This window comes from Azoarcus sp. KH32C (assembly GCF_000349945.1).
Classification (GTDB): domain Bacteria; phylum Pseudomonadota; class Gammaproteobacteria; order Burkholderiales; family Rhodocyclaceae; genus Aromatoleum.
Window position 1 is genome coordinate 4,736,111 of record NC_020516.1, and the last position, 56,181, is coordinate 4,792,291.

The 56,181-nt window shown below is 66.2% G+C and carries 58 protein-coding genes and 2 tRNA genes (2 of these 60 only partly in view); 48 read left to right on the plus strand and 12 right to left on the minus strand.

Annotation, left to right across the window (positions count from 1 at the left end):
• The 3 genes from AZKH_RS21255 to AZKH_RS21265 all read left to right on the plus strand — a co-directional run.
• Window positions 1-104, plus strand: the 3' end of a protein-coding gene (locus AZKH_RS21255; RefSeq protein WP_015437866.1) for a nitronate monooxygenase. 1,168 nt of this gene lie to the left of the window's left edge; the window shows 104 of its 1,272 coding nt (coding positions 1,169-1,272); its start codon lies beyond the left edge, outside the window; the stop codon is at window positions 102-104.
• Between the two features lie 171 nt (window positions 105-275).
• Entirely contained in the window at window positions 276-1,694 is a 1,419-nt protein-coding gene (locus AZKH_RS21260; RefSeq protein ID WP_015437867.1) for a nodulation protein NfeD, read from the plus strand.
• Window positions 1,691-2,464, plus strand: coding sequence for a slipin family protein (locus AZKH_RS21265; RefSeq protein WP_015437868.1), 774 nt, complete (start codon window positions 1,691-1,693; stop codon window positions 2,462-2,464). Before AZKH_RS21260 ends, AZKH_RS21265 begins: the two co-directional genes overlap by 4 nt.
• 97 nt (window positions 2,465-2,561) lie before the next feature.
• Here the strand turns inward: AZKH_RS21265 and AZKH_RS21270 are convergent, their stop codons facing one another.
• The 5 genes from AZKH_RS21270 to AZKH_RS21290 form a co-directional block, all read right to left on the minus strand.
• On the minus strand, window positions 2,562-3,437 hold the full coding sequence (locus AZKH_RS21270) for an AEC family transporter (protein WP_041656473.1): 876 nt from the start codon (window positions 3,435-3,437) through the stop codon (window positions 2,562-2,564).
• Between the two features lie 79 nt (window positions 3,438-3,516).
• On the minus strand, window positions 3,517-4,035 hold the full coding sequence (locus tag AZKH_RS21275) for an acyloxyacyl hydrolase (RefSeq protein ID WP_015437870.1): 519 nt from the start codon (window positions 4,033-4,035) through the stop codon (window positions 3,517-3,519).
• Between the two features lie 7 nt (window positions 4,036-4,042).
• Complete coding sequence (hslU, locus tag AZKH_RS21280; protein ID WP_015437871.1) at window positions 4,043-5,371, minus strand: ATP-dependent protease ATPase subunit HslU; 1,329 nt, start codon at window positions 5,369-5,371, stop codon at window positions 4,043-4,045.
• Window positions 5,368-5,907: an ATP-dependent protease subunit HslV gene (hslV, locus tag AZKH_RS21285; protein WP_015437872.1), complete on the minus strand. Its 540-nt coding sequence runs from the start codon at window positions 5,905-5,907 to the stop codon at window positions 5,368-5,370. The genes hslU and hslV overlap by 4 nt, the downstream gene beginning before the upstream one ends.
• Window positions 5,908-5,992: 85 nt before the next feature.
• Entirely contained in the window at window positions 5,993-7,174 is a 1,182-nt protein-coding gene (locus AZKH_RS21290) for a lipid asymmetry maintenance protein MlaB (RefSeq protein ID WP_015437873.1), read from the minus strand.
• Window positions 7,175-7,429: 255 nt separating this feature from the next.
• Between AZKH_RS21290 and ybgC the strand changes: the two genes are divergently transcribed.
• The 14 genes from ybgC to AZKH_RS21360 all read left to right on the plus strand — a co-directional run bounded on the left by ybgC (window position 7,430) and on the right by AZKH_RS21360 (window position 18,161).
• Window positions 7,430-7,840, plus strand: coding sequence for a tol-pal system-associated acyl-CoA thioesterase (gene ybgC, locus AZKH_RS21295; protein ID WP_231874437.1), 411 nt, complete (start codon window positions 7,430-7,432; stop codon window positions 7,838-7,840).
• Window positions 7,837-8,511, plus strand: a complete 675-nt coding sequence (tolQ, locus tag AZKH_RS21300) for a protein TolQ (RefSeq protein WP_015437875.1) — start codon at window positions 7,837-7,839, stop codon at window positions 8,509-8,511. Before ybgC ends, tolQ begins: the two co-directional genes overlap by 4 nt.
• Window positions 8,512-8,527: 16 nt before the next feature.
• Window positions 8,528-8,938 carry a protein TolR gene (gene tolR, locus AZKH_RS21305; protein ID WP_015437876.1) on the plus strand — a complete coding sequence of 137 codons (411 nt, stop codon included), beginning with the start codon at window positions 8,528-8,530 and terminating at the stop codon, window positions 8,936-8,938.
• The gene (locus tag AZKH_RS21310; protein ID WP_015437877.1) at window positions 8,935-9,846 is read left to right on the plus strand and encodes an energy transducer TonB; all 912 of its coding nucleotides are present in this window, start codon (window positions 8,935-8,937) and stop codon (window positions 9,844-9,846) included. Before tolR ends, AZKH_RS21310 begins: the two co-directional genes overlap by 4 nt.
• Window positions 9,847-9,923: 77 nt before the next feature.
• Complete coding sequence (gene tolB / locus AZKH_RS21315; protein WP_015437878.1) at window positions 9,924-11,213, plus strand: Tol-Pal system beta propeller repeat protein TolB; 1,290 nt, start codon at window positions 9,924-9,926, stop codon at window positions 11,211-11,213.
• A gap of 46 nt (window positions 11,214-11,259) precedes the next feature.
• Entirely contained in the window at window positions 11,260-11,799 is a 540-nt protein-coding gene (pal, locus tag AZKH_RS21320; RefSeq protein ID WP_015437879.1) for a peptidoglycan-associated lipoprotein Pal, read from the plus strand.
• Window positions 11,799-12,542: a tol-pal system protein YbgF gene (ybgF, locus tag AZKH_RS21325; RefSeq protein ID WP_015437880.1), complete on the plus strand. Its 744-nt coding sequence runs from the start codon at window positions 11,799-11,801 to the stop codon at window positions 12,540-12,542. Before pal ends, ybgF begins: the two co-directional genes overlap by 1 nt.
• 1 nt (window position 12,543) lies before the next feature.
• Window positions 12,544-13,212 (plus strand): 7-carboxy-7-deazaguanine synthase QueE, encoded by a 669-nt coding sequence (queE, locus tag AZKH_RS21330; RefSeq protein ID WP_015437881.1) that lies wholly within the window; start codon window positions 12,544-12,546, stop codon window positions 13,210-13,212.
• A gap of 46 nt (window positions 13,213-13,258) precedes the next feature.
• Window positions 13,259-13,945: a 7-cyano-7-deazaguanine synthase QueC gene (gene queC / locus AZKH_RS21335; protein ID WP_015437882.1), complete on the plus strand. Its 687-nt coding sequence runs from the start codon at window positions 13,259-13,261 to the stop codon at window positions 13,943-13,945.
• Between the two features lie 96 nt (window positions 13,946-14,041).
• Window positions 14,042-15,841, plus strand: coding sequence for a sensor histidine kinase (locus AZKH_RS21340; protein WP_015437883.1), 1,800 nt, complete (start codon window positions 14,042-14,044; stop codon window positions 15,839-15,841).
• Window positions 15,842-15,857: 16 nt separating this feature from the next.
• Window positions 15,858-16,868, plus strand: coding sequence for a response regulator (locus AZKH_RS21345; protein ID WP_015437884.1), 1,011 nt, complete (start codon window positions 15,858-15,860; stop codon window positions 16,866-16,868).
• A gap of 75 nt (window positions 16,869-16,943) precedes the next feature.
• Window positions 16,944-17,019 (plus strand) — tRNA-Lys (locus AZKH_RS21350).
• A 52-nt stretch (window positions 17,020-17,071) separates the two neighbouring features.
• On the plus strand, window positions 17,072-17,710 hold the full coding sequence (locus tag AZKH_RS21355) for a YitT family protein (RefSeq protein ID WP_015437885.1): 639 nt from the start codon (window positions 17,072-17,074) through the stop codon (window positions 17,708-17,710).
• A gap of 1 nt (window position 17,711) precedes the next feature.
• Window positions 17,712-18,161, plus strand: a complete 450-nt coding sequence (locus tag AZKH_RS21360; RefSeq protein ID WP_015437886.1) for a YaiI/YqxD family protein — start codon at window positions 17,712-17,714, stop codon at window positions 18,159-18,161.
• 3 nt (window positions 18,162-18,164) lie between these two features.
• Here the strand turns inward: AZKH_RS21360 and AZKH_RS21365 are convergent, their stop codons facing one another.
• Entirely contained in the window at window positions 18,165-19,025 is an 861-nt protein-coding gene (locus tag AZKH_RS21365; protein ID WP_015437887.1) for a cation diffusion facilitator family transporter, read from the minus strand.
• 189 nt (window positions 19,026-19,214) lie between these two features.
• Here AZKH_RS21365 and AZKH_RS21370 point away from each other — a divergent pair.
• From AZKH_RS21370 to AZKH_RS21405, 8 genes are all read left to right on the plus strand, one after another.
• Window positions 19,215-19,290, plus strand: a tRNA-Lys gene (locus AZKH_RS21370).
• Window positions 19,291-19,472: 182 nt separating this feature from the next.
• Entirely contained in the window at window positions 19,473-21,140 is a 1,668-nt protein-coding gene (locus tag AZKH_RS21375) for a bifunctional diguanylate cyclase/phosphodiesterase (RefSeq protein WP_015437888.1), read from the plus strand.
• Window positions 21,141-21,317: 177 nt separating this feature from the next.
• On the plus strand, window positions 21,318-22,958 hold the full coding sequence (locus AZKH_RS21380; RefSeq protein WP_015437889.1) for an acyl-CoA synthetase: 1,641 nt from the start codon (window positions 21,318-21,320) through the stop codon (window positions 22,956-22,958).
• 358 nt (window positions 22,959-23,316) lie between these two features.
• The gene (locus AZKH_RS21385) at window positions 23,317-24,072 is read left to right on the plus strand and encodes an ABC transporter ATP-binding protein (RefSeq protein ID WP_015437890.1); all 756 of its coding nucleotides are present in this window, start codon (window positions 23,317-23,319) and stop codon (window positions 24,070-24,072) included.
• Complete coding sequence (locus AZKH_RS21390) at window positions 24,065-24,793, plus strand: ABC transporter ATP-binding protein (RefSeq protein ID WP_015437891.1); 729 nt, start codon at window positions 24,065-24,067, stop codon at window positions 24,791-24,793. The genes AZKH_RS21385 and AZKH_RS21390 overlap by 8 nt, the downstream gene beginning before the upstream one ends.
• 29 nt (window positions 24,794-24,822) lie before the next feature.
• A complete protein-coding gene (locus AZKH_RS21395; RefSeq protein ID WP_015437892.1) occupies window positions 24,823-26,043 on the plus strand; it encodes an ABC transporter substrate-binding protein in 1,221 nt (406 codons plus the stop codon).
• Window positions 26,044-26,067: 24 nt separating this feature from the next.
• Entirely contained in the window at window positions 26,068-26,952 is an 885-nt protein-coding gene (locus tag AZKH_RS21400; protein ID WP_015437893.1) for a branched-chain amino acid ABC transporter permease, read from the plus strand.
• Window positions 26,953-26,984: 32 nt separating this feature from the next.
• Window positions 26,985-27,914 (plus strand): branched-chain amino acid ABC transporter permease, encoded by a 930-nt coding sequence (locus tag AZKH_RS21405; protein ID WP_015437894.1) that lies wholly within the window; start codon window positions 26,985-26,987, stop codon window positions 27,912-27,914.
• Between the two features lie 21 nt (window positions 27,915-27,935).
• Here AZKH_RS21405 and AZKH_RS21410 read toward each other — a convergent pair whose 3' ends face one another.
• A complete protein-coding gene (locus AZKH_RS21410; protein WP_015437895.1) occupies window positions 27,936-29,912 on the minus strand; it encodes a flagellar assembly protein A in 1,977 nt (658 codons plus the stop codon).
• 164 nt (window positions 29,913-30,076) lie between these two features.
• Between AZKH_RS21410 and thiL the strand changes: the two genes are divergently transcribed.
• The 11 genes from thiL to ilvA all read left to right on the plus strand — a co-directional run bounded on the left by thiL (window position 30,077) and on the right by ilvA (window position 39,254).
• Window positions 30,077-31,036 carry a thiamine-phosphate kinase gene (gene thiL / locus AZKH_RS21415; protein WP_015437896.1) on the plus strand — a complete coding sequence of 320 codons (960 nt, stop codon included), beginning with the start codon at window positions 30,077-30,079 and terminating at the stop codon, window positions 31,034-31,036.
• 27 nt (window positions 31,037-31,063) lie between these two features.
• The gene (locus AZKH_RS21420) at window positions 31,064-31,564 is read left to right on the plus strand and encodes a phosphatidylglycerophosphatase A (RefSeq protein WP_015437897.1); all 501 of its coding nucleotides are present in this window, start codon (window positions 31,064-31,066) and stop codon (window positions 31,562-31,564) included.
• Window positions 31,549-32,037 (plus strand): CinA family protein, encoded by a 489-nt coding sequence (locus tag AZKH_RS21425; protein ID WP_015437898.1) that lies wholly within the window; start codon window positions 31,549-31,551, stop codon window positions 32,035-32,037. Before AZKH_RS21420 ends, AZKH_RS21425 begins: the two co-directional genes overlap by 16 nt.
• A gap of 76 nt (window positions 32,038-32,113) precedes the next feature.
• Entirely contained in the window at window positions 32,114-33,151 is a 1,038-nt protein-coding gene (gene recA, locus AZKH_RS21430) for a recombinase RecA (protein WP_015437899.1), read from the plus strand.
• A 10-nt stretch (window positions 33,152-33,161) separates the two neighbouring features.
• A complete protein-coding gene (gene recX, locus AZKH_RS21435; protein ID WP_015437900.1) occupies window positions 33,162-33,611 on the plus strand; it encodes a recombination regulator RecX in 450 nt (149 codons plus the stop codon).
• Entirely contained in the window at window positions 33,598-34,320 is a 723-nt protein-coding gene (gene lptB / locus AZKH_RS21440; protein WP_015437901.1) for an LPS export ABC transporter ATP-binding protein, read from the plus strand. The genes recX and lptB overlap by 14 nt, the downstream gene beginning before the upstream one ends.
• 21 nt (window positions 34,321-34,341) lie before the next feature.
• Window positions 34,342-35,775, plus strand: coding sequence for an RNA polymerase factor sigma-54 (locus AZKH_RS21445; RefSeq protein WP_015437902.1), 1,434 nt, complete (start codon window positions 34,342-34,344; stop codon window positions 35,773-35,775).
• A gap of 17 nt (window positions 35,776-35,792) precedes the next feature.
• Window positions 35,793-36,116, plus strand: a complete 324-nt coding sequence (hpf, locus tag AZKH_RS21450; protein ID WP_015437903.1) for a ribosome hibernation-promoting factor, HPF/YfiA family — start codon at window positions 35,793-35,795, stop codon at window positions 36,114-36,116.
• Window positions 36,117-36,250: 134 nt separating this feature from the next.
• On the plus strand, window positions 36,251-36,736 hold the full coding sequence (gene ptsN, locus AZKH_RS21455) for a PTS IIA-like nitrogen regulatory protein PtsN (protein ID WP_041656475.1): 486 nt from the start codon (window positions 36,251-36,253) through the stop codon (window positions 36,734-36,736).
• Window positions 36,705-37,646, plus strand: a complete 942-nt coding sequence (hprK, locus tag AZKH_RS21460; protein ID WP_015437905.1) for an HPr(Ser) kinase/phosphatase — start codon at window positions 36,705-36,707, stop codon at window positions 37,644-37,646. Before ptsN ends, hprK begins: the two co-directional genes overlap by 32 nt.
• Window positions 37,647-37,733: 87 nt before the next feature.
• Window positions 37,734-39,254: a threonine ammonia-lyase, biosynthetic gene (ilvA, locus tag AZKH_RS21465; RefSeq protein ID WP_015437906.1), complete on the plus strand. Its 1,521-nt coding sequence runs from the start codon at window positions 37,734-37,736 to the stop codon at window positions 39,252-39,254.
• Here ilvA and AZKH_RS21470 read toward each other — a convergent pair.
• A complete protein-coding gene (locus AZKH_RS21470) occupies window positions 39,251-39,847 on the minus strand; it encodes a 5-formyltetrahydrofolate cyclo-ligase (RefSeq protein ID WP_015437907.1) in 597 nt (198 codons plus the stop codon). The two genes, ilvA and AZKH_RS21470, sit on opposite strands and share 4 nt — an antisense overlap.
• Window positions 39,848-39,886: 39 nt before the next feature.
• On the opposite strand from AZKH_RS21470, the gene AZKH_RS21475 reads away from it, so the two are divergent.
• From AZKH_RS21475 to AZKH_RS21490, 4 genes are read left to right on the plus strand one after another with little or no spacing between them, the layout of a single operon-like run.
• Window positions 39,887-41,818, plus strand: coding sequence for a lytic transglycosylase domain-containing protein (locus AZKH_RS21475; RefSeq protein ID WP_015437908.1), 1,932 nt, complete (start codon window positions 39,887-39,889; stop codon window positions 41,816-41,818).
• 34 nt (window positions 41,819-41,852) lie between these two features.
• Entirely contained in the window at window positions 41,853-42,818 is a 966-nt protein-coding gene (locus AZKH_RS21480; protein ID WP_015437909.1) for a complex I NDUFA9 subunit family protein, read from the plus strand.
• A gap of 36 nt (window positions 42,819-42,854) precedes the next feature.
• Window positions 42,855-43,511: a glutathione S-transferase family protein gene (locus tag AZKH_RS21485; RefSeq protein ID WP_015437910.1), complete on the plus strand. Its 657-nt coding sequence runs from the start codon at window positions 42,855-42,857 to the stop codon at window positions 43,509-43,511.
• Window positions 43,511-44,731, plus strand: coding sequence for a multifunctional CCA addition/repair protein (locus tag AZKH_RS21490; RefSeq protein WP_015437911.1), 1,221 nt, complete (start codon window positions 43,511-43,513; stop codon window positions 44,729-44,731). The genes AZKH_RS21485 and AZKH_RS21490 overlap by 1 nt, the downstream gene beginning before the upstream one ends.
• Window positions 44,732-44,752: 21 nt before the next feature.
• Here AZKH_RS21490 and AZKH_RS27760 read toward each other — a convergent pair whose 3' ends face one another.
• On the minus strand, window positions 44,753-44,950 hold the full coding sequence (locus tag AZKH_RS27760) for a DUF2905 domain-containing protein (RefSeq protein WP_015437912.1): 198 nt from the start codon (window positions 44,948-44,950) through the stop codon (window positions 44,753-44,755).
• 137 nt (window positions 44,951-45,087) lie between these two features.
• Between AZKH_RS27760 and AZKH_RS21500 the strand changes: the two genes are divergently transcribed.
• Complete coding sequence (locus AZKH_RS21500) at window positions 45,088-45,894, plus strand: alpha/beta hydrolase (RefSeq protein WP_015437913.1); 807 nt, start codon at window positions 45,088-45,090, stop codon at window positions 45,892-45,894.
• Between the two features lie 211 nt (window positions 45,895-46,105).
• On the plus strand, window positions 46,106-46,318 hold the full coding sequence (locus AZKH_RS21505; protein ID WP_015437914.1) for a hypothetical protein: 213 nt from the start codon (window positions 46,106-46,108) through the stop codon (window positions 46,316-46,318).
• A 103-nt stretch (window positions 46,319-46,421) separates the two neighbouring features.
• On the opposite strand, the gene AZKH_RS21510 is transcribed toward AZKH_RS21505, so the two are convergent.
• Window positions 46,422-47,582 (minus strand): class I SAM-dependent methyltransferase, encoded by a 1,161-nt coding sequence (locus AZKH_RS21510; protein WP_015437915.1) that lies wholly within the window; start codon window positions 47,580-47,582, stop codon window positions 46,422-46,424.
• A 119-nt stretch (window positions 47,583-47,701) separates the two neighbouring features.
• On the opposite strand from AZKH_RS21510, the gene AZKH_RS21515 reads away from it, so the two are divergent.
• The 6 genes from AZKH_RS21515 (at window position 47,702) to AZKH_RS21540 (ending at window position 55,347) form a co-directional block, all read left to right on the plus strand.
• Window positions 47,702-48,448 carry a pteridine reductase gene (locus AZKH_RS21515; protein WP_015437916.1) on the plus strand — a complete coding sequence of 249 codons (747 nt, stop codon included), beginning with the start codon at window positions 47,702-47,704 and terminating at the stop codon, window positions 48,446-48,448.
• Window positions 48,449-48,514: 66 nt separating this feature from the next.
• Window positions 48,515-49,462 (plus strand): tRNA 2-thiocytidine(32) synthetase TtcA, encoded by a 948-nt coding sequence (ttcA, locus tag AZKH_RS21520; protein WP_015437917.1) that lies wholly within the window; start codon window positions 48,515-48,517, stop codon window positions 49,460-49,462.
• A 129-nt stretch (window positions 49,463-49,591) separates the two neighbouring features.
• Entirely contained in the window at window positions 49,592-50,446 is an 855-nt protein-coding gene (locus AZKH_RS21525; protein ID WP_015437919.1) for an FHA domain-containing protein, read from the plus strand.
• Between the two features lie 28 nt (window positions 50,447-50,474).
• A complete protein-coding gene (locus AZKH_RS21530) occupies window positions 50,475-50,906 on the plus strand; it encodes a YqaA family protein (protein ID WP_015437920.1) in 432 nt (143 codons plus the stop codon).
• Between the two features lie 31 nt (window positions 50,907-50,937).
• Window positions 50,938-51,297 carry a RidA family protein gene (locus AZKH_RS21535; RefSeq protein ID WP_015437921.1) on the plus strand — a complete coding sequence of 120 codons (360 nt, stop codon included), beginning with the start codon at window positions 50,938-50,940 and terminating at the stop codon, window positions 51,295-51,297.
• 147 nt (window positions 51,298-51,444) lie between these two features.
• Complete coding sequence (locus AZKH_RS21540; RefSeq protein ID WP_015437922.1) at window positions 51,445-55,347, plus strand: DUF3683 domain-containing protein; 3,903 nt, start codon at window positions 51,445-51,447, stop codon at window positions 55,345-55,347.
• 19 nt (window positions 55,348-55,366) lie between these two features.
• Here AZKH_RS21540 and AZKH_RS21545 read toward each other — a convergent pair whose 3' ends face one another.
• Window positions 55,367-56,149, minus strand: a complete 783-nt coding sequence (locus AZKH_RS21545) for an NAD-dependent deacylase (RefSeq protein ID WP_015437923.1) — start codon at window positions 56,147-56,149, stop codon at window positions 55,367-55,369.
• A protein-coding gene (locus AZKH_RS21550) for a molybdopterin-dependent oxidoreductase (protein WP_015437924.1) crosses the window boundary here: on the minus strand, window positions 56,146-56,181 show its end. It continues 2,046 nt past the right edge of the window; 36 of the gene's 2,082 nt are visible here — the last part of the coding sequence; its start codon lies beyond the right edge, outside the window; its stop codon occupies window positions 56,146-56,148. The genes AZKH_RS21545 and AZKH_RS21550 overlap by 4 nt, the downstream gene beginning before the upstream one ends.

Sequence of the window (56,181 nt, forward strand, 5' to 3'; positions counted from 1 at the left end):
ACCAGATCCTCAGCGCCGAGCACATCTTCCACGACTACCAGTACAGCAAGGACAACAAGATCGCCTTGCCGCAAGTCGAGCCGAACGCGTCCGCCGCGGTCTGAGCGACCGACCTCCGCCCGCGCCGGACCTCGGGGCGTAGCCGCAAGACTGGCGGCTACGCCCCTTTTCTTTGGCCCGCCCGCCCCGGGGAACGCAAGCACGCGCCCGCCACTCATACGGGTGGATGCTTCATGCATGTCACGGCACCGCTGCCGCCGACGGAGGGATCGCGTATGCGGAGAATCATTTGGGCCTTGGTCGCGCTCGGATTGCTGATCATCGGCTTCCTCCTGATCCCGCGGCCGGTCGCGGGTGCGCCGGCCACCGGTCCCGCTGTCGTGCTGCGTATCGACGGCGTGATCGGCCCGGCCACCGCGGACTTCGTTACCCACCAGCTCGCGCGGGCCGCGGAACGACACGCGGAGCTCGCCGTGCTCGCGATGGACACGCCGGGCGGGCTCGATACCGCGATGCGCGCCATCATCAAGGACATCCTATCCTCCCCGATCCCGATCGTCGCCTGGGTCGGCCCGAAGGGCGCCCGCGCGGCGAGCGCCGGCACCTACATCCTCTACGCCAGCCATGTCGCGGCGATGGCACCGGCGACGAACCTCGGCGCAGCGACGCCGGTCGCGATCGGTCTGGGCGGCGGACGCTCACCCGGCGCTGACGACGGCGACAAGGCGTCGAACAAGGACCAGGACCGCAAGGAGCACGGCGCGAGCGGCGACACGATGATGGAAAAGGCGCGCAACGATGCCGCGGCCTACATCCGCAGCCTCGCTCAACTGCGCGGCCGCAATGCCGACTTCGCCGAACGCGCGGTGCGCGACGCGGCCAGCCTGTCGGCCGAAGATGCGCTGGCGGGCGGCGTGATCGAGCTGATCGCGCAGGACGAGGCCGAACTGCTGGCGAAGCTCGACGGCCGCACGGTGAAGCTCTCGGATGGAACGACACGGCACCTCGCGACGGCCTCCATCACCGTCGAGCGCGTGACGCCCGACTGGCGCAACCGCCTCCTGTCGCTGATCTCCAATCCCCAGCTCGCGCTGATCCTGATGATGATCGGCATCTACGGCCTGTACTTCGAGTTCACGACCCCCGGCACGGCGGTACCAGGCGTGACCGGGCTGATCTGCCTGATGTTGGCGCTGTATGCATTCCATCTGCTGCCCGTGAATTGGGCCGGCGTCGCGCTGCTGTTGGTCGGCGCAAGCATGATGATCGCCGAAGCCTTCCTGCCGAGCTTCGGCGCGCTGGGCGTCGGCGGCATTGTCGCCTTCGTCATCGGCGGACTCTTTCTGATGGATACCGACGCACCGGGCTACGGCATCCCCCTCGGCTTCCTGATCGGACTCAGCACCGCCAGCGCCGCCCTGCTCTTCGCGGTCGGCAGCTTCGCCGCGCGAACCCGGCGCCAGCCTGTCGTCAGCGGACGCGAAAACATGATCGGCGCGGTCGCCACCGTTCGCAGCGTCACGCCGGACGGCACCTGGGCCTTCGTCCAGGGAGAATCCTGGCGCGTGAGCAGCCCGGCGCCGCTCGTGCCGGGCGCACGCGTGCGCGTCGTCGGCCTCGACGGCCTGACGCTACGCGTCGAACCGCTGGCCAGCACCCCGGACACCACACTCACGGAAGGGAGCCCATCATGATCTACGACCTCAACCTGGGCCTCGGCACGATCCTCCTCGTGCTCGTCGCGCTGGTCGCCAGCTCGCTGCGCGTGCTGCGCGAATACGAACGCGGAGTCGTGTTCATGCTCGGCCGCTTCTGGCGGGTCAAGGGTCCGGGCCTCATCGTCGTGCTGCCGGGCATCCAGCAGATGGTGAAGGTCGACCTGCGCGTGGTCACGCTCGACGTACCGAGCCAGGACGTCATCTCGCGCGACAACGTGTCGGTCAAGGTCAACGCGATCGTCTTCTTCCGCGTCATCGACCCGCAAAGGGCAATCATCCAGGTCGAGAATTACCTCATGGCGACGAGCCAGCTCGCCCAGACGACGCTGCGCGCCGTGCTCGGCAAGCACGAGCTCGACGAGATGCTGGCCGAGCGCGAGCGGCTCAATCTCGACGTGCAGCAGATCCTCGACGCGCAGACCGACGGCTGGGGCATCAAGGTCGCCAACGTCGAGATCAAGCACATCGACCTCAACGAGACGATGATCCGTGCGATCGCCCGCCAGGCCGAGGCCGAGCGCGAACGGCGCGCCAAGGTGATCCACGCGGAAGGCGAGCGACAGGCCGCGGAGAGCCTGCTGCAAGCGGCCACGACGCTCGCGCGCGAACCGGCCGCGATACAGCTGCGCTACCTGCAGACGCTCACGCAGATCGCCGGCGACAAGGCTTCGACGATCGTCTTCCCCGTGCCGGTCGACACGCTTAAGGAATTGCTCTCGGCGGCGATACGTCCGCCCCAGCCCTGAACGCTGGCTTCTGACGGCCCGCCGCGCATCACTCCGCGAACGCGATCGTCACGCGCTTGTTGCGCTTGCCTTCGGAGCGGATGCGGACGACCTTCAGTCAGGGCAGGACCATTGCCAGCGCGATCGGCAGGAACAGCACCGCCGCCACGTTGCCGATCAAGACCATCGACGCGACGGCCTCCGGCTCCTGATGGTAGCGCTCGGCGAAAATGTAGTTCAGCACCGCCGGCGGCAGCGCGCCGAATACGAGCATCAAGGCCTGCTGCTGGGGCGGCAGGTCGAAGACGAGCAGCACGCCGAGCGCGAGCAGCATGCCGGCCACCGGGCGCGCCACGGCACTGTATAGCCCCAGGCCGATCGACGAGATGCGCGAATCGGTGAGGCGCACGCCCAGCGCGAAGAGCATCAGCGGGATCGCGATGTCGCCCAGCATCTTGATCGCGAGCATCAGCGGCGGCCACACCTGAACGCCGGCGATGCCCACCGCGAGGCCCAGCAGCGTCGCGAGCACCGACGGGACCTTCCACACCGTCCAGAGCTTGATGCGATGGTCGAGCAGCCACGCGCCGAACGAGAAATGCAGCAGGTTCGACACCATGAACATCACGACCGCCGGCGCCAGCGCGGCATCGCCGAAGGCGAGCACCGACAGCGGCAGGCCGAGGTTGCCGCAATTGTTGAACATCATCGGCGGCACGAAAGTCTTCGGCGCGACGCCCGCCTGACGCGCGAGCAACCAGCCGACGAGACCGGAACCGACCACGACGATCAGCGTTGCCACGCCCAGCGCACCGAAATCCGCAATCCGAAATTCCTTGTTGGCGAGGGCCGCGAACACCAGTGCCGGCACGAACACGTCCATGTTGAGCTTGTTCGCGTGCGACAGATCCGGCCGCATGCGCTTTCCGACGAAATAGCCGAGCGCGGTCAGCGAAAACAGCGGGAACAGGATCGATACGATACGCAGCAGCATGTGCCAGAGGTCTAGTGAGAACAGCGCCAAAAAAAAGAAGGGCCCGCGGACGGGCCCTTCGTCATCCTCGATGAAGCGATCAGAACTTCAAGCCCAGCACGACCTCATGCACGTCCAGGCCGTCGTTCGGCTTCGCGATATCGGCATTCGAGTAATGCGAAAAACGCCAGCCGGCGCTGAATCGCCGTCCGAATTCGAGGCCGAGGCCGAGGCGTTCGGTAAACTGAAAATTCGTCGACAACTCCTTCGGACCGAGCCTTGTGCGACTCAGCAAGGCGCCGCCGAGGCCGATTTCGGCATAGGGACGAAGTCCAGCCTCCCCGTAGGTCATGCGCAAGAGCCCCAGCCCGCCAGCCTCGTTGAGCGCGTCCGGCCCATTGCCGCCCTCGTGGCGGAAATGTGTCAGCTCGAACTCGGGGTGAAGGGCCGCGTGCCAGCCCCCCCAGTCGCGCTCCCACATCGGGCTGAGACGCAAATTCGCACCGAAGCGCTCGTAGCCGTTGTGCTTTCCGCCCATCACCCCTACCGTCAGGCCGTCTGCGAAGGCCGGACCCGCAGCCACCAGCGCCGCCACCGCCAGAGTTGTCCAGAGCTTCATAGTCACCTCACAGGACGTAGCGCGCGAGATCCTCCCGCTGCGCGAACATTTCGAGCCTCGCATCGACATACGCGGCGTCCACAGCGACCTTCTCGAGTCCGCTCTTGCCTGCGTCAAAAGACACTTCCTCGAGTAGTCTTTCCATCACGGTGTATAAGCGCCGCGCGCCGATATTCTCGGTCTTTTCGTTCACCTGGAAGGCAATTTCAGCGATCCGCCGGATGCCGTCCGTGCCAAATTCCACATTCACCCCGTCGGTCGCGAGCAAAGCCTGGTACTGGCGCGTCAGGCACGCATCGGTCTGGGTCAGGATGCGCTCGAAATCCTCGACCGACAGGCTCTCCAGTTCAACTCGGATCGGGAAACGGCCCTGCAGCTCCGGAATCAGGTCGCTCGGCTTCGACAGGTGGAAGGCCCCGCTCGCGATGAACAGGACGTGGTCCGTGCGGATCATGCCGTACTTGGTCGATACCGTCGTACCTTCGACCAGCGGCAGCAGGTCGCGTTGTACGCCCTGACGCGACACATCGGCGCCATGCATGTCGGAGCGCGCCGCGATCTTGTCGATCTCGTCGAGGAACACAATGCCGTTCTGCTCGACGGCGGTGATCGCCTCGGCCTTCACCTCCTCGTCGTTGATCAGGCGCGCGGCCTCCTCGTCGGCCATCGCCTTCAGCGCGTCGCTAATCTTCATCTTGCGCAGCTTCTTCTTGCCGCCGCCGAGATTCTGGAACATGCCCTGGATCTGCTGCGTCAGCTCCTCCATGCCGGGCGGCGCGAAGATCTCGGCCGTCATGGCGTGAGTGGCGACCTCGATCTCGATTTCCTTGTCGTTCAGTTCGCCTTCGCGCAGCTTCTTGCGGAATTTCTGGCGCGTCGCCGAATCCTGCGGCTCGGGCTCCGTGAGGCCAACGGGGCGCGCCGGCGGCAGCAGCGCGTCGAGCACGCGATCCTCGGCCGCATCCATCGCGCGGTCGCGCACCCGCTTCATCGCCCGCTCGCGTCCATCCTTGATCGCGATTTCCGCGAGATCGCGGATGATCGTTTCGACGTCGCGGCCAACGTAGCCGACCTCGGTGAACTTGGTCGCTTCGATCTTGATGAAAGGTGCGTTGGCCAGCCGCGCCAGACGCCGCGCGATCTCGGTCTTGCCGACGCCGGTCGGTCCGATCATCAGGATGTTCTTCGGCGTGATCTCGCTGCGCAACGGCTCCTCGACCTGCGCCCGGCGCCAGCGGTTGCGCAAGGCAATCGCGACGGCTTTCTTTGCCTTGCCCTGGCCGACGATATGTTTGTCGAGTTCGGAGACAATCTCCGGGGGGGTCATCTGCGTCATCCCTCAAGCACCTCGATCACGTGACTCTGGTTCGTATAGATGCACAGATCGCCGGCAATCTGCAGCGACTTGCGCACGATCTCCTCGGGCGGCAGGTCGGTATTCTCGAGCAAGGCGCGGGCTGCCGACTGCGCGTAGGCGCCGCCGCTGCCGATCGCGACGATCCCCTGCTCGGGCTCCAGCACGTCGCCGTTGCCGGTGATCACCAGCGAATTGTCGCGGTCGGCGACCGCCAGCATCGCCTCGAGACGACGCAGGATGCGATCGGTGCGCCAATCCTTCGCCAGTTCCACGGCGCTCCTCAGCAGGTTGCCCTGGTGCTTCTCGAGCTTTGCCTCGAAACGCTCGATCAGCGTAAAGGCGTCCGCGGTGCCGCCGGCGAATCCCGCCAGGATCTTGCCCTGGTAGATCGGGCGCACCTTTCGCGCAGTCGCCTTGATGACGATGTTGCCCAGCGTGACCTGACCGTCACCGCCCAGCGCGACGCGGTTGCCGCGCCGCACCGAAAGAATCGTTGTCCCGTGGTACTGTTCCATTGATCTGTCCTTGAGCCCGGCACGGCATCCGCGCCGCGCCCTCTGCGTTGCATGACTTCGCCCGAACGGGATGCAGCCCGCAGCCTCAGCCGCGCAGCATCACCACGGCGACCTGATCGACGCCCATGACCCGCAGCAGCGCCGCCACCATTGCATTGACATTACGCAGCACGATCTGCTTCCCCTGCGCCTGCAGCGTCGCGAGGATGTTGAACAGCGTGCCCGCGCTGACGAAATCGATGCGCCGCAGCTGCGCGCACTCGACCTCGAGCTGCTGCAGATTGGCGGCCTGAGCGGCAAGCTGGCGGATCTTCTCCACCGACGCGCTCGTCAGCTCGCCCTCCAGCACGAATTCCTTGGACGCGGCGGGCGCATCCAGATCCATCACCACTTCGTGGGTCACGATCGCACTCGTCGTCGCCTGCGCCTCGGCGCGCGGCTCCCATGACGGCGGCGACTCCTCGAAGGTAATCGCGTAATCGACCGCGAGATCCTCGAAGCGCTCCTGCTCTCCGAGGTGCTGCAGCAGCTCAAGCTGCAGCAACCACATGTCGCGCCCCTCGGCCTGGCCCGGACGGACCTGACCGGACAGCATTTCCGCGAGCGCACCGCAGTTGAGCAGCGACACCTTCACCCGCTCCGCGGCCAACTCGCGCAAGACTGCACGAAACTGCGAACATCCAGTGACGTCGACCGAGCGAAGCCGCCCCAGATCGATCCGGATCGATCCGCTCTTCTTCGCAATCACCCCAATCTGTTCGAACTGACTCGCCGCCTGTCCCGACAGCGCGCCAGCCAAGTTCACCAAAGGCGCCTGACGGGGGCGCGTCGCCTGGCCGGACTCGCTCGACAGATCGAGCCAGGGCGGCGGCGAGCGTTCGAAGCGCGTCGCGTAGTCGAGTACGCGCGTCTCGAAGCTCTGGCGCTGGCCGGTGAGCCGGTACAGATCGAGCAGCATCATCCACACCCCCTCGCCGGTGTGGCTCGCGTCGCCGTCGAGCACGCCGTTGAGCAGGGCCTCGGCCTCGACCGTACTGCCATTGGCATAGAGCACCGCCGCTTCCTCGTACGCCGCTCCGATCCCCGAACCGCCCCCGATTTCCTGCACTTCGACCTGCCCCGCGCAATGCGCGAGCACCCGCGTCGGGTCGCCGACCGAGAAATCGAGGGTCGACAACTCCGGCGGTTCCGGCGCCTGGGCGACCGGCTCCGGCGCGACATCCGGCACACGCGGAGCGGGCTTCTTGCCGAAGAATGGAAGAACCACGTTGCAACCTGTCCGAAGGAATTGACGAAAACTTTTGGGGTAGGGCGCCCAGCATAGCACTTTGGCCCGCTCTGCTGCTCGCTCCCGGGCGATGACCAGCTCCCGCTGCCCGCCATTCTGGGCAAATATGCTCCGAACGATCTAAAACGTTTTGCAAAACTATTGCAATGCGGCAAATGTAACGATCGCCATCGGCTCGGCTAGAATGCTGCGATGCACCCATTCCCTCCTGTCAGCACCGGCGGTGAAGCCCCGATGACGGCCTTCACCCTGCCGGTTCGCGTCTATTACGAAGACACCGACGCCGCGGGCGTCATCTACTACGCCAACTACCTGCGTTTTTGCGAGCGGGCGCGGACGGAATGGCTCCGCGCCGCGGGCTTCGAACAACAGTTGATGCTGGCCGAGCAGCGCCTGGCTTTCGTGGTTCGATCAATAAATGGCGAATACGTGTCACCCGGATTGCTCGATGATGCGTTACATGTCGTGTCGACGATCGAAACCCTCGGCGGCGCGAGTCTCGTGTTCGTGCAGAAGGTGATGCGCGGCGACGAGTTGCTGTTCCGCGGCCGCTTCGTCATCGCTTGTATCAATCTGGACAAGAAACGCCCCACTCCGATCCCCCCCGACATGCGGGAAAAACTTAAAGAACTCGTTCAAGCATGAATGTCTCCCACGATCTCTCGATCATCAGCCTAGTCAGCCAGGCGAGCCTCCTGGCGCAACTCGTCATGGCCCTGCTGGCCGCCCTGTCGGTAATGTCCTGGTACTGGATCTTCCGCAAGTCCTTCCAGATCCGCGGCGCGCGCAACAAGACGAACACCTTCGAACGCGACTTCTGGAGCGGAGGCGACCTCAACTCGCTGTACCAATCGGCCGCGGCCGCACGCCACGACACCGGCGGCATGGAACGCATCTTCGAAGCCGGCTACCGTGAATTCAGCAAGCTGCGGGTCAAGAGCCACGATCACGGCGCGATCATCGACGGCGCGCGCCGTGCGATGCGCGCGACCTACCAGCGCGAGGTCGACGACCTCGAAGCCCACCTCGCCTTCCTCGCCTCGGTCGGCTCGGTGTCGCCCTACATCGGTCTCTTCGGCACCGTGTGGGGGATCATGAACGCCTTCCGCGGCCTGTCCAACGTCAGCTCCGCGACCCTCGCCAACGTCGCACCGGGCATTGCCGAGGCGCTCGTCGCCACTGCGATCGGCCTCTTCGCCGCGATCCCCGCCGTCGTCGCCTACAACCGCTTCGCGCACGACATCGACCGCATCAGCATCCGCTTCGAGAGCTTCATGGAAGAGTTCTCGAACATCCTGCAACGCCAGTTGCGCTGAGCGGCGGAGAACTCGCATGCGCCAGCGTCGCCTGATGAACCAGATCAACGTCGTGCCCTACATCGACGTGATGCTGGTCCTGCTCGTGATCTTCATGGTCACGGCGCCGATGATCCAGACCGGGAGCGTCGACCTGCCCTCGGTGGCCGACGTCCCGCAACCGGCCGTCGAAGCGATGTACGTCGTCGTCGAGCACGACGGTAGCCTCGGCTTCCAGCAGAACGCGAGCGCCACCAAGCAGCCGATGAGCAACACGGAGCTGCTGCGGCGCCTGCGCGAAGCCATCGAACGCAATCCGCAGCAGCCCGTCGTGATCGCCGCCAGCAAGCGCGTCTCCTACGAAAAGGTCATGGACACGCTGAACGGTCTGCGCCAGGCCGGGATTCAGAAGGTCGGCCTGCAAACGAACGCCAGCAGCAGCCGATGAACGACACGCCCCTGCACATCGCGAAGCGCGAACAGCCCGGCAAATGGGCCTCGCTCGCGCTCACCCTCGGCGTGCACGTCGTGCTGATCGCCTTCCTGGTGTTCGGCATCCGTTGGCAGAGCAGCCCGCCGGCCGCGATGCAGGTCGACCTCGTTGGCGCGCCGGCGCCGGCCTCCGCCCCGACCGAGCCGCCGCCGCCCCCGCCGAAGCCGGAACCGAAGCCGGAACCCAAACCGGAGCCGCCGAAACCCCAGCCCAAACCCGAGCCGAAACCGGAACCGCCCAAGCCACAGCCCAAGCCGGAACCGAAGCCCGAGCCCAAGCCCGACATCGCGAACAAGGCCCAGAAACCCGAGCCGAAAAAGCCCGAACCGCCCAAACCGGAGCCGAAGAAGCCAGAGCCGCCGAAGCCGGAGCCCAAGCCCGAGCCGAAGAAACCGGAACCGCCGAAACCGGAGCCGAAGAAGCCGGAGCCCCCGAAGCCCGAGCCGAAGAAGACCGTCGAACCGCCCCGCGACGACTACATGGCGCAGCGCCTCGCGCAGGAAAGCGCACAGACCGCGGCACGCGCACAAGCCGAACGCATCATGCGGGACGACGCCGCGCGCGCCGCGAGCGCGAGCAGCAAGGCCTCCCGCGACGTGTACAGCAACGCCATCCGCACCAAGGTGCGCGGCAACCTGCTGCGTCCGCCCGGTCTCAGCGGCAACCCGGAAGCCGTGTTCGAGGTCGACCAGTTGCCGACCGGCGAAGTGTTGGCGATCCGGCTGAAGCGCTCCTCCGGCGTGCCGGCGCTCGACGACGCGATCGAACGCGCGATCCGGCGCTCCAGTCCGCTCCCCTTGCCCAAGGATGGGGAACTTTTTGAGCGTACTCTCGAACTCAAGTTCCGCCCGCTAGAAGATTGATCATGCAAATTCACGCCAGATTGGATCCTTACGGCACCAATTCGGCTCCGTTCGCTATAATTGCCGCTTGAAGGCCCATGTCCGCCATGAAAATGCTCCCTGCTCCCTTCCGCCCGCTGGTCGGTGCAGCGCTGGCAGCCCTGTCGCTGCTGGCCCATGCGCAACTGTCGATCGAAATCACCGGCGCGGGCGCGAGCCGCTTTCCGGTCGCAATCCCCGTCTTTGAAAATGAAGGCAGCCTGCCGCGCGCCGTCACCGACGTCGTGCGCGCCGACCTCGAACGCAGCGGCCTGTTCAGCCTGATCGACCTCGGCCTGACGCCGCTCCCCGTCACCGTCACGCCGGACCTCCCCGGCCTGCGCGGCCGCGGCGCCGATGCCGCCTTGGCCGGCAGCATCTACCCGCAAGGCGACGGCCGTTTCGAGGTGCGTTTCCGGCTGTTCGACACGCAGAAGCTCAACGAACTGGGCGGGCTGACGATGCGCATGGCCCCGGCACAGAACCGCGCCATCGGCCACAAGATCGCCGACTTCGTCTATGAGAAATTGACCGGCCAGCCCGGCTACTTCTCGACCCGCATCGCCTACGTCGTCAAGAGCGGCTCGCGCTACGAGCTGCAGATCGCCGACGCCGACGGCCAGAACTCCGCCACCGCGCTCGCCTCGCGCGAACCGATCATCTCGCCCGCCTGGGCGCCGGACGGCCAACGCCTCGCCTACGTTTCTTTCGAGTCGAAAAAGCCGGTCATCTACGTCCATACCCTCGCGACCGGTCAGCGCCAGGTCGTCGCCAACTTCAAGGGCTCGAACTCCGCGCCGACCTGGTCGCCCGACGGCCAGCGCCTCGCGGTCGTGCTGACCAAGGACGGCCAGTCGCAGCTCTACGTGCTCAATGCCGACGGATCGGGCGTGCGCCGCCTCGCCACCTCCAGCGGCATCGACACCGAACCCGCCTGGTCGCCCGACGGCGAGTGGATCTACTTCACCTCCGATCGCGGCGGCAGCCCGCAGATTTATCGCTCGCCGGCCAACGGCGGCAGTGCCCAGCGCGTAACCTTCGAAGGCAGCTACAACGTGACGCCGCGCCCCGCGGCCGACGGCTCGAGCCTCGCCTTCATTACCCGGAACAACGGACGCTTCCAGGTCGCCATCATGGACCTCGCCACGCGTCAGACCACGATCCTCACCGACTCGACGCGTGACGAGTCGCCCAGCTTCGCGCCCAACGGCCGCATGATCCTCTACGCCACGGAAAGCGGTGGCCGGGGGGTGCTCGCGGCAGTTTCGTCCGACGGCCGGGTGAAGCAGCGTCTGTCGGTGCAGGCCGCTGACGTCCGCGAGCCCGCCTGGGGCCCGCTACTCCGTTAACCCCCGCGCAACTGCACTGCCCTACGCATAAACAAAGGAAAGACCAATGAAGAAGCTTGTCGTGCCCGCCCTCATCTCCGCCCTCCTCGCTGCTTGCAGCAGCACCGGCACGTTCGACCAGCCCACGGGCGGCGCTGCCGTGGAAGATCGCACCGGCGGTGCTTCGTCGGGCGCCGGCGTCGCTACCGTCACCGCTCCGAGCGCTACCGGTTCGGGCATCGCGGCACTGACCGACCCGAAGAACATCCTCTCCAAGCGCAGCGTCATGTTCGACTTCGACAGCTACGTCGTGAAGGATGAGTTCCGTCCGCTGGTCGAAGCCCATGCCAAGTTCCTCGTCCAGAACCCGACGATGAAGATGCTGATCCAGGGCAACGCCGACGAGCGCGGCAGCCGCGAATACAACCTCGCCCTCGGCCAGAAGCGTGCCGATGCCGTGCGCAAGGCGCTGACCCTGCTCGGCGCGAAGGAAGCGCAGATCGAGTCCGTCAGCCTGGGCGAAGAGAAGCCGCGCTGCTCCGAAGCGACGGAAGCCTGCTACGCGCAGAACCGCCGCGGTGACATGCTCTACTCGGGCGAATTCTGATGAAACGCCTCCTGCCGCTCGCCGTCCTGCTTTCCGTCTCGTACGTCGCACCTGCGCACGCACTGTTCGACGACGATGAGGCACGGCGCCAGATCGTCAATCTGCGAACGGAAACCAACACCCGGCTCGATCGGATGGAGGCAAACAGCAGCCGCGGGCAGCTCGAACTGGCCAGCCAGAACGAGCAGCTCCGCACTGAAGTATCCAAGCTGCAGGGCCAGCTCGAGGTCCTGCTGCACGACATCGAATCCCTCAAGCAGCGCCAGCGCGATTTCTACGTCGATCTCGACAATCGCGTGCGCAAGCTCGAGACGGCGGCCGCTACCGCTGCAACCGCCGCGGCAGCCGCCACCCCGGCCGTGGATCCGGCCGCCGAATCGCGCGAATACGAAAGCAGCCTGAACCTCCTGAAGGAAGGGAAGTACAAGGAGGCCCAGGCGAGCTTCGACCACTTCATCAAGGCCTACCCGCGCAGCAGCTACCTGCCGAACGCCAACTTCTGGGCGGGCAACGCCGCGCTGCAGGCGAAGGACGTCGCGACCGCCAACAACTACTTCAAGACCATCCTGAACACTTGGCCGAACGACCCGATGGCGCCCGACGCGATGCTGGGCCTCGCGAATTGCCAGCAGGCCTTGGGCGAGGCGAAACCTGCGCAGGAAACCCTCAAGAAGCTGGTCCAGAGCTATCCCGACAGCTCCGCGGCGAAGGCAGCCCGCCAGCGCCTCGGCATGAAACCCTGACGTGCCGACGCCTTCTGCGACCACGCCCGCCACCCGCGTGCGCGTCACCGAAATCTTCGCATCGATCCAGGGCGAATCGACACGCGTCGGGCTGCCGACGGTGTTCGTGCGCCTCACGGGCTGCCCCTTGCGCTGCAGCTGGTGCGACACGGAGTACGCCTTCCAGGGCGGCGAGACGCGCGACCTCGACGACATCCTCGCCACGGTTGCCGGTCTCGGCATCCGCCACGTTTGCGTCACCGGCGGGGAACCGCTCTCCCAGAAGGGCTGCCTGCCCTTGCTGACCGCCCTGTGCGACGCCGGACACTCGGTGTCGCTCGAAACCAGCGGCGCACTCGACATCGCATCGGTCGATCCGCGCGTGTCCCGCATCATGGATCTCAAGGCGCCCGGCTCGGGCGAAGTCGCACGCAACCGCTGGGACAACCTGCCCCACCTGACGGCGCACGACGAAATCAAGATCGTCCTCGCCGACGAGGCCGACTATGCGTGGGCGAAGGCGCAGATCGCGCTGCACCGCCTCGCCGAGCGCAGCACGGTGCTGTTGTCGCCGGTGCAGGGCAAACTCGATCCGACGACCCTCGCCGAATGGATCGTGCGCGACCGCCTGCCGGTTCGCTTCCAGCTCCAGTTGCACAAGATTCTCTGGAACGACGCGCGCGGCCGCTGAGCGCGCCTCGTCCACCGCCTCAGCACCGACGTCCGAGCCCATTGCCATGACCGATCATCCCAAACGCGCCGTGATCCTGCTTTCGGGCGGACTCGACTCGGCGACCTGCCTCGCGATCGCACGCGACATGGGCTTCGAGTGCTACGCGCTGTCGGTCGCCTACGGCCAGCGCCATGCCGCCGAACTCAACGCCTCGCGGCGCGTCGCCCTGGCGCTCGGCGCCCGCGAACACCGCCTCGCGCAGGTCGAACTCGGCCAGTTCGGCGGCTCCGCGCTCACCGATGCCAATATCGCGGTTCCGGTCGAGGGCAGCACCGCCGGGATTCCCGTCACCTACGTCCCCGCCCGCAATACCGTCATGCTGTCGATGGCCCTTGCCTGGGCTGAAGTGCTCGGCGCTTGGGACATCTTCGTCGGTGTGAACGCCGTCGACTATTCCGGCTACCCCGACTGCCGCCCCGAGTTCATCGCCGCCTTCGAAGCGATGGCCAACCTCGCCACCAAGGCGGGCGTCGAAGGCACGCGCATCACGATCCACGCCCCACTGATCCAGCTGTCGAAGGCAGAGATCATCCAGCGCGGCACGGAGCTCGGCGTCGACTACGGCCAGACCGTATCCTGCTACCAGGCCGACGACGACGGCCGCGCCTGTGGCGTCTGCGACGCCTGCCGCCTGCGCCGCGCGGGTTTCGAAGCCGCCGGCCTGCCCGACCCCACGCCCTACCGCCAATGACGAAGGGTTGACGCACGTCAGCACGCCATCCTGAAAGCTTTCGTAACATCTCCCGTCTGCGGATGTAATGTCCGCCGCCTTCTAATGGGAGTTCCGATGCGATTCAGGCTTGTACGCTATTTCACGATGGCCAGTCTGGGCATGTTCGGCCTGGTGGCCCTGACGCTGTTCTACTTCGAGCAGCAGCAGAGCAGCTTCTACCGGGAATCGGGCGCAAGGGAACGCGCCTTCTTCAACGAAGTGCAGCAGTCCTTCGCCAAGCAGCAGGAAGAGGCCGGGCGCCGTGACCTGATGGCGATTCACGAGGCCGGCAACGTCAACCTCACGCGCCTGTTCGCCAACGCGCTATGGACACGCGATCTCGCCCCTTTCGTCGCACAGACCCAGGGTTTCGACGCCCAGCCTTGCCGGGCGATCGCCGACATCGTCGACGAACAGGGCAAGAAGACGATGCCCCCCGAGAAAAAGGCCTGCTTCGCCGCAATCGGCAAGCAGATCATGGCGCTGCCCGGCTTTCAGGACCTCGACGCCAAGGTCTATGACACGATGAAGAAGAGCACGGTCTTCAAGATCAAGGTCTTCGACATGCGTGGCGTGACGGTCTATTCGTCCGAGCACGCGCAGATCGGCGAGGACAAGAGCACCAACGAGGGCTGGCGCAGCGCGGCCTTCGACGGCGTGATCAAGAGCGAGCTCACACACCGCGGGAAGTTCAGCGCCTTCGAGGGCGTCGTCGAGAACCGCGACCTGATCGGCAGCTACCTGCCGGTGTTCGAACCGGGCACCTCGCGCATCGTCGGGGTATTCGAGGTCTATTCGGACGTCACGCCCTTCCTCAAGCAGATCCAGGCGACCTCCGACCAGACCAAGGCCACCGCCGCCGAGAACCAGCAGAAGGTGGACGCCGCGGCGCTCGACAACCAGGCCGCCGTGGAATCCGGTTCGAATCGCCAATTGGCGGTGATCGCGGTGCTGCTCGGCGTGCTCTTCGGCGCCCTCCTGCTCATCGTGCGGCGCGCCGACAAGATCATCCAGGAGCAGGCCAAGGAGCGCGAACAGGCGCACCAGCAGCTCGCCCAATCGGAAAAAATGGCCTCGCTCGGTCAGATGGTCGCCGGCGTCGCGCATCAGCTCAATACGCCGCTCGCGTTCTCGCAAAACAACATCCTGATGGTCAAGGATGCGTTGCAGGGCATGGAACTGCCGATGAAGGTCGTCGGACGCCTATCGACGATCCTCGAAGGCGTCGAGGGCGACCGGGTCACGCTCAAGGTCGCCCAGCTGAAGGAGCGGCTCGAAAAGCTGCGCGACGGCAACGTCGAGGTGTCGATGCTGCAGGCGATGCTGCACGACGTGCTCCAAGGCATCGAACAGATGACCGAACTGGTCGTCAATCTGCGCGATTTCACGCGCCTCGACCGCGCGGCCATCGCCGATGCCAACCTCAACGGATCGCTGCACACGGTGACCTACATTGCGCGCACCGTGCTTCCCAAGCACGTGGAACTCGTCGAGGAGCTCGGCGACATCCCGCCCGTGGAGTGCAATCCGTCGCAGCTCAACCAAGTCTTCCTGAACCTCATCAACAACGCGGCGCAGGCGATCGACGGCCGTGGCACGGTCACGGTGCGCAGCGAGGCGACAAAAGACGGCGTGCGCATCGAAGTCGAGGATACCGGGCGCGGCATTCCGGACGACGTTCTGCCCCACATCTTCGATCTGTACTACACCACCAAACCGGCCGGCGAAGGCACGGGCCTGGGCCTCGCCATCGCGCGCGACATCGTCACCCGCCACGGCGGCGATATCAGCGTACGCACCCAACCGGGGGCCGGCACAACCTTCACCGTGACGCTACCGCTGCGGCAGGCGCCGGCACTCGCGATGGCCGCCTGATCGCAGGGAGTTCGACATGGGCACACCCGAAAACCGCGGCAAGATCCTGTGCGTCGACGACGAACCCGGGATCGTCCGCTCGCTGCAGTGGCTGTTGCAGAAGGAGTTTGAAGTCTTCACCGCGACCAGCGGTGCCGAGGCGCTCGAGCTCGTCAAGCAGCACAGCTTCGACGTCGTCATCAGCGACCAGCGCATGCCGGGCATGACCGGCGTCGAAGTCCTGCGCGAGGTGCGCCGCCTGTCGCCGAACACGATGCGCATCCTGCTCACCGGCTACTCCGACATGCAGGCGATCGTGCAGTCGGTGAATGAGAGCGAGGTCTTCCGCTTCATCAACAAACCCTGGAACATCGGGGAGCTGCCCAAGGTCGTCGGCCAGGCGGTCACGATCGCCCGCACCCACCCGGCCGACAAGGCCTCGACCGAGGTTTCCGAAGATGCCCCCCTCGTCGCCAACGGCGAGCGCATCCTCGTCATCGACGACGACCCCGAAATGGGGCGCGCCGTCTCGGAGATCGTCGGCAACGCCGCGAACGTCACCTTCACCCGCAACCTCGCCGACGCCGTCGGCATCCTCAACAAGGAACCGGTCTCGGTGATCGTCTCCGAGACGCGCGTCGGCTCGATCGACGCGACGCGGCTCGTGCGCCTGATGAAGAGCAAGCATCCGGAGATTGTCACGGTGATGCTCACGGGCGAAAGTGACGCCGACACGATTACGACGCTGATCAATCAAGGGCAGATCTACCGCTTCGTCCCGAAACCCGTGCGTACGGGCTACCTCAAGCTCGTGCTGAATTCGGCGCTGCGCAAGCACCACGCACTGACCGACGACCCGAAACAGCTCTTCCGGCATGCCGTCGAGCATACGGCACCCGACGCCATGCATTCGCTGATGTCGGACGTGGAGAAGACAGCCCGCCAGACGGATGCAGCCGCACCCGCCACCGCCGCCGCCGGCACCCCCGGCTTCATGGCAAGCCTGGGGGCGAGCTTCCGGCGCCTGTTCGGCTCGTCACCGAACTGAGACCGGCCCTCGTCCACGCTTCCAGAGTTGACGGGCGCGCCCGTTCCAAATTAGAATTTCGCCTCTTCGCAGTATGGGTCGTTAGCTCAGTTGGTAGAGCAGCGGACTTTTAATCCGTTGGTCGCTGGTTCGAATCCAGCACGGCCTACCAAGTTTCAAAGAAAATGCCTGGACTCCGGTCCGGGCATTTTCTTTTCCAAGCCATGGCTCCTTCCACCGCCGACATCCCCAACATCGCCAACGCGAACGAAATCCGCCACAGCGTGCTGGAAGACGTCCAGGCGCTGCTCGTCGGCTGCCTGATCGTCGCGCTGTCGCTGGTGTTCTTCCGCGAAAGTCGCTTGCTCACGGGCGGCACGACGGGCTTGTCCTTCCTGGTCCATTACCTCGCGGGCTGGCCGCTCGGCTCCATTCTGTTCGCCCTCAACCTTCCCTTCTACCTGTTCGCGTGGCGAGCGATGGGGCGCAGCTTCACGCTGAAGACCTTCTGCGCGGTCGGCCTGTTGTCGGCATTCGCCGAATTCGTGCCGCGGCTGGTCAGCTTCGACCGCCTCGACCCGGTATTCGCCGCGATCACCGCCGGGCTCCTGGCCGGCGTCGGCATCCTGATCCTGATCCGCCACGGCGCAAGCCTGGGCGGCATCGGCGTGCTGGCGATCTATCTGCAGAAGCGCAAAGGGTGGCGCGCGGGCACGGTGCAAATGGTCGCAGACGTCGCCATCCTGAGCCTGGGCCTCCTTGTCGTTCCGCTCGACAAGGTGCTGCTGTCAGTCCTGAGCGCGATGGCGCTCAATCTCGTGATCGCCGTCAATCACCGGCCGGACCGCTACTTTGGATTCTGACATGCAGCTCTGGGTCGATGCGGATGCCTGCCCCGCCGTGATCAAGGACATCCTGTTCCGCGCCGCCACACGCGCGGGCCTGAACCTCACATTGGTCGCGAACCAGCATCTCCGCGTGCCGCCCTCGCCCCTGATCCGCATGGTGCAGGTGCCACCCGGCTTCGACGAGGCGGACAAGTACATCGCCGCGAACGTGCAGCCGGGCGACCTCGTCGTCACCGCCGACATCCCGCTTGCGGCCGAGATCGTCGCGAAGGACGCCCATGCGCTGTCGCCCCGCGGCGCGCTCTATGGCAAGGAAAACATCCGCGAACTGCTCGACATGCGCAACTTCATGGACACCTTGCGCAGCAGCGGCGTGGAGACCGGTGGGCCGGCCGCATTCAGCACCGCCGACCGGCAAGCCTTCGCCAACCGGCTCGACGCCGTGCTGCAACGTCGCCGCCGCTGAGGGTCAGCCGCCGGACGCGGGTTCCGGATGGGTCAGCACATGCGTCTGCGGCAGTTCGCTGCGGATCGCAGTCTCGATCTCGTCGAGCAGGTCGTGCGTCTGCACGATCGTCCACGCGGACGGCACCTGGATATCCACATACACGAAGCCCTCCGCCCCGGCACGGCGCGTGCGCAGGTTCGTGTGATAGACGCCGCGCGACGCGAAGGACTGCAACACCGCCTCGATGCGCGTCACCGACTCGTCCGGCAGCGCCGCGTCCATCAACCCGTGGGCCGACGCCCGGATTAGCCCCCAGGCCTCGGACAGGATGTGCAGGCCCACCAGGATCGCGACCGCCGCATCGAGCCACAGCCAGCCGGTCGCGGCGACCAGCAGCACGCCGAGAATGACCCCGGCCGAGGTCCACACGTCAGTCATCAGGTGCCGCGCCCCGCCTTCCAGCGCGATCGAACGGAAACGCACCGACGCCCGACGCAGAGCCAGGGCGACCAGCAGGTTGATCACGCTGCTCGCGGTCGAAACCGCCAAACCGGCGCCCACCGACTCCAGCGGCTCGGGCGCGAACAGGCGTCCCGCAGCCGACCAGATGATCGCCCCGGCCGCCGCGAAGATCAGGATGCCCTCGAAGCCGCTGGAAAAATACTCCGCCTTGCTGTGGCCGAGCGGATGGTCGCGATCCGGCGGGCTTTTCGCGATCGTGATGATCCACAGCGCAAAAGTGGCCCCCGCGAGATTGACGAACGACTCCATAGCATCCGACAGCAACCCCATCGAGCCGGTCAGCCACCATGCGAGCGTCTTGAGCACGATGGTGACGACCGCGGCAGCGGTCGATAGCCAGAAATAGTGACGAGGTTCCATGAAACGTATTCCAGACGACTTGCGTTGAGAACCGGGTTGAATGACCGATCCGGCCGACCCCGCGCATGATGCCATGCACAAAGCCGCCCCAACGACGCCGATGCGTGGAAGATTCAATGGGGTATTGACAAGCCTTGCGAGGCCACTTATAGTGCGTGGCTCTCGTCGATTGCAGCTAAAAAGACGAAGGGGGGTATAGCTCAGTTGGTAGAGCAGCTGACTCTTAATCAGTAGGTCGTAGGTTCGAATCCTACTGCCCCCACCAAAGAATTCAAGCAAAAGGCCAGTTCTCCGGAACTGGCCTTTTGTCTTTCCGGCTTCGACAAGCCACTCACGCCCCCCGCTTTGCTTCGCCAATCAGCCGGAATACCCTTTCGCCATCGTCGATTCGCGTGCAACCCACACTGGCGTTATGGATAATTGACGCATATGCACCGGAGGCGAGTGATGACAACTGCGACACAGGACGACCTGCAACGGGCCCATACGATCTTCCAGAACGCGGGGACAGGAATGACGATCACCGACCCACAGGGCACGGTGCTTTCGGTCAATCGGGCCTTCACCGAACTGACCGGATATTCGGCCGCCGACATCGTCGGCAAGACACCGGCGGTGCTGCGGTCCGGGCGCCATTCCAGCGAGTTTTATGCGCAAATGTGGCTCGCCCTGCGCGATCAGGGGCACTGGCAGGGCGAGATCTGGAATCGCCACAAGAACGGCACCATCTATCCTGAATGGCTGTCGATCAGCGCCGTTTACAACGATGGCGGCAAGGTCCTGCATTACGTCGGCGTGTTCACCGACATCTCGCAGATCATGACGGTGCAGGCCGAACTGCGCGCCCTGGCTTACCATGATCCGGTCACGCGGCTGCCGAACCGCATATTGTTCCGCGACCGCTTCGAGCAGGCCGCACGGCGCTGCCTGCGCGATGCCGGCCAGCTCGCGGTGATGATGATCGACGTCACCGCCAATGGCAGCAAGCTGCCCAACGACGAACTGATGGCGGCAACGGCCGAACGGCTGTCGACCCATCTGCGGGAAACCGACACTCTGGCACGCGCCGGCGAATGGGAGTTCCTCGCGCTCATCGAGGGGATAGACGGCCCGCGCAGTGCAAGCATCACCGCGGACCACATCCTGAAAGGGCTCGAGACGCCGCTGCAGGCCGGTGAAGGCGAGATTTACCTCAGTGCCAGCGTCGGCATCAGCCTCTACCCGATGGACGGCTTCACCATCGACGACCTGCTGACCGCGGCCGATGCGGCGATGCTCCAGGCGCGTGCGCGCGGACGCCACACCTACCGCTTCTACTCGGCAGAAATGACGGCCTTCGCGAACGAGCGGATGGGGCTCGAACGTCGCTTGCGCCAGGCTCTCGCCGACGACGCGCTCGCGCTGCACTTCCAGCCGCAGTTCGACGCCCGCACGTCGCAAATCACCGGCATGGAAGCGCTGGTCCGCTGGACCGATCCGCAACTCGGCGTCGTCGCGCCGGAGCGCTTCGTGTCGATCGCGGAAGACTGCGGCCTGATTCATCCGCTTGGAGAATGGGTGATGCGGCGCGCCTTCGGCCAATATCAAACCTGGGCGGCGAGCGGCGTCGCCCCGCCGATGCTGTCGCTGAACATCTCGGCCCGCCAGCTCGAACGCGTCGATTTTGCGGATAGCGTGGCCGCATTGCTGGCCGAGACGGGGATGAATCCGCATGCGCTGGAATTCGAATTCCGCGAATCCGTGCTCTCCGATGTGGCGTACGCCGTCCCCGCGCTCGAGGCACTCGACCGTCTGGGCATCCGCCTGTCGATCGACGGCTTCGGTACCGGCTTTTCCCCCGTCGGGAACTTGCGGACGCTGCCGATCACCAAGCTCAACATCGATCGCAGCTTCGTCCAGCGCATCGGCGACGGAAGCGACAACGACGTGATCGTGCGGACCGTGGTCGGGATTGCACGCACGCTGGGCTTGCAGGTCATCGCCGAAGGTGTCGAGACCGAGGACCAGGCGACCTTCCTGCGCGAACTCGGCTGCAACGAATTCCAGGGGCATCTGTACGGCCATGCCGTTAGCGCCGAAGACTTCCGCCGCTGCTTCGGGCGCCAGCCGGCATGAGCCGCATACCCCGCCTGCGGTACAGGGCCTACGGGGGGCAGTAGGCACTTTGAAGCTTTTATCAAGATTGGGTACATTTGAGTCCGTCGGCCCGGGGAGAGAATGCAGGACCAAACGGGTCGGCCGCCGTCCCGCGGCGTAGCAGATCAATGATTCCAACAACGAGGAAGGAAAACAGTGTCGAACAGTCCATACGATCAGGGCCTGGGCAAGAATCCGGCGAACTATGTCCCGCTGTCGCCCTTGAGCTTTCTTGAGCGCTCGGCCTACATCTATCCGAAACGCGTGGCGGTCATCCATGGCGACCGCAGCTTCACGTGGGCCGAACATTACGAGCGCTGCCGCCGCCTGGCGAGCGCTCTCGTGCAGCAGGGCGTCAAGCGCGGCGACACGGTCGCCGTGATGCTGCCGAACGTTCCGGCGATGGCCGAGGTGCATTTCGGCGTACCGATGGTCGGCGCCGTACTCAACACGCTGAACACCCGCCTCGACGCCGAAGCGATCGCCTTCCAGCTCGACCACGGCGAAGCCAAGGTCCTGATCACCGACCCCGAGTTCGCGGCGATCGTCAGCCGGGCGTTGGAACTCATGAAGGGGCCGAAGCCGCTTGTGATCGACACGCTCGACCCGGAATACCCCAGCACCGAGCGCTGCGGCGAAATCGAATACGAAGACCTCCTCGCAGGCGGCGATCCAGAGTTCGCGTGGAGTCTGCCGCCCGACGAATGGGATGCCATCTCGCTGAACTACACCTCGGGCACCACCGGCAACCCCAAGGGCGTCGTGTACCACCACCGCGGCGCGTATCTGAATGCCGCCTCCAACATCATCAGCTGGGGCATGCCGCAGCACGCCGTCTACCTGTGGACGCTTCCGATGTTCCACTGCAACGGCTGGTGCTTCCCGTGGACGGTCGCCGCCAACGCCGGCGTCAATGTCTGCCTGCGCAAGGTCGACGTCGCGCTGATCTACGAGCTGATCCGCAAGCACAAGGTCAGCCACCTGTGCGGCGCGCCGATCGTGCACGGCATGCTGATCAACGCGCCCGAAGGCATGCGCGCGGGCATCGACCACAAGGTGTCGGCACTGATCGCCGGTGCTGCGCCCCCGGCCGCAATCATCGAAGGCATGGAGCGCATCGGCTTCGACATCACCCACGTCTATGGCCTGACGGAAACCTACGGTCCCGCCGCGGTGTGCGCGAAGCACCCGGAGTGGGACGATCTGCCGATCGCCAACCGCGCGGAGCGCAACGGCCGTCAGGGCGTGCGCTACCACATGCAGGAAGCGATCACGGTCATCAATCCCGAGACGATGGAACCCGTTCCCGCCGACGGAGAGACGATGGGCGAAGTCATGTTCCGCGGCAACCTCGTGATGAAGGGCTACCTGAAGAACGAGAAGGCGACGCAGGAAGCCTTCGCCGGCGGCTGGTTCCACACCGGCGACCTCGGCGTCATGCAGCCCGACGGCTACGTCAAGATCAAGGACCGCTCCAAGGACGTGATCATCTCCGGCGGCGAGAACATCTCCTCGCTCGAAGTCGAGGACGTGCTCTACCGCCACCCGGCCGTGATGACCGCCGCGGTCGTCGCGAAGCCGGATCCGAAGTGGGGCGAAGTGCCGGCCGCCTACATCGAGATCAAGGAAGGCGCCCAGGTCACGGCCGAGGACATCATCGCCCACTGCCGCGAGCATCTCGCGCGCTACAAGGTGCCGAAGTACATCGAGTTCTGCGTGCTGCCGAAGACCTCGACCGGCAAGATCCAGAAGTTCGTGCTGCGCGAGCAGGCGAAGTCGGCTTCGGCGATCGAGTAAGCATCCCGCCACGGCGACACGCGTCGCCGCAGCCCGAACAAGCCGCCACCGCAACCGGTGGCGGCTTTTTTGCGTCCGCAATGCACGACACATCGGCCGATGCACACGGCGTTCCCCGTCCGCGTACCGCCTCCCTCTCAGACTGTGCAGACATGCGCTTTGGCGCGCGGGAACCGAATCCGGCGAGCGAGGACTAAGTTTCCGCGAGCGTGATCGAATTTACATATCGGCGAAACATCGATTCTTATAATCGACGTCGCCGTCGCCCTTCGGTCCGTCCCGCGGCACGTGTTTCAGCCGGCCCAGGCAGCCGGTGCAGTTCAGCTTCCACCAACGAGGGCAGGATCTGAAAAGCACGATGAGCAGTGATTTCATCCTGGAGACGCGCGACCTGACCAAGGCCTTCAAGGGTTTCGTGGCCGTAGACAAGGTCAACCTGCAGGTGCGGCGGGGGGACATCCACGCGTTGATCGGCCCGAACGGCGCCGGCAAGACGACCGTCTTCAACCTGCTCACGAAGTTCCTGACGCCGACCCACGGCACGATCCACTTCAACGGCCAGGACATCACGCACGAAAAATCCGCCCAGATCGCGCGCCGCGGCATCGTACGCTCCTTCCAGATCTCGGCGGTGTTTCCGCACCTGACGGTGCTCGAGAATGTTCGCATCGCGCTGCAGCGCAAGCTCGGCACGAGCTTCCATTTCTGGCGCTCGGAGAAGAGTCTGGCGGTGCTCGACGGCCGCGCGATGGAGCTCCTCGAAGCGGTCGACCTGCAGGGCTTCGCCGATTCGGTGACGATCGAGCTGCCCTACGGACGCAAACGCGCACTCGAAATCGCGACCACGCTCGCGCTCGAACCCGAACTGATGCTGCTCGACGAGCCGACGCAAGGCATGGGTCATGAAGACGTCGGGCGCGTCGCCGACCTCATCAAGCGCGTGTCGGCGAACCGCACGGTGCTGATGGTCGAGCACAACCTCAGCGTCGTCTCCCACATCTGCGATCGGATCACGGTGCTGCAGCGCGGGGCGGTGCTCGCCGAAGGGCCGTACGAGCAGGTCTCGGCCGATCCGCGCGTGCTCGAAGCCTACATGGGGACCGGCCATGGCTAAGGCGAGCGCCTTCGACCCGACCGCCGAAATGCTGCGCGTGAGCGCCCTCCATGCGTTCTACGGCGAATCGCACATCCTGCACGGCATCGACTTCCAGGTGAATCGCGGCGAACTCGTCACGCTGCTGGGGCGCAACGGTGCCGGGCGCACGACGACGCTGAAGGCGATCCTCGGGCTCACCGGACGACGCAGCGGGTCGATCATGGTCAATGGCCGCCAGGTCATCGACCTGCCGACGCACCGCATCGCCCACCTCGGCGTGGGTTACTGCCCCGAGGAGCGCGGCATCTACGCAAGCCTGTCGACCGAGGAGAACCTGCTGTTGCCGCCGGCCGTGAACAGCAGCGGGATGAGCCTCGACGAGATCTACGAGATGTTCCCGAATCTCAAGGAGCGCCGCACGAGCCCCGGCAGTCGCCTGTCCGGCGGCGAACAGCAGATGCTCGCGATGGCGCGGATTCTGCGCACCGGCGCGCGCCTTCTGCTGCTCGACGAGATCACGGAGGGACTCGCGCCGGTGATCGTGCAGACGCTCGGGCGGGTGATCGCGCAGCTGAAAGCGAAGGGGCTGACGATCATCCTCGTCGAACAGAATTTCCGTTTCGCGGCACCGCTCGCCGACCGGCATTACGTGATCGAGCATGGCCGCATCGTCGAGACGGTCACCAAGGACGAACTCGAATCGAAGATGCCGCTGCTGGAAAAGCTGCTCGGCGTGTGAACACCCACGAACAAGACGGAGGAGACACGATGAAGCGCAGGATTCTGGGGTCAGCGATCGCCGCGGCGGTCCTCGCGATGCAGCCGGCTCTCGTTCCGGCGGCGACCAACGTCAGCGACGGTGTCGTCAAGCTCGGCGTGCTGACCGACATGTCGGGCACCTATTCGGACCTCTCCGGCCCCGGCGCCGTCGAGGCGACGAAGATGGCAATCGAGGACTTCATCGCGAAGGAAAAACCCGACTTCAAGATCGAGATGATCTCGGCCGACCACCAGAACAAGGCGGACATCTCGGCGAACAAGGCGCGCGAATGGTTCGATACCGCCAAGGTCGATACCATCGTCGATCTCGTGACGACCTCGACCGCGCTCGCGGTGATGAAGGTCGCGCAGGAGAAGAACCGCATCTCCCTCGTGAACGGTGCGGGCTCGACGCCGATCACCAACGAGCAGTGCAATGAGACGACCGTGCACTGGGCTTACGACACCTATGCGCTGCCGGTGGGCACCGCGAAGGCGGTCGTCAAGCAGGGCGGCAAGACCTGGTACTTCATCACTGCCGACTATGCCTTCGGCCACTCGCTCGAGAAGAACACGTCCGAGGTCGTGACGAAAAGCGGCGGCAAGGTGCTGGGCAGCGTGCGCCACCCCTTCCCCGGTAGCGACTTCTCATCCTTCCTGCTGAGCGCACAATCCTCGGGCGCCCAGGTAATCGGCCTCGCCAACGCAGGCAGTGACACGATCAACTCGATCAAGCAGGCGAAGGAGTTCGGCATCACGCCGAAGCAGACGCTCGCCGGACTGCTGATGTTCATCTCGGACGTGCATAGCCTCGGGCTCGAAGCCACCCAGGGAATGTATCTGACGACCGGCTTCTACTGGGACCGCAACGACGAGACGCGCGCCTGGTCGAAGCGCTACTTCGAGCGCATGAAGCGCATGCCGACGATGGTTCAGGCCGGAGACTACTCTGCGGTCTATCACTATCTGAAGGCGGTCAAGGCGGCCGGCACCGACGAAGCCAAGGCCGTGATGGCGAAGATGCGCGAGATGCCGGTCAACGACTTCTTCGCGAAGAACGGTAAGGTGCGCGTCGATGGCCGGATGGTGCACGACATGTACCTCGTGCAGGTGAAGAAGCCTTCGGAATCGAAGTACCCGTGGGACTACTACACCATCCGCGAGACGATTCCGGGCGACGAGGCGTTCATCCCGCTGTCCGAGAGCAAGTGCCCGCTGGTGAAGAAGTAACCGTCGCAACCGGCCCGACCGCATATGGACATCTTCGGCATACCGATCCAGGCCCTGATGGGGCAGTTGCTGATCGGGCTCATCAACGGCTCGTTCTACGCGATCTTGAGCCTGGGGTTGGCGATCATCTTCGGCCTGCTCAACATCATCAACTTCGCGCACGGCGCGCTCTACATGATGGGCGCCTTTGTGTCGTGGATCGGGCTGACCTACCTCGGCATCAATTACTGGGTCGCGCTGATCGCATCGCCGGTGGTCGTCGGCTGCCTCGGCATGCTGATCGAGCGCACGATGCTCAAGCACCTCTACCGCCTCGACCACCTGTACGGGCTGCTGCTGACCTTCGGGCTGGCGCTGATCATCGAGGGCCTGTTCCGCTACCAGTTCGGCATTTCCGGCGCGAGCTACCCAGTCCCCGAGCTGCTCTCCGGCGGCTTCAACCTCGGCTTCATGTTCCTGCCGAAATACCGCGCCTGGGTCGTGCTCGTGTCGCTCGTCGTGTGCTTCGGCAGCTGGTTCATCATCGAACGCACCAAGCTCGGCTCCTATCTGCGCGCCGGCACCGAGAATCCGCAACTTCTTCAGGCCTTCGGCATCAACGTGCCGCTGATGATCACGCTGACCTACGGTTTCGGCGTCGGGCTCGCAGCCTTCGCGGGGGTGCTCGCGGCGCCGGTGTTCCAGGTGAACCCGGTCATGGGCTCGAACCTGATTATCGTCGTGTTCGCCGTCGTCGTGATCGGCGGCATGGGCTCCATCATGGGCTCGATCGTCACCGGCGTTGGTCTGGGCCTCGTCGAGGGGCTGACGAAGGTGTTCTACCCGGAAGCTTCGTCGGTCGTGATCTTCGTCATCATGGGCATCGTGCTGCTGCTGCGGCCCGCCGGCCTCTTCGGACGCGAGCGCTGAGCGATGGCGAACGGCTTACAAGGACCCGCGCAATGAACGGCAAACTCGTCGGCTGGATCGCGCTGATCGCAATCGGACTCGTCGCACCCCTCGTCCTGTACCCCGTGCTGCTGATGAAGATCCTGTGCTTCGCCCTCTTCGCCTGCGCCTTCAACCTGCTGCTCGGCTATACCGGCCTGCTGTCCTTCGGCCACGCCGCCTTCCTCGGCTCGGCCGGCTACGTCTGCGGCTATGCGGTGCAGTCGCTCGGCCTGTCGCCCGAGCTCGGCATCCTCGCCGGCACCGCGGTCGCGGCGGCGCTGGGCTTCGTGTTCGGCAGCCTCGCGATCCGCCGCGCGGGCATCTACTTCGCGATGATCACGCTCGCGCTCGCGCAGCTCGTCTACTTCCTCGCGCTGCAGTTCCCCTTCACCGGCGGCGAGGACGGCATGCAGGGCATTCCGCGCGGACGCCTGCTGGGCATGATCGACCTGGGCGACACGATGAACATGTATTACTTCGTGCTCGCGATCTTCCTGTTCGGGTTCTGGGTCGTCGACCGCGCCATCCACTCGCCCTTCGGACAGGTGCTGAAGGCGATCCGCGAGAACGAGCCGCGCGCGGTCTCGCTCGGCTACGACGTCGAGAAGTACAAGCTGCTCGCCTTCGTGCTGTCGGCGGCGCTGTCCGGGCTCGCGGGCGCGACCAAGGCATTGGTGTTCCAGCTCGCATCGCTGACTGACGTGCATTGGCACATGTCGGGCGAGATCGTGCTGATGACGCTGCTGGGTGGGATGGGGACGGTGTTCGGGCCGATCGCCGGCGCGGCGATCGTCGTCGGGCTGCAGAACTACGGCGCGGAGTTGGGCCAGTGGGTCACGGTGCTGACCGGCGTCATCTTCGTGATCTGCGTGCTGGCCTTCCGGCGTGGCATCTTCGGCGAACTGGCGGTGCTGATCCGGCGTTCGGGCATCCGGATCTGAGCGCCCTCGCCCCGCTCGACTTCACGCGGGGGCGGCCGCCTCATCGGCGAGGCGCCACTGCAGGCTCCCTTTGGCGGCGACGAGCAGCTTCTGGCTGCCGGGCGGGGTCGCGCGCAGGAAGGCCTTGATCTCGGCCGGCGTCATCTGCGCCACGGGTTTCGCATCCGCGGCTTGGAGGCGTGCACGGACGATGACGTCACCGGAGATGTCGCCGATGCTGCAGGTCACCGCCTCGCGAAGCTTGCGGCGTTCGTCCTCGACCGCCGCCATCGCCGACTGGAGCGCCTCCCGCTGGGTCGCCCGGGCCTTGCCTTCCTCGGCGAGCCGAGCGAGCACCTTCAGGACCGGCGCCACCTTATCGCGCAGCTTGATGAAGGCCGCCTGCTGCTCCGCCGTGAGCGAGATCTCCTTGCGCCTGAGCTTGCCCGCGACCGCCATGTAGTTCGCGACACCGGGCTGGGTGCGCGCCGACTCCAGCAGCTGGCGCGCGGCCGCGTCCGCCTGGTCGAGCGACTCGAGCTGCGCGCTCGCCTGGGCGAGCAGCGCGCGCTGGGCATCTTCGGCGGGCAGCAACACCGAGATCAGCGTTTCAGCCTGCCCACGCGGCCTGACCGCCTCGATCGTGAGCGACGGCGACGCGAGCACCGAGGCCTGGACGACCGCCACCTGCACTTCGTCCGCCAGGATGTCGCAGCCCACCGCACGTTCGCCGACGACGACCCGCCGCGCAACGATGAGACTGCTTTCGGCGGCGCCGACCGTGACCTCGCCTCCGGGCGCGAAGATCGTCGCGCCGCTAACGCGCCCCTCGACCGTCACCTCGCCGCCGGGATCGACGATGCTCCCGCCCGAGAGGTTCTGCTTCAGCACCACGCGCCCGCCGCGCGACACGATCTTGCCGAAGACGTCGGCGTAGGTCGTGATGTTCAGCCCCTCGACGACACGCCGCTCCTGGATCTCACCATGCTCCTCGTACTCGTCGCCCATCAGCGAGATGTCGCCGGTCGTGCGCAGGCTCACGCCGGCACGATTGACGACCTTCTCGGTCACCGAGATCTTGCCGCTGTCATTATCAATATCGAGAAAGCCGTCGATCGCAGCGACGAGGCATTCACCCTGCTCGTCCCGGTCGACGCGCGTGCCCTCCCCGGACAGCGTCGCGAAATCGAAATCCTTGGGCACCGGCGGCGCCACGGGCCGTCCGGTGAGTTCGCGGCCGAGCGCGCCCAGCACCAGCGGCGTCTTGCGCAGCAGCCGCGCGCCGGCGCGGATCTGCGGGAAGCGGTTGCGGAAGCGCGCCAGGTTGATCCGGCCGTCCGGCAGCAGTCCCGGCGCGTCGTCACGGTGCAGCACGTCCGACAACTCCTCGACGCCGGCGTCGGCGCCGGCAGTCGGGGCAATCGCCGCCGCGATCTTCAGTCGCCCGACGTAGTCATCGGCGATCGCCTTGCGCACCTCCGCCTCGTCGACACCGAACTTCACCCCCTTGAGCCAGATCTGCGCCACGAACTCGTCGAAATCCAGCTTCGTCTTCTGCGACACGACAACCGATTCGGTGCGCACCGCGCCGCCCTCCTCGTCGTCATCGCCCCCCGCGACCGGCTGCTCGACCGTGTATTCCAGGCTGACCGGTTCGAACAGGTATTCCGCTCGTCCGCCCGAAACCTTCACGCCGCGATACAGCCCGACGCGCTGGCCCACAATGTAGGAGATGCCCGCCGCAAAACGGACGCAGGCATTTCCGCCGGCCGCCTCGCGCGCATGGATCTCGTCGATCACCATTCCCGGCTCGAAGTCGAAGGCGAGTCGCAGAAAGACCGGATAGTCGATGCCGCGAAAATAGGCACCGCGGATGAACATGCGGTCCACCCACTGGTTGAACTCGGCCGAAGCGCTTAGATAATTGAGGTCGACCGACAAGCCCGCCTCATCGCGGATGATGAAGCGCGGCAAAGGCTCCGGTGCATTCCCTTCGAGTCCCGCGGCGGTGTCGGCCATCGTCTCGTCCCTGTCTTTTTTCGTAGTTGTATCAACCGACTTCGCCCCCATGTTACTGGACGTCACGGTCGCACGCATAATGAACTGCAACACGCAATTTGTTCCGGCTCCGCCGCCGCGTCTGGGTTAAGCTTTCGCGCCACCTCGCCTTGCCGCCATCCTTCATGGCCTCCGAATTCGATCTCATCCGCCGTCACTTCACCCGCGCTCCCCGCCACACCGCCCTCGCGGTCGGCGACGATGCCGCCTTGCTGCAGCCGCGCGCGGGCATGCAACTCGCGGTCTCGACCGACATGCTGGTCGCGGGCACGCACTTCTTTCCCGACGCCGACGCCGAGGCGCTGGGCTGGAAGACGCTCGCCGTGAACGTCTCGGACATCGCCGCGATGGGCGCCGAGCCGCGCTGGGCCGTGCTCGCGCTGTCGCTACCGTCCGCCGACGAAGCCTGGATCGCCGCCTTCGCGCGTGGCTTCTTCGCCTGCGCCGAAGCCTTCGGCGTTGATCTCGCCGGCGGCGACACGACCCGGGGACCGCTCAACCTGTGCGTCACGATCTTCGGCGAAGTGCCCGTTGGTGCCGCAATCACGCGTGACGGCGCGCAGCCCGGCCACGACATCTGGATCACCGGCACGCCCGGCCTCGCGTCCCTCGGCCTCGCGCACCTGCGCGGCGAGATCGCACTGCAAGGCGACCACGCCCGCCGCTGCCTCGACGCCCTGCACCGCCCGCGGCCGCGCGTCGGCTTCGGTCTCGCGCTGCGCGGCATCGCGAGCGCGATGCTCGACGTCTCGGACGGCCTGCTCGGCGACCTCGGCCACATCCTCGAACGCTCGGCCTGCGGCGCACGCATCGACGTCCCGACGCTGCCGCTCGCCGACCTCCGCGCTGCGGGCGCCGACGATGATCTCGCACGACGCTGCCTGCTCTCCGGCGGCGACGACTACGAACTGCTATTCACCGCGCCAGCCGCAAGGCGCGACGAGATCGCCGCGCTGGGCCAAACGCTCGGCCTGCCCGTGACCCGCATCGGCACCGTGACTGCCCAACCCGGGCAGCTCCTGCTGCGCGAAGCGGACGACCGCGAGCATTACAGTGCGCCGCGCGGCTACGATCACTTCGGCTGAACCCGCCTCCCTCACGCCATTCACCCGATGCAACCGACTTTCCGCCTCCTCTTCAGCCACCCCGCGCACTTCATCTCGCTCGGTTTCGGCTCCGGCCTGTCGCCGCGCGCCCCGGGCACGGCCGGCACGCTCGCCGCCTGGCTGCTCTACCCGCTGGTGCGCACGCCGATTTCCGACTTCGTGTTCCTCGTGCTGCTCGCGAGCTTCTTCGTCGCCGGCATCATCGCCGCCGACCGCACCGGGCGCGCGCTCGGCGTGCCCGATCACGGCGCGATCGTATGGGACGAAATCGTCGCCTTCTGGCTGGTGCTCTTCTTCACCCCGGCCGGCCTGATCTGGCAGGCGGTGGCCTTCGCGCTGTTCCGCTTCTTCGACATCGTGAAGCCGCCACCCGTCCGCTGGGCGGACCGCCGCGTGAAAGGTGGTTTCGGCGTCATGCTCGACGACCTGATCGCCGCCGGCTACGCGATCCTCGTGCTCGCCATCCTCGTCAGACTGCTCGGCCCCACGCCATGGACCCACATCTGAACGCCCTCTCCGCCGAAGTCGGCGCCTGGCTGCTCGCACGCAAGCTGAAGCTCGGCTGCGCCGAATCCTGCACCGGCGGATGGGTCGCCGAAGTCGTCACGGCCACCGCTGGCAGTTCCGAATGGTTCGACTGCGGATTCATCACCTACTCGAACGAGTCGAAGCAAGAGTTGCTGGACGTGCCTGCGGACACCCTTCGGCGCCATGGCGCCGTCTCTGAGCCGACGGTCGGTGCGATGGTCGCGGGAGTCCTGTCGCGCAGCCGTGCCGACGTCGTGCTCGCCGTATCGGGCATCGCCGGCCCGGGTGGCGGCAGCCCGGACAAGCCCGTCGGCACGGTGTGCTTCGCCTGGGGCGCACGCGATGGCCGCACGCACTGCGCGACCTGCCATTTTTCGGGCGACCGCGAAGCGGTCCGCCGACAGGCAGTCTTCCATGCGCTGCGAGAATTAATGACAATGGACTTTTCCTGACGCACCCACTCCCAGCAATTGACACCGCACAGCAATCTCTGTGCCATAATTCACCGACTAGCAGAAAGGACACCCCATGGACGACAACAAGGCCAAGGCCCTCGCCGCCGCGCTCTCGCAGATCGAGAAGCAGTTCGGCAAGGGTTCGATCATGCGGATGGGCGACGGCAACGTCGAAAAAGACATCCAGACCGTCTCGACCGGCTCGCTCGGGCTCGACATCGCACTCGGCCTCGGCGGCCTGCCGCGCGGCCGGGTCGTCGAGATCTACGGCCCGGAATCCTCCGGCAAGACGACGCTCACGCTGCAAGTCATCGCCGAGATGCAGAAGCTCGGCGGCACCGCCGCGTTCATCGACGCCGAGCACGCGCTCGACGTCGGCTACGCCGAGAAGCTCGGCGTCAATATCCAGGATCTGCTGATCTCGCAACCGGATACCGGCGAACAGGCGCTCGAGATCGCCGACATGCTCGTCCGCTCGGGCGGTGTCGACATCGTCGTCGTCGACTCGGTCGCGGCGCTGACGCCGAAGGCCGAAATCGAAGGCGAAATGGGCGACCAGCTCCCCGGCCTGCAGGCCCGCCTGATGAGCCAGGCGCTGCGCAAACTCACCGCCAACATCAAGCGCACGAACACGCTGGTGATCTTCATCAACCAGATCCGGATGAAGATCGGCGTCATGTTCGGCAGCCCCGAGACCACCACCGGCGGCAACGCGCTGAAGTTCTACGCCTCGGTGCGCCTCGACATCCGTCGCATCGGCTCGATCAAGAAGGGCGACGAGGTCGTCGGCAACGAAACCCGCGTCAAGGTCGTCAAGAACAAGGTCTCGCCCCCATTCCGCGAAACCGAGTTCGACATCCTCTACGGCGAAGGCATCTCGCGCGAAGGTGAGATCATCGATCTGGGCGTGCTGCACAAGATCGTGGACAAGGCCGGCGCGTGGTACTCGTATAAGGGCGACAAGATCGGCCAGGGCAAGGACAACACGCGCGAATTCCTGCGCGCCAACCCGGCCCTCGCACGCGAGATCGAAAACCGGGTGCGCGTCGCGGTCGGCCTGAAGGAAATGCCGGTCGAAGCCGAACCCCCGCAGGCCTCGCAAGCGGCCTGACGGCTGAATCATGGCGGAAACCAGCCTGCGGGAGCGTGCCCTGAGGCACTTGGCGCGGCGGGACCACTCCCGCGCCGAACTCGCCCGCAAGCTGGCCGCCCATGGCTCGACCGAAGAGATCGACGAAATCCTCGACCGCATGACCGAACTCGGACTCCTGAGCGACAGCCGCTTCGCCGAAGCCTGGGTGCGCGGCAAGGCCGCGCGCCATGGCACGACGCGGCTGCGTCACGACCTCGCCCAGCGCGGCGTGCCGCGCGACGCGATCGACGCGGCGATCGCCTCCGAGTGCCCCGACGACGAGATGACGCGCGCCCGCGAGCTGTGCCGCAGCCGTTTCGCCACGCCGCCGGCCGACGCCCGCGAATGGGCGCGCCAAGCCAGATTCCTGCAGAGCCGCGGCTTCGCCGTGGACCTGATCCGCAAGCTATTGAAAGAGAACCCCGATGAGTCTGCTTAAGGTCGCGGGACTGCAAAAACGCTACAAGGCCCGCACCGTCGTCCATGACGTGGCCTTCGAGGTCGGCAGCGGCGAAGTCGTCGGCCTGCTCGGCCCCAACGGCGCCGGCAAGACCACCTGCTTCTACATGATCGTCGGCCTCGTCCGCGCCGACGGCGGCGACATCACGCTCGACGACGCCCAGCTCACCCACCTGCCGATCCACGCGCGCGCGCGCCTCGGCCTCTCCTACCTGCCGCAGGAGATGAGCGTCTTCCGCAAACTCACGGTGGCCGAGAACGTCCGCGCCGTGCTCGAACTGCAGGGCCTCGACGACGACGCCATCAGCGCCCGCCTCGAAGAGCTGCTCGAAGAACTGGGCATCGCCCACCTGCGCGACAACACCGCGATCTCGCTCTCGGGCGGCGAACGGCGGCGCTGCGAAATCGCGCGGGCGCTCGCGACCAATCCGCGCCTGATCCTGCTGGACGAACCCTTCGCCGGCGTCGACCCGATCGCGGTGCTCGACATCCAGAAGATCATCCGCTACCTGCGCGACCGCGGCATCGGCGTGCTGATCACCGACCACAACGTGCGCGAGACCCTCGGCATCTGCAATCGCGCCTACATTATTAGTGACGGGCGGGTGCTCGCGAGCGGCCGCCCCGACGACATCGTCGCCAACGAACAGGTGCGCCAGGTCTACCTCGGCGAGCACTTCCGACTCTGAGTTCCGCTCCGCCACTGCGCCATGAAGCCCTCCCTCCAGCTCAAGATCTCGCAGCACCTCACGCTGACCCCGCAGTTGCAGCAGTCGATCAAGCTGCTGCAACTGTCGACCCTTGAACTGAACCAGGAGCTTGAACGCTTCCTGCAGGACAACCCGATGCTCGAGCGCGAAGACGGCGACGGCGCCGATTTTTCGCCCGGTTTGCCCAACTCGGGCAGCGCCAGCGGCGAGCAGGAACGCAGCGAACCGACCGAAAGCCCGCGCGAGGACGCCGAACCGACCAGCTTCGACGAAGCCGGCGAATGGTCGAGCATGAGCAGCGGCGGCTCGAGCCGCGACGATGACGACGACACCGACTTCCAGGAACTGCAGGCCGCCGGCACCACGCTGCGCGACCACCTCGACCAGCAGATCAGCCTGTCGCCGCTGTCCGACCGCGACCGCGCGCTGGTGCGCTTCCTCATCGAAGCGCTCGACGACGACGGCTACCTGCACCAGACACTCGAAGACCTGCTGCCGCTGCTGCCCGCGGAACTCGAATACGAGCTCGACGACCTGTCGATCGCGCTGCGCCACGTGCAGCACCTCGACCCCGCCGGCGTCGGCGCCCGCAGTCCGCAGGAGTGCCTGAGCCTGCAATTGCGCGCGATGCCTGGCAGCGAGACGCGCGATCTCGCGCAGAAGATCGTCGACCAGCATCTCGACCTCCTCGCCGAACGCAACTTCGCACGCCTCAAGCGCCTGCTGGGCTGCGACGACGACGCACTGCGCCGCGCCCATGCGCTGATCTGCAGCCTCGACCCGCATCCGGGCTCGCAGCATTCGGTGCAGGAGACCCGCTACGTGGTCCCGGACGTCGTCGTCCGCAAGCTGCGCTCGCGCTGGGTCGTGAGCCTCAACCCCGAGGCGATGCCGCGCCTGCGCATCAACTCGCTTTACGCCAGCATCCTGCAACAGAACCGCGGATCGGGCGGCGCGCTGACCAGCCAGCTGCAGGAAGCGCGCTGGCTGATCAAGAACGTGCAGCAGCGTTTCGACACGATTCTGCGGGTTTCGCAAGCGATCGTTGACCAGCAGCGGCAGTTCTTCGATTATGGCGATGTGGCGATGCGCCCTCTGACGCTCAGGGAGATCGCGGACCAACTGGAGCTGCACGAATCCACGGTCTCGCGGGTCACGACGCAGAAGTTCATGGCCACACCGCGCGGCGTGTTCGAACTGAAGTATTTTTTCGGCAGCCACGTTGCCACCGATACCGGTGGGGCGGCATCCTCCACGGCGATTCGCGCGCTGATTCGCCAGCTGGTGGATGCCGAAGACAGGAAAAAACCCCTGTCCGACGCGAAGATTGCCGAATTGTTGGGCCAGCAGGGTATCGTGGTGGCGCGGAGAACCATCGCGAAGTACCGTGAGTCACTCAATATCCCGCCGGTCAGCCTGCGCAAAACGATCTGACAATACGAGGAATCATCATGAATCTCACCATCACCGGGCATCACGTCGAAGTCACCCCCGCGATCCGCGAATATGTGAACACCAAGCTGGATCGCGTCATCCGCCACTTCGACAACGTGACGAGCGTCGCCGTGATTCTGTCGGTGGAAAAGCTCAAGCAGAAGGCTGAGGTGACGCTGCACGTGCGCGGCAAGGACATCTATGTCGAGAGCGACGATGGCGACATGTACGCGGCAATCGATTCCATGGTCGACAAACTCGACCGTCAGGTGCTGAAGTACAAGCAGAAGAATTTCGACCACGGTCACGATGCGCTGAAGCATCAAACCACGGAACTGTGATCCATTCCTTTCCCCTGCGGGAGCGGGGCTGTTTATAATTCGCGCGTCTTCAAACCGCGTCCACACCTCGCTCCCGACCGAACCTGCGCCCTGGCAGCACCGGTAAGGCCGGTGCCCCCAGGGCGCTGACACAAATGAGCCTCATAGCTGAACTCCTGCCACCTTCAAACGTGGTCATCAACCTGGACGCGAGCAGCAAGAAGCGCGTCTTCGAGCAGGCTGGCCTGCTTTTCGAAAACAATCAGGGCATTGGCCGCGCGATCGTCTTCGACAGCCTGTTCTCGCGCGAGCGTCTGGGCTCGACCGGCCTGGGGCAGGGCATCGCGATCCCGCACGGGCGCATCAAGGGCCTGAAGGAAGCCGCCGGCGCCTTCCTGCGCCTGTCGGCGCCGGTTCAGTTCGACGCCCCGGACGGGCGCCCGGTGACGATGCTCTTCGTGCTGCTGGTTCCGGAGCAGGCCAACGAACGCCACCTGCAACTGCTCTCCGAGCTGGCGCAGATGTTCAGCGATCGCGACTTCCGTGAGCAGCTGCTGAATGCAGCGGACGCCGCCACCATCCATTCGCTGTTCGCAAACTGGGGCCCCCATGCGGCAGACCAGCGTCGCGCGGCTGTTTGAAGTCCAGTGCGAACGCCTGTCGCTGACGCACGTCAGCGGCCGGCTCGACCGCAGCATTTCGGTCACCGAAGAACGCATATGGCCCGCCGATCTCGTCGGCCACCTCAACCTGATCCACCCGGCGCGCCTGCAGATCCTCGGCGCGGCGGAGCTCGCGTGGGCGCGCCGCCAGTCGAGCGAGAAGGTCGCCCACCATCTCACCGAAATCATCGGTTCGCAGCCGCCCGCGATCATCGTCGCCGACGGCTGCGAAATCCCCGGGCTGCTGCGCGGCATCTGCGAACGCGCCGACGTCGCGCTGATCACGACGCCGCTGCCCGCGGCGAGCGTCATCGACCAGTTGCGCCTCTACCTGTCGCGCGAACTCGCCGAGAAGATCTCGCTGCACGGCGTGTTCATGGACGTGCTCGGCGTCGGCGTGTTCATCACCGGCAGCTCCGGCGCCGGCAAGTCCGAGCTCGCCCTGGAACTGATCTCGCGCGGCCACGGCCTGGTCGCAGACGACATCGTCGAGTTCTCGCGCATCGCGCCGCAGGTGCTCGAGGGCCGCTGCCCCGAGATGCTGAAGGACTTCATCGAGGTCCGTGGCCTGGGCATCCTCAATATCCGCGCGATCTTCGGCGAGACTGCCTGCCGGCGGAAGATGCGCCTGCGGCTCGTCGTGCATCTCGAACGCCGCGCGCCCGGTCAGGCCGACCCCAACCGCCTGCCGATGCATCGCGAAACGCAGGACATTCTCGGCGTCAATGTCATACGCGTCGTGCTGCCGGTTGCGGCCGGCCGCAACATCGCGGTGCTGCTCGAAGCGGCCGTGCGCTCGACGATCCTGCAGCTGCGCGGCATCGACTCGACCCAGGAATTCATCGAGCGCCACCAGCGCCTTCTGGACGCCGGCGAGGGCAGCCACTGAGCGACCGCCGAGCACTGCGGCCCTTGCCGCAGTGCGGCATCGGCTGATACGCTCAAGGTCTTTGCGCCGCCAGCAAAGGTCCCCGTAATGACTGCCGAACATCCGGACTATCTGGAAAAGATCCTCAATGCCCGCGTCTACGACGTGGCCGAGGAAACCCCGCTCGACCTCGCCTCCAACCTCTCGGCACGCATCCACAACCGAATCTTCCTGAAGCGCGAGGACATGCAGCCGGTGTTCAGCTTCAAGCTGCGCGGTGCCTACAACAAGATGGCCCACCTCTCGCCGCAGGCCCTCAAGCGCGGCGTGATCTGCGCCTCGGCCGGGAACCACGCGCAGGGCGTGGCGCTGTCGGCGCAAAAGCTCGGCGTGCGGGCCGTGATCGTGATGCCGACCTCGACGCCGCAGATCAAGGTCGACGCGGTCAAGGCGCGCGGCGGCGAAGTCGTCCTTGCAGGCGACTCCTACTCCGACGCCTACGCGCACGCGGTCGAACTCGAGAAGACCGAGAAGCTGACCTTCGTCCACCCCTACGACGATCCGGACGTGATCGCCGGCCAGGGCACGATCGGCATGGAGATCCTGCGTGCGCACCCGGACCCGATCCACGCCGTGTTCTGTGCAGTCGGCGGCGGCGGCCTGATCTCGGGTGTCGCCGCCTACATCAAGCGCCTGCGCCCGGAAACGAAGATCATCGGCGTCGAGACCGTTGATGCCGACGCGATGACCCGCTCGCTCGCCGAAGGCCGGCGCGTCGCACTCGACCAGGTCGGTCTCTTCGCCGACGGCACCGCGGTCAAGCTGGTCGGCGAGGAAACCTTCCGCCTGTGCCAGCAGTACGTCGACGAGATGATCCTGGTCGACAACGACGCGATCTGCGCCGCGCTGAAGGACGTGTTCGAGGACACGCGCTCGATCCTCGAACCCTCGGGCGCGCTCGCCGTGGCCGGGGCGAAGGAATACGCAAAGCTGCACAACCTGCACGGCAAGAACCTCGTCGCGGTGGCCTCCGGCGCGAACATGAACTTCGACCGCCTACGCTTCGTCGCCGAGCGCGCCGAAGTCGGTGAGCAGCGCGAAGCGGTGTTCGCGGTGACGATCCCCGAGCGTCCGGGCTCCTTCCGCAAGTTCTGCAGCCTGATCGGCAACCGCCACATCACCGAGTTCAACTACCGCTACGCGGATCCCCGGCAGGCGCACATCTTCGTCGGCGTGTCGGTGCATAACCGCGCCGAGGCGACGCGCATCATCGAGATGCTCGATCGCCACGAGCTGCCGGCCGTCGATCTCACCGACGACGAGATGGCGAAGAGCCACATCCGCTACATGGTCGGCGGACGCGCCCCACACGTGAACCACGAGCTCGTGTACCGCTTCGAATTCCCGGAGCGACCGGGCGCGCTGATGAACTTCCTCTCCAACCTGCATTCGGATTGGAACATCAGCCTGTTCCACTACCGCAACCACGGCGCCGACTTCGGCCGCGTACTGGTCGGCATGCAGGTGCCGCCGGAAGACAAGACGGCCTTCCAGGACTTCCTGGACCGCCTTGGCTACGAATACGTCGACGAGTCCGCCAACCCGGCCTACCGGATGTTCCTCGGCTAGCCTGCCACGCGATACGCCCCGCGCTCGGTCAGGATCCAGTCCATCGGCCGGTCGTGGGGTTGCGGGTGGACGCTGTCGGCGCGCGCGAATTCGAAGCCGAGGCCGACGGCGACGGGATTCATCACTGCCAGCGTGCGGTCGAAATATCCGGCGCCATAGCCGACGCGAAAACCGGCGGCGTCGAAGGCGTTGCAGGGAATCAGCAGGACGTCGGGAACGAGCGCTTCGCCTTCGGGCGGATGCGGGATGCCGTGCCGGTCGGGCGGCATTTCCATGCCCGGCATCCAGCGTCGGAACGACATCGGCCCGGGCTTGTGCGGCACCACTGGCAACACGGCGACCCGCGACGGGTCGGCCGACAGCCAGTGGATGATCGACGGGCGCAGGTCGGGTTCGCCGCGAAACGGCCAGCAGAATCCCAGCACGGTCGGGTCGAGCTCGGTCAGCAGCGCCTGCAGATGCGGTTCGAGTTGCCGCATCAGCGCCGAGCGGTGGGCCGCGGTCAGCGCTTCGCGCGTGGCGATGCTGTGGGCGCGCAAGGCCTTGCGGTATTCATTGGGTGTGGCGTCGGGCACGGAAGGAAAGGCGCTCACTGTGGTATCTTCGGTACGTTTTGAAGGGGATGGTAAGGGATGGCAAAGGGTTTGTGGGCAGCGCTGGCATTGGCGCTGGCCAGCCTGAGTCCGGCGGCGTGGGCGCAGCTGGGCGACGAACGGATTCTGGCAGCGCGGGAGGCCTTGCGCACGGGTGATCGCGCGACGCTCGAGCGTCTGTCCAGCGCGCGCGACCCGCATGTGCTCGATCCTTACGTCCGCTACTGGCGGCTCTCCAACCTCCTGGCCCGCCCCGAACCGGCACCGGCCGCCGAACTGATCGAATTCCTGCTCTACGAACCGGACAGCCTGCTCGCCGAGCGCCTGCGCACCGACTGGCTGCGGCGCATGGCGCGCGACCGCGACTGGAGCGGCTTCCTGCAACTTTACCCGGACCTGCGCGAACCGGATGCCGAATTGCGCTGCCTGCAACGCAATGCGCGACTCGAAAACGGCGACATGACGGTGATCGCCGAGGTCCAGGATCGGTGGATGGATCTCGTCGACGCGAACTCCGCCTGCGAGACTGTCTTCCGCACCCTCGCGCTCGCCGGCCACATCACGCCGGACCAGCTGTGGTGGCGCATCCGGCGCCAGACCGACAGCCGCAATCCCGCGGCCGCCCGCGCGACGCTTTCATGGCTGCCGGTCAGCGAGGCGCCGGCGCTCGCCGAATTCGAGCGCGCGACCAAGTCGCCGGCGGCCTATCTCGACAGGCTCCCGCCGAATTTCTCGACGACGCGTGTCGGCCGCGAAGTCGCGCTGGCCGCCCTGACCCGCCTCGCGCGCGAAGACGTCGCCGCGGCGCGCGTCCGCTTCGACCGCATCGAGGAGCGCTTCGCTGCCGAGGAAAGGTCCTATCTCTACGCGGTACTCGGCCATCAGGGCGCGCTCCAGGGCTCGGCCAACGCCTCGGCGTGGTTCCGTGCCGCCGGCAAGATCCCGCTGAGCGCCGAGCAGCGCGCGTGGCGCGTGCGGGCAGCGCTGCGCACGGAGGACTGGCGCGGCGTTCAGGCGGCAATCGAAGCCTTGCCCGCCAACGAGCAGGCGCTGCCGGAGTGGACTTACTGGCTGGGCCGCGCCCAGGCCGCACAGGGGCGCAGTACGGAGGCCCAAGCCCAATTTCGGCGCGTCGCCGGCCAGCCCCATTTCTACGGCCTGCTGGCCGCCGAGGAACTCGGCGAGACCTTCGCGCCGCCGACGCGCGCCGGCGCCGTCACGGCCGACGACATCGCCCGCGCGGAGTCCGATGCCGGCCTGCGCCGCGCGCTGGCGCTGTACCGCCTGGACATGCGCACCGAGGGGATGCGCGAATGGAACTGGGCGCTGCGCGGCCAGGACGACGGCTTCCTGATCGCCGCAGCGCGCGTCGCGGTGCGCAACGAGATCTACGACCGCGCGATCAACACCGCCGAACGCACCGACCCGCAGGCGAACTACGACCTGCGCTTCCTGGCGCCATACCGACAGCTCATCGAGCCCCAGGTCCGCCAGCAGGGCCTGGACCTCGCCTGGGTGTACGGCCTGATGCGCCAGGAAAGCCGCTTCATCGTGCCGGCCCGCTCGAGCTCGGGCGCGCAGGGGCTGATGCAGGTGATGCCGACCACCGGCAAGTGGGTCGCCAACAAGATCGGCCTGCGTAATTACCAGGCGAACATGCTGTCCGATCCGGATACCAATGTGCTGCTCGGCACGAGCTACATGCGGCTCATCCTGGAAGACCTCGACAGCCATCCGGTGCTCGCCTCCGCCGGCTACAATGCGGGACCGGGACGCGCCCGCAGATGGCGCGAGGACCGGCCGCTGGAGGGCGCGATCTATGCGGAAACGATTCCCTTCGACGAAACACGCGATTACGTAAAGAAGGTAATGACAAACGCCGTAATCTATGCGGCAATGTTCGAAGCCCGCCCGCAGTCGCTGAAGGCCCGCCTCGGAACGATCGCGCCGCGGATGTCCGCCGACCGGTGATTGCTTGCCGGTCCTTCGTCAGGAGGCCTGCAACATGAAGATGGAACGTGTCGTACTCATCGGCGGCTCGGGTTTCGTCGGGCGCGCCGTGGCCAACCGGCTCACCGAAGCGAACATCGACGTGATCGTGCCAACGCGCCACGCCGCCCGCGCGCGGGACCTCACGCTGCTGCCGACCGTCGAGGTCGTCCAGGCCGATGTCCATGACGAGGCCACGCTGCGAAGCCTCTTCGACGGCGTGGACGCGGTGGTGAACCTCGTCGGCATCCTCCATTCGCGTTCCGGCAGCCCCTACGGGCCCGATTTCGCGCGCGCCCACGTCGAGCTGCCGCGGAAGATCGTCGCCGCTTGCGGCGCGATGAGCGTACCGCGCCTGGTGCACATCAGCGCGCTCGGCGCCTCGCCGACGGGGCCCTCCGAATACCTGCGCTCCAAGGCGGCCGGCGAAGACGCGATCCGCTCCGCCGGCCATGCGCCGGCGTGGACGGTCCTGCGCCCGTCGGTGATCTTCGGTCGTGAGGACCACTTCCTCAATCTTTTCGCACAACTTGCGTGCAAGCTGCCGGTGCTGCCGCTCGCCGGCGCGCACACCCTCTTTCAGCCGGTATATGTCGGCGACGTCGCCGAGGTCGTGTGGCGCTGCCTCGCCGACCCGTCGAGCGCCGGCCAGACCTACGAGCTCGCCGGGCCGACCGTCCATGCGCTGCATGAACTGGTCGAATACGTCGCCGCGCTCGCGGGCTGCCGCGTCCTCGTCGTGCCCCAGCCGGAGCCGCTCGCGATGCTGCAGGCGCGGCTGATGGAGCTCTCGCCGAACCCGATCATGAGCCGCGACAACGTCCGTTCGCTGCGCATCGACTCCGTCGCGAGCGGTGCGCCCCTGCCCTTCGGCCTGACACCGAGCTCGGTCGAAGCCGTCGCGCCGAGCTATATCGGCAACGAATCGCAGCGCGCACGCTACTATTCCCTCCGCAACCGGCAGCGGTATCGTCAGGACTGACGCCGCGCCCCAACCCGCCCTTCAGGAGACGCCTGCATGAAGCTGATCATCGGCAACAAGAACTACTCCTCGTGGTCGCTGCGCCCCTGGCTCGCCGCCCGCGCGTGCGGCGCCCATTTCGAGGAGATCCGCATTCCGCTGCACACGCCCACGACGCGCGAGCGCATCCTGAAGCACTCGCCGTCGGGCAAGGTGCCCTGCCTGATCGATCACGGAAGCACCGTGTGGGACTCGCTCGCGATCTGCGAATACCTCGCCGAGAAATACCCGCAACTGTGGCCGACGGATCCGTCGGCGCGCGCGGTCGCGCGCTCGGTCAGCGCCGAGATGCATTCGGGCTTCCAGGACCTGCGCCAGAACATGCCGATGAACATCCGCAAGGACTACACCGGAAAGGGTCATACGCCCGGGGTCGACGCCAACATCGCGCGCATCGAGGCGATCTGGAGCGACTGCCGCGAGCGCTTCGGCAAGAAGGCCGGGGCCGCCGGCCCCTATCTCTTCGGTGCCTTCAGCGCAGCGGACGCGATGTTCGCGCCGGTGTGCTTCCGCTTCAAGACCTACGGCATCCAGCCGCAGGGCGCCGCGGGCGAATACCTGGCGACGATGCTCGCGCACCCGCTGATGCAGGAATGGGCGGCTGCGGCCGGGGCCGAAACCGAATCGATCGCGGCCGAGGATCTGTACGGCTGATGCAACGTTACATTGTCGGCGGCGCGGTTCGCGACCGCCTGCTGGGCCTGCCGGTGCAGGATCGCGACTGGGTCGTGGTCGGCGCGACCGCCGACCAGATGCTCGCCCAGGGCTTCCGCCCGGTCGGCAAGGATTTCCCGGTCTTCCTGCACCCGCACACGAACGAGGAATACGCGCTCGCGCGCACCGAGCGCAAGAGCGGGCGCGGTTACCACGGCTTCACGATGCACGCCTCGCCCGAGGTCACGCTCGAAGAGGACCTGATGCGCCGCGACCTGACGATCAACGCGATCGCGGAGGATGAGGCCGGAAATCTGATCGACCCCTACGGCGGGCGCGACGACCTCGAGCAGCGCATCTTCCGCCACGTGAGCCCCGCGTTCGCCGAAGACCCGGTGCGCATCCTGCGCGTTGCGCGCTTCGCCGCCCGCTTCACCGATTTCACGCTCGCCCCTGAAACGCTCGCGCTGATGCGCCGGATGGTTGCCGACGGCGAAGTCGACCACCTCGTCCCGGAACGCGTGTGGCAGGAACTCGCACGCGGGCTGATGGAGGCCAAGCCCTCCCGTATGCTGCGGATGCTGCATGAATGCGGGGCGCTCGCCCGCATCCTGCCGGAACTGGATCGCCTGTTCGGCGTGCCCCAGCCGAAGGAATACCACCCGGAAGTCGACACCGGCGAACACATGATGCTCGTGATGGACCACGCCGCCGCGACGCAGCAGCCGCTCGCCGTGCGCTGGGCTTGCCTGATGCACGAGCTCGGCAAAGGCGACACGCCCGCCGACGTGCTGCCGCACCACTATGGCCACGAGGCCCGCAGCGAGGAACACGCGCGCCGCGTCTCCGAGCGGCTGCGCGCGCCCTCCGATTGCCGCGACCTCGCGGTGATCTTCGCGCGCGAGCACGGCATCCTGCACCAGGTCGAGAAACTGCGGCCCGAGACGATCGTGAAGGTCCTAGAACGCAGCGACGCGCTGCGCCGCCCCGAACGCTTCTTGCTGCTGCTCGATGCGGCCGCCTGCGACTTCTACGGCCGCCCCGGCATGGAGCAGCGTCCGTATGTGCGCAGCGACCGCTGGAAGGCAGCGCTGGCCGCGGTGCAGACCGTCGACGCCGGCACGATCGCGCGCGCCTGCGACAACAAGGCGGACATCCCACAACGGGTACATTCGGCACGCGTCGCCGCGGTGAAGGAGGCACAATCGTCCGCCGGCTAGCGTCCGTCGGAGGCGGGGCCTTCAGATTGCTCTCAGCACCACCCAAACGACTAGCGACAACAGGAGGGTGCTGGTGAACGGCAGGTGGAAAGCGCGGCCGAACACGCGGAAATGCAGGTCTCCGGGCAAATGGCCGAGCCGCAAGGTACGTGTCAGGCCGGGGCGGAACACCTCGGTAACGATTACCATCAGCACGATCACGACCAGCCACTTCAACACGAATCGCTTCCCCCGAAATAAAGCATTAGACTCGCGCCCATCCTTGGCCGCAAGGCTGCCACTTTCGGCAGCAGCGCGCCCGCAACACAGATCCAAGAACCCGTGATGACCCATCTCGATCCAAAGACGTCGCAAGCATGAACGCCAACCGCTTCGGCGATCTCGAAGTCCTGGCCTGCAGCCCGGCAGGCGAACCTCGATCCTCCACTCCGCTGCTGTTCATCCACGGCGCCTACACCGGCGCCTGGTGCTGGAGCGAGCACTTCCTGCCCTATTTTGCGCAGGCCGGCTACACGAGCTACGCCGTGTCGCTGTCCGGCCACGGCGCGAGCCGCCGCGCGGGCGTCCTCGACGCATTCTCGATCGACGACTACGTACGCGACATCGCCGAAGTCGTCGCGCGCCTGCCGTCGCCCCCGGTGCTGATCGGCCACTCGATGGGTGGCATGGTGGTGCAGAAGTACCTCGAACGCGCCCAGGTGCCGGCCGCGGTGCTGCTCTGCGCAGTGCCGCCGCAGGGGTTGATGGGATCGGCGATCGGGTTGATGCTCTCGAAACCGAATCTTCTCAACGACCTCAACCGCATCCTCAACGGCGGCCACCCCGACCCGGACGGCTTGCGCGACGCCCTCTTCCACCAGCCGATCGGCGTCGACACGCTGATGCGCTACTACGCGCTATGCCAGCCCGAATCGCACCGCGCGATCTGGGACATGACCTTCTTCAACCTGCCGCTGCCCGCGCTAATGCATCGCCCGCCGATGTTGGTCGTCGGCGCCGAGCACGACCAGCTGATCCCGCCCGCGCAAGTCATGATGACTGCCGCAACCTACGGCGAACAGGCGCGCATCATCCCGGGAATGGGCCACGGCGTGATGCTCGAACACGACTGGCGCATGGTGGCCGACCTGCTCGCAGCGTGGCTTCCGACACAAATTGATTGACTCCGATCTAGCAATCGGAATCATTTCGATTCATGATGGAACTGCGGGCACCAAAAGGGTGCCTGGTCGGCACTCTGCAGGGCGGACCGTCTTCCCTGCGGTGCCGATTGCGGTAGTCCGGTACGCACCACGTTCGAGCTCAAGATTCGGCCGGATCGGCCGATAACCGACTCAGGACGCCGAACCACCAGACGACACCGCGGAGGCCATCATGGTGATGATCATGGACATGACGACAGGCAAGGTGATCGCAGAACCCGAGGAGTACGGGGACGAAGTGCTCAACGCGAGCTGGCTGCCGCCGCAGCGCGAGCCCGCGGTGCAACTGCAGCTGGTGCAGGTCGAGCACATCGAGACCACTCCGAAAGCGCCGCCGATCGACGCCGAACACTTCCTCGAAGCGGTCTATCGCTTCCAAGAGTGACTTTCGCGCAGGTTGCGCACGCGGGTGCGTGACCGCCTGAGCTCCGGATACGACACGTGCCGGAGGCGAGAGCGTTTTTTATCCGCGCGCGGCAGGTCGCCTCTTACAGCGCATGCAAGCGGTCGCCGCGGCGGAAACCCACCAAGGGTTCGTCGATGCCCTTGCCGACGGCCAGCACCTTGAAGAGTTCCCCCATCTCCTGCGGCGTCGTCAGCCGCTGCACCGCACGCGCGGCGCGGATGTAGTCCGCACTCTCCTCCGGCGCACGCCGCGCCAGACACTCCAGCACCCCGCAGTTGAACAGGAAGGCCGCCTGGTTCGCATAGCCGTACACGTCGAGCCCCGCTTCGAAGGCCGCTTCGGCAACGGCCGTGAAGTCGACGAAGGCCGTGATGTCGTTGAGGCCCGGCCACAGGAAGGGGTCGGCATGCGCGTTGTGGCGGTAGTAGCACAGCAGCGTACCGTTCGAGCGTGAGGGCAGGTAGTACTCGGCGCGCGGGTAGCCATAGTCGATCAGCAACAGCGCGCCCTTGTCGAGGCGGCGCGCCCACTCGGCGATCCACGCACGTCCGGCGAGGTTGATCTCGGTAACGTACTCGCCGCTCTGCGGCTCCGGCAGTTCGAGCGTCTTCGCGTACTCCGCCACCGCGCCCGTCGCCGGCGAATCGGCCCAGCGCAGCGTGCCGCTGTCGTCGAGGGCGACACCGCGCTCGAAGAGCCCCTCGGGACGTTGGGCGACGATGTGCACGGGCATCACGTCCAGCACTTCGTTCGCCACCAGCGCGCCCGAAAAATGCTCCGGCAGCGTGTCGAGCCAGCGTATCCGGCTCGCGAGATGGGGCGCCTTCGCGGCGAGCGTGTCGAACTGGCGTTCGCGCAGTTCGCCCGAGACTTCGAGGATCGAATAGGTCTCGGGCAGGCTGCCGCGGCGTTCGAGCTCCAGCAGCAGGTCGGCTGCAAGGAGACCTGTGCCGGCGCCGACCTCGATCAAGGCAGGCGCGGAGGCGCGCATCACCTGTTCGACCTGCGACGCGAGCGCCTGACCGAAGAGCGGCGTGAGCTCCGGGGACGTGATGAAATCGCCGCCGGGACCGAACTTTCGCGCGCCGCCGCTGTAATACCCAAGACCCGGCTCGTAGAGCGCGAGCGCCATGTAGCGCGAAAACGGAATCCAGCCTCCCGCCTCGGCGATGGCGGAATGGATCGTCTGGACGAGGCGCTCGCTCTGCGCGAGGGCGTCGTCGGAAGGTTGCGGCAGGGACATGGCAGGCGCGGCGGACGAAGGTAAAACGCGTATTCTACCCGCCGGCACGCACCGCCCCGCGCGCCGATGCCGTGTCCGACACGTGCCTCCATAACCAGAAAGAACAGACCGACAGAGAAATGAACCAGCAGGACACCCCCGTCATCCTGATCACCGGCGCCGCACGACGCGTCGGCGCCGAGATCGCCCGCACGCTGCACGCGGCCGGCGCCCATGTGGTGCTGCATTACCGGCAGTCGGCGGCCGACGCCGAAGCGCTCGCCGCCGCGCTCAACGCCCAGCGCCGGGACTCCGCGACGACCGTGCGGGCCGACCTCAAGGAGGACGGCGCCCCCGAAGGCGTCGTCGACACGATACTCGCGCGCCATGGACGGCTCGACGCGCTCGTGAACAATGCGTCGAGCTTCTACCCGACGCCGCTCGGCCGCATCGATGCCGCCGCCTGGACCGACCTCATCGGCTCCAACCTCAAGGGGCCGCTCTTCCTGTCGCAGGCCGCCGCCCCGGCCTTGCGCGAATGCCGCGGCGCGATCGTGAACATCGTCGACATCCACGCCGAACGGCCGATGAAGAACTACCCCGTGTATTGCGTCGCGAAGGCGGGGCTCGCCGGGCTCACGCGCGCGCTGGCGCTGGAGCTCGGCCCGGAAGTCCGGGTGAACGGCGTCTCACCCGGCGCGATCGATTGGCCCGAGGACGGACAGTTCCCCGCGGACGAGCGCGACGCCATCGTCCGCCACACGCTGCTCGGCCGCATCGGCAGCCCGACCGACATCGCCCGCACCGTGCGCTTCCTGATCTTCGACGCCCCCTACATCACGGGCCAGATTCTCGCCGTCGACGGCGGACGTAGCGCGCATCTGTAAGTCACAGGGTAAGTCCCTGCCGCCAAAGGTATAATGCGCCCCGTTTTTCCTGTTGGACATCCCGCCGTGAACGCCCTGACCGCTGCCGCCGAGGCGGCCCTCCCCGACACCACCGTGACCGTCGACGACGACAATGCCGCGCCGCGCTTCTCGAACACCTTCCTGCGGCTGAAGAAGAAGCTCGAACGCTCGGTCGGCAAGGCGATCGGCGACTTCAACATGATCGGCGAAGGCGACACGGTGCTGGTGTGCGTGTCCGGAGGAAAGGATTCGTACACGCTGCTGTCCTGCCTGCTCGCGCTGCGCGAACGGGCACCGGTCAATTTCCGCATCGTCGCGATGAACCTCGACCAGAAGCAGCCGGGCTTCCCCGCCGAGGTGCTGCCGGCCTATTTCGAGTCGATCGGCGTCGAGTACCGCATCGTCACCGAGGACACCTACTCGATCGTCAAGGACAAGATCCCCGAGGGCAAGACGACCTGTTCGCTATGCTCGCGCCTGCGCCGCGGGATCATCTACCGCGTCGCGAAGGAGATCGGCGCGACGCGCATCGCGCTCGGCCACCACCGCGACGACATGATCGAGACGCTGTTCCTCAACATGTTCTTCGGCGGCAAGCTGAAGTCGATGCCGCCCAAGCTCGTCAGCGACAACGGCGAACACGTCGTGATCCGCCCGCTCGCCTACTGCACCGAGAACGACATCGCCCGCTTCGCGCGCACGATGGAATTCCCGATCATCCCGTGCAACCTCTGCGGTTCGCAGGAGAACGCCCAGCGCAAGCAGATCAAGAACATGCTGCAGGCCTGGGCGCGCGAATTCCCGGGGCGCATCGAGTCGATCGCGACCGCGATGACCCAGGTTGTGCCCTCGCATCTGGCGGACGCCGATCTCTTCGATTTTCGGGGACTCACGCGCGACACGCAGGTGGCCGAAGGTGACATCGCCTTCGACCGGCCGGAACTGCCCTTCGCGCTCGGCACCATTCCCGTCGTGAGCGATTTAACAGACTGAGTCCGCGCCGGCGCAATCCGGCTTGCAATGGCTCAGTCATTTGACGATCATCATCGAGCCGGTCTGCGGCGCCCCGTTCGGAATCCGGGCGCCATGCCGCAGTGATGAATCAGACACGGAATTCCGGACATGGCCCTGCCGAACACCGTCTGCGTCCTCGTTGCCGAAGTACCGGGCACGGATCGTCTCGCCGAAGCCCTCGGCACGACCGAAGCCGGCCATGCGATCGAGCGCTGCCTGCATCGCATCGAACGAGCGGTCGAGGCCAACGCCGGCACTTCGCAGCGCCACGGCAGCGTCCGCATCAGCGCGAAGTTCGCCCGCGGCGACGCGGCCATCCTCGCCGCCTGCGAGATGCTCGAACGCGTGCAGTCGCTGCCGCCCCAGCGCGGGCTGCGCATGGCGATCAGTATCGGCGTGCATAGCGGCGAAGCTGCGGAGCAGGACGTCGAACGCATCGCCCAGCGCCTCGCCGAAGCCGCGAAGCCGGGTCACGGCTTTGCCACCGCGCCGGTCTTCACGGACCTTTCAGCCGGCACCCGGCCGCTGATCGGTGACACGCCGACGCGCAACGCCATGCTGCGCGACCTGCCCTGGCCCATCCATCCGCTCGGCCGTCCGAGCGGCGTCCCGACCCCGCCGCCGGCCGCCCCGCGCACCGGGCAGCGGCTGCAGCTGCGCCACGGCGAAACGGTGCTGATGGTCGAGGAGACGCGCCCCGTGCTGCTCTTCGGACGCGAGCTCGGCAACGACGTGGTGATCGCCGATCCGCGCGCGTCGCGCCAGCATGCGCGCATCGAACGCCGGCGTGATGGATTCGTGCTCATCGATCAGAGCACCAACGGCACTTTCCTGCTTGAAAACGGCCACGTCGAATATTGCATCAAGAACGAGGAAGTGCGCCTCAAGGGGCCGGGGCGGATCGGTTGCGGCTTTTCCTGCGACGAAATCGAACGCGACCTGCTCTTCTTCGAGATCCTCTGACGCTCGGCCGGCCCCTGCCGGCGCGGCGATGCTCCCCTTCATGGACTTCCTGACCTTGCTCGACCCCGGCCCCGACGCGGGCCTCGCGGCGCTCTTCGTATCGAGCTTCCTGTCGGCGACGCTGCTGCCCGGCGGCTCCGAGCTCGTGCTCGCCGGCGTGCTGAAGCTGCGCCCCGAACAGCTCTTCGCCGCGCTCACGCTCGCGACCCTCGGCAACACCCTGGGCGGTATGAGCACCTGGGCGCTCGCCCGCCTGCTGCCGCACAAGGCCGACACCACGCGGCTCGCCTGGGTCCGTCACCACGGCGCACCGGTGCTGATCCTGTCGTGGGCACCGGTGGTCGGCGACGCGCTATGCGCCGCGGCCGGTTGGCTGCGCCTCGCGTGGCTGCCCTGCATGCTGTGGATGGGCGCAGGCAAGCTGCTACGCTACGCGCTCGTCGCCTGGACCGTCCTTTGATCTTTCCCCCGACTCTGCCTCCAAACCAACCATGACCATTCAGCGCTTTGGCACCACCGCCCGCTATTCCGACATCGTCATCCACAACGGCACGGCCTGGATCGTCGAAGTCCCCGCCACCGAAGGCGCGGACGCCGCGACGCAGACGCGCGAAATCCTCGACAACCTCGACCGCCTGCTCGCCCAAGCCGGCAGCGGCCGCGAGCGCCTGCTTTCCGCGACGATCTACCTCACGGACATGGCCGACTACGACGCGATGAACGGCGTCTGGGACGCTTGGCTGCCCGCCGGCACCGCGCCCTCGCGCGCCTGCGTGCAGGTCGCCGGCCTCGCGCACAGCGGCTGGCGCGTCGAGATCGCGGTGATGGCCGCCGTTCGCGGCGCGGACTGAATCTTCCGCGTCGGCAGTTGTCTGACGACGGATTCAACCTGCTGCAAAATCAAGACCCTACGTTTTATGAGGGCTTAAAACGCCCTTCTATTGCACCGCAGTAAGTTACAATTTGCGGTTCACTGCCGCCCGGTATCGGAACATCTCATGACTCAACGCCTGCGCGAGATCCCTTACAACTACACCTCGTTCTCCGACCGCGAGATCGTCATCCGCCTGCTCGGGGCCGACGCGTGGCAAACGCTGAACGCGCTGCGCGAGGAGCGCGTGACCGGACGGTCGGCGCGGATGCTCTACGAGGTGCTGGGCGACATCTGGGTCGTGCAGCGCAATCCGTACCTGCAGGACGACCTGCTGGAGAACCCGGAACGGCGCGACGCGCTGATCGCCGCGCTGCGTCACCGCCTGCGCGAAGTCGAGAAGCGCCGCGAGGAAAGCGCGGGTGAAGACCCGGAGCGCAGCGAGAAGGCCGCGAGCCTGGTCGCCGCCGCGCACGTCGCGGTCGACCGCTTCGCCGCCTTCTTCACCGACACCGAGGCGCTGCGCAAGAAGACGCTGAAGGCGCTCGCCCGCCACACCAAGCGCGACAACATCTGCTTCGACGGCCATGCGCGCGTCTCGCACGTCACCGACGCGACCGACTGGCGCGTCGAGTACCCCTTCGTGGTCCTGTGCCCGGACACCGAGGACGAGATGGCGCCGCTCGTGAAGAGCTGTATCGAGCTCGGGCTGACGATCATCCCGCGCGGGGGCGGCACCGGCTACACCGGCGGCGCCGTACCGCTCGACGCGCGCTCGGTCGTGATCAACACCGAGAAGCTGATCGACATCGGCGCGGTCGAAGAAGTGATGCTGCCGGACCTCTCCGGCAAGCCCGCCCTGCCCTATGCGACGATCCGCACCGGCGCGGGCGTCGTCACGGACCGCGTCTCGGAAGCCGCGAGCCTCGCGGGCCGCGTGTTCGCCGTCGACCCAACCTCGGCCTCCGCCTCGTGCATCGGCGGCAACATCGCGATGAACGCCGGCGGCAAGAAGGCGGTGCTGTGGGGCACCGCGCTCGACAACCTGGCGTGGTGGAAGATGGTCACGCCGCACGGCAACTGGCTCGAAGTCGAACGCCTCGGCCACAATTTCGGCAAGATCCACGAGCAGGAGACGGTGCAGTTCCGCCTGCGCCGCTTCGACGCCGCGAGCTACGCGCTGCTCGGCGAAGAGATCCTGGCGATGCCGGGCGCCTCGTGCCGCAAAGTCGGCCTCGGCAAAGACGTCACCGACAAATTCCTCGGCGGCGTACCGGGTGTGCAGAAGGAAGGCACGGACGGCCTGATCGTCGCCGCACGTTGGGTGCTGCACAAGATGCCGCCGGTGACGCGCACGGTCTGTCTCGAATTCTTCGGCCAGGTCCGCGAAGCCGTGCCGGCGATCGTCGAGATCACCGACTGGTTCAAGCCGGGCGCCGAAGGCCACCGCCTCGGCGTGCAGCTCGCGGGCCTCGAGCACCTCGACGAACGCTACGTGAAGGCGGTCGGCTACACGACCAAGGCGAAGCGCCACGGCCGACCGAAGATGGTGCTGATCGGCGACATTGTCGGCCACGACGAGGCGGCCGTGATGACCGCCGCGTCGGAAGTCGTGCGCATGTGCAACGTGCGCGCCGCCGAAGGCTTCATCGCGGTGAGCCCGGAGCAAAGGAAGCGCTTCTGGCTCGACCGCTCGCGCACCGCGGCGATCTCGCGCCACACCAACGCGTTCAAGGTGAACGAGGACGTCGTGATCCCGCTGCCGCGCATGGGCGACTACTGCGACGGCATCGAGCGCATCAACATCGAGCTCTCCACGCAGAACAAGCTCGAGCTGTGCGACGCGTTGACCGAATTCCTGCAGGGGGATCTGCCGCTCGACCAGGGCGACGCGAACATCGCCGCCGACGAGCTGATCGGCGACCGCCGCCAGGCCGCACTCGACTACATCGCGAGCGTGCGCCGCCGCTGGCAGTGGCTGCTCGACAATCTCGATCTGCCGCTCGCCGAGGCCGAAGCCCGCTTCGCCGAGTTCGGCGTGCAGGCAGGGGAACTCACGAACCGCGCCGCGAACCCGCGCCTCTTCCACCGGCTGCAGGACTACTCGGTCCGCACCTCATGGAAGACCGAGCTCAAGCCGCGCCTCGACAAGATCTTCGACGGTGTCGTGTTCCGCCCGGTCCACGCGCGTATCGCCGAAGTGCACAAGGAAGTGCTGCGCGGCCGCGTCTTCGTCGCGCTGCACATGCACGCCGGCGACGGCAACGTGCACACCAACATCCCGGTGAACTCCGACCACTACGACATGCTGCAGACCGCCAACCGCGCGGTGGATCGCATCATGGCGCTGGCGCGTTCGCTCGACGGCGTGATCTCGGGCGAGCACGGTATCGGCATCACGAAGCTCGACTACCTCACCGACGACGAGATGGCGAACTTCTGGGCCTACAAGCAGAAGGTCGACCCGGAAGGCCGCTTCAACCGCGGCAAGCTGATGCGCGGCGCCGGCACGATCACCGGCAACCTCGACAACGCCTACACGCCCAGCTTCAACCTGATGGGCCACGAGTCGCTGATCATGGAGCAGACCGAGATCGGCGACATCGCACACGACATCAAGGACTGCCTGCGCTGCGGCAAGTGCAAGCCGGTGTGCTCGACGCATGTGCCACGCGCGAACCTGCTGTACAGCCCGCGCAATAAGATCCTCTCGACCTCGCTGCTGATCGAGGCGATGCTCTATGAGGAGCAGACGCGCCGCGGCGTGTCGCTCGCGCACTGGGCCGAGTTCGAGGACGTCGCGGACCACTGCACCGTCTGCCACAAGTGCGAGAAGCCCTGCCCGGTCGACATCGACTTCGGCGACGTGTCGATCAAGATGCGGAACCTGCTGCGCAAGCAGGGCAAGAAGAGCTTCAACCCCGGCAAGGCCGCGGCGATGGCCTTCCTGACCGCGAAGGACCCGGCGACGATCAAGCTGATCCGCACCGGCATGATCGAGGTCGGCTACAAGGCGCAGCGCTTCGCGCACAAGGTCGGCAAGTCGCTGGGGCTGATCCAGGCCCAGGTCAAGGCGCCGCCCGCGACGCTCGGCAAGCCGCCGATCCGCGCGCAGGTGATCCACATGATCAACAAGCCGATGCCCGGCAACCTGCCCAAGCGCACCAGCCGCGCGCTGCTCGACATCGAGGACGACAAGGTCATCCCGGTGATCCGCAACCCGCAGATCAAGCGCGACGAATCGGAGGCGGTGTTCTACTTCCCCGGCTGCGGCTCGGAGCGCCTCTTCAGCCAGGTGGGCTTAGCGACGCAGGCGATGCTCTATCAGGTCGGTGCGACCACCGTGCTGCCGCCCGGATATCTGTGCTGCGGCTATCCGCAGACTTCGGCCGGCGAGGACGACAAGGGCCAGCAGATCACGACCGACAACCGCGTGCTCTTCCACCGCGTCGCCAACACGCTGAACTACCTCGACATCAAGACGGTGATCGTGTCCTGCGGCACCTGCATGGATCAGCTGCAGAAGTACCAGTTCGAGAAGATCTTCCCGGGCTGCCGCCTGCTCGACATCCACGAGTACCTGATGGAAAAGGGCGTCAAGCTCGAAGGCCTCAGCGGCACCAAGTACATGTACCACGAGCCCTGCCACACGCCGATGAAGGTGCATTCGGGCATCAAGGTCGCCAACGAACTGATGGGCACGCGCGTCGACCTCAGCGACCGCTGCTGCGGCGAATCGGGCACGCTCGCGGTCGCGCGGCCCGACATCTCGACGCAGGTGCGCTTCCGCAAGCAGGAGGAGATCGAGAAGGGGGCGGCGGCACTGCGCGACGGCGGCAACGAGCCGGTGAAGATCCTGACCTCGTGCCCGTCCTGCCTGCAGGGTTTGAGCCGCTACACGAACGACGCGGGCGGGGTCGAGGCCGACTACATCGTCATCGAGATCGCCAAGCACGTGCTCGGCGAAAACTGGATGCCGGAGTACGTGCAGCGCGCCAACAGCGGCGGCATCGAGCGGGTGCTGCTGTAAGCGCTACGGGGAGGCCGCCTTAGGCCTCCCACGCTCCTTCCGGGTGCAGCCGCCGCCATAGCTCCGGCATCGCCTCGGCGGCCTTCATGCGAATGCGGTGCGTCACGAGGCGGCTGACCTCCGTTTCACCGGGATTGATCTCCACGCTCGGCACGCCGACCTGGTCGGCCCACCAGATCGGGCCGGAAATGTAGGGGAAAACGCTCGTCGTGCCGATCGACACGACGAGATCGACGCCATCGTCGAGCAGCGCCTGGAGCCGGTTGAGACCGGCATCCGGCAGCATCTCGCCGAAGAGCACGACGTCCGGCCGGATCAACCCGCCGCAGGACGGACAGGCCGGCGGAATCTCGAGGCCGGCGTAGTCGGTCACAGTGCGCGCATGATGGCATTCGATGCAGCGCAGCCGGTGCACCGTGCCGTGGATCTCGATCAGGTTGTTCGATCCGGCGTCGCGATGCAGGCCGTCAACGTTCTGCGTCAGCACCCACACCCCGGGATTCTCGTGTTCGAGCGCGGCGATGATGCGATGCGCGATGTTCGGCTGCGCGCCTCGGCAGTTGGCCTCGATCTGGGCGATGTATTTCCACGTGATGTCGGGCCGGCGGTACATCATTTCGCCCGACAAGGCCTCCTCGATCGTGAGGCCGTCCTCGGTGAGGCGCTCGTGGTACAGGCCGCCGATGCCGCGGTAGGTCGGCAGGCCCGAATCGGCGGAGATGCCGGCGCCGGTGATGAAGAGGATGCGGTCGGAGTCGTCGATCAGTTGTGCGACGGTGTCGAGGGTTTCGGCGTTATTCACGGCTGTACTCCTTCGACCTCGACCAGGCAATC

Excerpts from the sequence above, each read along its gene's own strand:
- hprK (WP_015437905.1), top strand. The coding sequence starts at position 36,705 with ATGCGGCAGACCAGCGTCGCGCGGCTGTTTGAAGTCCAGTGCGAACGC.
- AZKH_RS21485 (WP_015437910.1), top strand. The coding sequence starts at position 42,855 with ATGAAGCTGATCATCGGCAACAAGAACTACTCCTCGTGGTCGCTGCGC.
- AZKH_RS21420 (WP_015437897.1), top strand. The coding sequence starts at position 31,064 with ATGCAACCGACTTTCCGCCTCCTCTTCAGCCACCCCGCGCACTTCATC.
- ybgC (WP_231874437.1), top strand. The coding sequence starts at position 7,430 with ATGACGGCCTTCACCCTGCCGGTTCGCGTCTATTACGAAGACACCGAC.
- tolQ (WP_015437875.1), top strand. The coding sequence starts at position 7,837 with ATGAATGTCTCCCACGATCTCTCGATCATCAGCCTAGTCAGCCAGGCG.
- AZKH_RS21480 (WP_015437909.1), top strand. The coding sequence starts at position 41,853 with ATGAAGATGGAACGTGTCGTACTCATCGGCGGCTCGGGTTTCGTCGGG.
- recA (WP_015437899.1), top strand. The coding sequence starts at position 32,114 with ATGGACGACAACAAGGCCAAGGCCCTCGCCGCCGCGCTCTCGCAGATC.
- AZKH_RS21535 (WP_015437921.1), top strand. The coding sequence starts at position 50,938 with ATGACCATTCAGCGCTTTGGCACCACCGCCCGCTATTCCGACATCGTC.
- thiL (WP_015437896.1), top strand. The coding sequence starts at position 30,077 with ATGGCCTCCGAATTCGATCTCATCCGCCGTCACTTCACCCGCGCTCCC.
- AZKH_RS21265 (WP_015437868.1), top strand. The coding sequence starts at position 1,691 with ATGATCTACGACCTCAACCTGGGCCTCGGCACGATCCTCCTCGTGCTC.
- hslU (WP_015437871.1), bottom strand. The coding sequence starts at position 5,371 with ATGACGCAGATGACCCCCCCGGAGATTGTCTCCGAACTCGACAAACAT.
- AZKH_RS21365 (WP_015437887.1), bottom strand. The coding sequence starts at position 19,025 with ATGGAACCTCGTCACTATTTCTGGCTATCGACCGCTGCCGCGGTCGTC.
- AZKH_RS21490 (WP_015437911.1), top strand. The coding sequence starts at position 43,511 with ATGCAACGTTACATTGTCGGCGGCGCGGTTCGCGACCGCCTGCTGGGC.
- ptsN (WP_041656475.1), top strand. The coding sequence starts at position 36,251 with ATGAGCCTCATAGCTGAACTCCTGCCACCTTCAAACGTGGTCATCAAC.
- AZKH_RS21390 (WP_015437891.1), top strand. The coding sequence starts at position 24,065 with ATGGCTAAGGCGAGCGCCTTCGACCCGACCGCCGAAATGCTGCGCGTG.
- AZKH_RS21530 (WP_015437920.1), top strand. The coding sequence starts at position 50,475 with ATGCTCCCCTTCATGGACTTCCTGACCTTGCTCGACCCCGGCCCCGAC.
- AZKH_RS21395 (WP_015437892.1), top strand. The coding sequence starts at position 24,823 with ATGAAGCGCAGGATTCTGGGGTCAGCGATCGCCGCGGCGGTCCTCGCG.
- AZKH_RS21375 (WP_015437888.1), top strand. The coding sequence starts at position 19,473 with ATGACAACTGCGACACAGGACGACCTGCAACGGGCCCATACGATCTTC.
- AZKH_RS21260 (WP_015437867.1), top strand. The coding sequence starts at position 276 with ATGCGGAGAATCATTTGGGCCTTGGTCGCGCTCGGATTGCTGATCATC.
- tolB (WP_015437878.1), top strand. The coding sequence starts at position 9,924 with ATGTCCGCCATGAAAATGCTCCCTGCTCCCTTCCGCCCGCTGGTCGGT.
- AZKH_RS21410 (WP_015437895.1), bottom strand. The coding sequence starts at position 29,912 with ATGGCCGACACCGCCGCGGGACTCGAAGGGAATGCACCGGAGCCTTTG.
- hslV (WP_015437872.1), bottom strand. The coding sequence starts at position 5,907 with ATGGAACAGTACCACGGGACAACGATTCTTTCGGTGCGGCGCGGCAAC.
- AZKH_RS21510 (WP_015437915.1), bottom strand. The coding sequence starts at position 47,582 with ATGTCCCTGCCGCAACCTTCCGACGACGCCCTCGCGCAGAGCGAGCGC.
- pal (WP_015437879.1), top strand. The coding sequence starts at position 11,260 with ATGAAGAAGCTTGTCGTGCCCGCCCTCATCTCCGCCCTCCTCGCTGCT.
- AZKH_RS21385 (WP_015437890.1), top strand. The coding sequence starts at position 23,317 with ATGAGCAGTGATTTCATCCTGGAGACGCGCGACCTGACCAAGGCCTTC.
- AZKH_RS21540 (WP_015437922.1), top strand. The coding sequence starts at position 51,445 with ATGACTCAACGCCTGCGCGAGATCCCTTACAACTACACCTCGTTCTCC.
- AZKH_RS21405 (WP_015437894.1), top strand. The coding sequence starts at position 26,985 with ATGAACGGCAAACTCGTCGGCTGGATCGCGCTGATCGCAATCGGACTC.
- AZKH_RS21505 (WP_015437914.1), top strand. The coding sequence starts at position 46,106 with ATGGTGATGATCATGGACATGACGACAGGCAAGGTGATCGCAGAACCC.
- AZKH_RS21270 (WP_041656473.1), bottom strand. The coding sequence starts at position 3,437 with ATGCTGCTGCGTATCGTATCGATCCTGTTCCCGCTGTTTTCGCTGACC.
- AZKH_RS21400 (WP_015437893.1), top strand. The coding sequence starts at position 26,068 with ATGGACATCTTCGGCATACCGATCCAGGCCCTGATGGGGCAGTTGCTG.
- hpf (WP_015437903.1), top strand. The coding sequence starts at position 35,793 with ATGAATCTCACCATCACCGGGCATCACGTCGAAGTCACCCCCGCGATC.
- AZKH_RS21500 (WP_015437913.1), top strand. The coding sequence starts at position 45,088 with ATGAACGCCAACCGCTTCGGCGATCTCGAAGTCCTGGCCTGCAGCCCG.
- ybgF (WP_015437880.1), top strand. The coding sequence starts at position 11,799 with ATGAAACGCCTCCTGCCGCTCGCCGTCCTGCTTTCCGTCTCGTACGTC.
- tolR (WP_015437876.1), top strand. The coding sequence starts at position 8,528 with ATGCGCCAGCGTCGCCTGATGAACCAGATCAACGTCGTGCCCTACATC.
- AZKH_RS21445 (WP_015437902.1), top strand. The coding sequence starts at position 34,342 with ATGAAGCCCTCCCTCCAGCTCAAGATCTCGCAGCACCTCACGCTGACC.
- ilvA (WP_015437906.1), top strand. The coding sequence starts at position 37,734 with ATGACTGCCGAACATCCGGACTATCTGGAAAAGATCCTCAATGCCCGC.
- AZKH_RS21345 (WP_015437884.1), top strand. The coding sequence starts at position 15,858 with ATGGGCACACCCGAAAACCGCGGCAAGATCCTGTGCGTCGACGACGAA.
- AZKH_RS21525 (WP_015437919.1), top strand. The coding sequence starts at position 49,592 with ATGGCCCTGCCGAACACCGTCTGCGTCCTCGTTGCCGAAGTACCGGGC.
- recX (WP_015437900.1), top strand. The coding sequence starts at position 33,162 with ATGGCGGAAACCAGCCTGCGGGAGCGTGCCCTGAGGCACTTGGCGCGG.
- queC (WP_015437882.1), top strand. The coding sequence starts at position 13,259 with ATGACCGATCATCCCAAACGCGCCGTGATCCTGCTTTCGGGCGGACTC.
- lptB (WP_015437901.1), top strand. The coding sequence starts at position 33,598 with ATGAGTCTGCTTAAGGTCGCGGGACTGCAAAAACGCTACAAGGCCCGC.
- AZKH_RS21360 (WP_015437886.1), top strand. The coding sequence starts at position 17,712 with ATGCAGCTCTGGGTCGATGCGGATGCCTGCCCCGCCGTGATCAAGGAC.
- AZKH_RS21475 (WP_015437908.1), top strand. The coding sequence starts at position 39,887 with ATGGCAAAGGGTTTGTGGGCAGCGCTGGCATTGGCGCTGGCCAGCCTG.
- AZKH_RS21340 (WP_015437883.1), top strand. The coding sequence starts at position 14,042 with ATGCGATTCAGGCTTGTACGCTATTTCACGATGGCCAGTCTGGGCATG.
- AZKH_RS21425 (WP_015437898.1), top strand. The coding sequence starts at position 31,549 with ATGGACCCACATCTGAACGCCCTCTCCGCCGAAGTCGGCGCCTGGCTG.
- AZKH_RS21355 (WP_015437885.1), top strand. The coding sequence starts at position 17,072 with ATGGCTCCTTCCACCGCCGACATCCCCAACATCGCCAACGCGAACGAA.
- AZKH_RS21310 (WP_015437877.1), top strand. The coding sequence starts at position 8,935 with ATGAACGACACGCCCCTGCACATCGCGAAGCGCGAACAGCCCGGCAAA.
- AZKH_RS21515 (WP_015437916.1), top strand. The coding sequence starts at position 47,702 with ATGAACCAGCAGGACACCCCCGTCATCCTGATCACCGGCGCCGCACGA.
- AZKH_RS21275 (WP_015437870.1), bottom strand. The coding sequence starts at position 4,035 with ATGAAGCTCTGGACAACTCTGGCGGTGGCGGCGCTGGTGGCTGCGGGT.